This window comes from Microvirga sp. BSC39 (assembly GCF_000739015.1).
In the GTDB taxonomy this organism is placed as follows: Bacteria; Pseudomonadota; Alphaproteobacteria; order Rhizobiales; family Beijerinckiaceae; genus Microvirga.
Window position 1 is genome coordinate 340,404 of the sequence record NZ_JPUG01000078.1, and the last position, 54,924, is coordinate 395,327.

The 54,924-nt window shown below is 62.3% G+C and carries 60 protein-coding genes and 1 pseudogene (2 of these 61 running past the window's edge); 45 read left to right on the forward strand and 16 right to left on the reverse strand.

From position 1 onward, the window contains the following. The 9 genes from flgH to MA07_RS25680 all read left to right on the forward strand — a co-directional run. On the forward strand, positions 1 to 72 hold the 3' portion of the coding sequence (gene flgH / locus MA07_RS25640) for a flagellar basal body L-ring protein FlgH (RefSeq protein ID WP_036358823.1). 627 nt of this gene lie to the left of the window's left edge; the window shows 72 of its 699 coding nt (coding positions 628-699); its start codon lies off the left edge, out of view; the stop codon is at positions 70 to 72. A gap of 22 nt (positions 73 to 94) precedes the next feature. Next, on the forward strand, positions 95 to 604 hold the full coding sequence (locus tag MA07_RS25645) for a flagellar basal body-associated FliL family protein (protein ID WP_081929168.1): 510 nt from the start codon (positions 95 to 97) through the stop codon (positions 602 to 604). A 57-nt stretch (positions 605 to 661) separates the two neighbouring features. Beyond that, positions 662 to 1,399 (forward strand): flagellar type III secretion system pore protein FliP, encoded by a 738-nt coding sequence (gene fliP, locus MA07_RS25650; RefSeq protein ID WP_036358826.1) that lies wholly within the window; start codon positions 662 to 664, stop codon positions 1,397 to 1,399. Between the two features lie 113 nt (positions 1,400 to 1,512). Further along, the gene (gene fliF, locus MA07_RS25655; RefSeq protein ID WP_036358829.1) at positions 1,513 to 3,150 is read left to right on the forward strand and encodes a flagellar basal-body MS-ring/collar protein FliF; all 1,638 of its coding nucleotides are present in this window, start codon (positions 1,513 to 1,515) and stop codon (positions 3,148 to 3,150) included. Then, positions 3,150 to 3,800, forward strand: a complete 651-nt coding sequence (locus MA07_RS25660; protein ID WP_036358832.1) for a hypothetical protein — start codon at positions 3,150 to 3,152, stop codon at positions 3,798 to 3,800. The genes fliF and MA07_RS25660 overlap by 1 nt, the downstream gene beginning before the upstream one ends. Next, positions 3,797 to 5,035, forward strand: coding sequence for a MotB family protein (locus MA07_RS25665; protein WP_244445351.1), 1,239 nt, complete (start codon positions 3,797 to 3,799; stop codon positions 5,033 to 5,035). The genes MA07_RS25660 and MA07_RS25665 overlap by 4 nt, the downstream gene beginning before the upstream one ends. 5 nt (positions 5,036 to 5,040) lie before the next feature. Next, positions 5,041 to 6,327, forward strand: coding sequence for a chemotaxis protein MotC (locus MA07_RS25670; protein ID WP_152569023.1), 1,287 nt, complete (start codon positions 5,041 to 5,043; stop codon positions 6,325 to 6,327). 167 nt (positions 6,328 to 6,494) lie between these two features. Continuing rightward, entirely contained in the window at positions 6,495 to 7,697 is a 1,203-nt protein-coding gene (locus MA07_RS25675) for a flagellar hook-length control protein FliK (protein WP_160195498.1), read from the forward strand. Continuing rightward, on the forward strand, positions 7,639 to 8,265 hold the full coding sequence (locus MA07_RS25680; protein ID WP_052003532.1) for a transglycosylase SLT domain-containing protein: 627 nt from the start codon (positions 7,639 to 7,641) through the stop codon (positions 8,263 to 8,265). Before MA07_RS25675 ends, MA07_RS25680 begins: the two co-directional genes overlap by 59 nt. A gap of 45 nt (positions 8,266 to 8,310) precedes the next feature. Here MA07_RS25680 and MA07_RS31275 read toward each other — a convergent pair whose 3' ends face one another. The 8 genes from MA07_RS31275 to motA are packed head-to-tail and all read right to left on the reverse strand — an operon-like array spanning position 8,311 to position 14,138. After that, a complete protein-coding gene (locus tag MA07_RS31275) occupies positions 8,311 to 9,009 on the reverse strand; it encodes an AprI/Inh family metalloprotease inhibitor (RefSeq protein ID WP_081929169.1) in 699 nt (232 codons plus the stop codon). Between the two features lie 26 nt (positions 9,010 to 9,035). After that, positions 9,036 to 9,539: a hypothetical protein gene (locus MA07_RS25690; RefSeq protein WP_152569024.1), complete on the reverse strand. Its 504-nt coding sequence runs from the start codon at positions 9,537 to 9,539 to the stop codon at positions 9,036 to 9,038. Beyond that, positions 9,536 to 10,600 (reverse strand): flagellar biosynthesis protein FlhB, encoded by a 1,065-nt coding sequence (gene flhB / locus MA07_RS25695; RefSeq protein WP_036358839.1) that lies wholly within the window; start codon positions 10,598 to 10,600, stop codon positions 9,536 to 9,538. Before flhB ends, MA07_RS25690 begins: the two co-directional genes overlap by 4 nt. A 17-nt stretch (positions 10,601 to 10,617) precedes the next feature. Continuing rightward, the gene (locus tag MA07_RS25700) at positions 10,618 to 11,646 is read right to left on the reverse strand and encodes a flagellar motor switch protein FliG (RefSeq protein ID WP_036358842.1); all 1,029 of its coding nucleotides are present in this window, start codon (positions 11,644 to 11,646) and stop codon (positions 10,618 to 10,620) included. 14 nt (positions 11,647 to 11,660) lie between these two features. After that, positions 11,661 to 12,017, reverse strand: a complete 357-nt coding sequence (gene fliN, locus MA07_RS25705; RefSeq protein WP_052003534.1) for a flagellar motor switch protein FliN — start codon at positions 12,015 to 12,017, stop codon at positions 11,661 to 11,663. Between the two features lie 11 nt (positions 12,018 to 12,028). Next, a complete protein-coding gene (locus MA07_RS25710; RefSeq protein WP_052003535.1) occupies positions 12,029 to 12,340 on the reverse strand; it encodes a hypothetical protein in 312 nt (103 codons plus the stop codon). Next, positions 12,324 to 13,253, reverse strand: a complete 930-nt coding sequence (locus MA07_RS25715) for a FliM/FliN family flagellar motor switch protein (protein WP_036358845.1) — start codon at positions 13,251 to 13,253, stop codon at positions 12,324 to 12,326. The genes MA07_RS25710 and MA07_RS25715 overlap by 17 nt, the downstream gene beginning before the upstream one ends. A gap of 3 nt (positions 13,254 to 13,256) precedes the next feature. Continuing rightward, positions 13,257 to 14,138 carry a flagellar motor stator protein MotA gene (gene motA / locus MA07_RS25720; protein WP_036358848.1) on the reverse strand — a complete coding sequence of 294 codons (882 nt, stop codon included), beginning with the start codon at positions 14,136 to 14,138 and terminating at the stop codon, positions 13,257 to 13,259. 212 nt (positions 14,139 to 14,350) lie between these two features. Between motA and flgF the strand changes: the two genes are divergently transcribed. From flgF to MA07_RS25825, 21 genes are all read left to right on the forward strand, one after another. After that, positions 14,351 to 15,076, forward strand: coding sequence for a flagellar basal-body rod protein FlgF (gene flgF / locus MA07_RS25725; protein ID WP_036358852.1), 726 nt, complete (start codon positions 14,351 to 14,353; stop codon positions 15,074 to 15,076). 8 nt (positions 15,077 to 15,084) lie between these two features. Next, positions 15,085 to 16,407 (forward strand): flagellar protein export ATPase FliI, encoded by a 1,323-nt coding sequence (fliI, locus tag MA07_RS25730; RefSeq protein WP_036359258.1) that lies wholly within the window; start codon positions 15,085 to 15,087, stop codon positions 16,405 to 16,407. A 93-nt stretch (positions 16,408 to 16,500) separates the two neighbouring features. After that, the gene (locus MA07_RS29255; protein ID WP_036358855.1) at positions 16,501 to 17,991 is read left to right on the forward strand and encodes a flagellar hook protein FlgE; all 1,491 of its coding nucleotides are present in this window, start codon (positions 16,501 to 16,503) and stop codon (positions 17,989 to 17,991) included. 32 nt (positions 17,992 to 18,023) lie between these two features. Further along, complete coding sequence (flgK, locus tag MA07_RS25740; RefSeq protein WP_036358858.1) at positions 18,024 to 19,487, forward strand: flagellar hook-associated protein FlgK; 1,464 nt, start codon at positions 18,024 to 18,026, stop codon at positions 19,485 to 19,487. 2 nt (positions 19,488 to 19,489) lie between these two features. Beyond that, positions 19,490 to 20,839 carry a flagellar hook-associated family protein gene (locus MA07_RS28205; RefSeq protein ID WP_052003536.1) on the forward strand — a complete coding sequence of 450 codons (1,350 nt, stop codon included), beginning with the start codon at positions 19,490 to 19,492 and terminating at the stop codon, positions 20,837 to 20,839. Between the two features lie 15 nt (positions 20,840 to 20,854). Beyond that, entirely contained in the window at positions 20,855 to 21,202 is a 348-nt protein-coding gene (gene flaF, locus MA07_RS25750) for a flagellar biosynthesis regulator FlaF (protein WP_036358861.1), read from the forward strand. Continuing rightward, positions 21,199 to 21,615: a flagellar biosynthesis repressor FlbT gene (flbT, locus tag MA07_RS25755; protein WP_036358864.1), complete on the forward strand. Its 417-nt coding sequence runs from the start codon at positions 21,199 to 21,201 to the stop codon at positions 21,613 to 21,615. Before flaF ends, flbT begins: the two co-directional genes overlap by 4 nt. Positions 21,616 to 21,630: 15 nt before the next feature. Then, positions 21,631 to 22,026, forward strand: coding sequence for a flagellar hook assembly protein FlgD (gene flgD, locus MA07_RS25760; protein WP_036359264.1), 396 nt, complete (start codon positions 21,631 to 21,633; stop codon positions 22,024 to 22,026). A 1-nt stretch (position 22,027) separates the two neighbouring features. Continuing rightward, the gene (locus MA07_RS25765; protein ID WP_036358867.1) at positions 22,028 to 22,294 is read left to right on the forward strand and encodes a flagellar biosynthetic protein FliQ; all 267 of its coding nucleotides are present in this window, start codon (positions 22,028 to 22,030) and stop codon (positions 22,292 to 22,294) included. Positions 22,295 to 22,421: 127 nt separating this feature from the next. After that, positions 22,422 to 24,497, forward strand: a complete 2,076-nt coding sequence (gene flhA / locus MA07_RS25770; protein WP_036358870.1) for a flagellar biosynthesis protein FlhA — start codon at positions 22,422 to 22,424, stop codon at positions 24,495 to 24,497. Next, positions 24,494 to 25,249: a flagellar biosynthesis protein FliR gene (gene fliR / locus MA07_RS25775; protein WP_036358872.1), complete on the forward strand. Its 756-nt coding sequence runs from the start codon at positions 24,494 to 24,496 to the stop codon at positions 25,247 to 25,249. Before flhA ends, fliR begins: the two co-directional genes overlap by 4 nt. 4 nt (positions 25,250 to 25,253) lie before the next feature. Continuing rightward, complete coding sequence (locus MA07_RS25780) at positions 25,254 to 25,652, forward strand: hypothetical protein (protein WP_036358876.1); 399 nt, start codon at positions 25,254 to 25,256, stop codon at positions 25,650 to 25,652. A gap of 47 nt (positions 25,653 to 25,699) precedes the next feature. Further along, entirely contained in the window at positions 25,700 to 26,203 is a 504-nt protein-coding gene (locus tag MA07_RS25785; protein WP_052003537.1) for a rod-binding protein, read from the forward strand. 40 nt (positions 26,204 to 26,243) lie between these two features. Next, on the forward strand, positions 26,244 to 26,588 hold the full coding sequence (locus MA07_RS25790; protein WP_036358880.1) for a flagellar protein FlgN: 345 nt from the start codon (positions 26,244 to 26,246) through the stop codon (positions 26,586 to 26,588). Continuing rightward, the gene (locus MA07_RS25795; RefSeq protein ID WP_244445352.1) at positions 26,585 to 27,034 is read left to right on the forward strand and encodes a hypothetical protein; all 450 of its coding nucleotides are present in this window, start codon (positions 26,585 to 26,587) and stop codon (positions 27,032 to 27,034) included. Before MA07_RS25790 ends, MA07_RS25795 begins: the two co-directional genes overlap by 4 nt. A 50-nt stretch (positions 27,035 to 27,084) precedes the next feature. Then, the gene (locus tag MA07_RS25800) at positions 27,085 to 27,468 is read left to right on the forward strand and encodes a response regulator (RefSeq protein WP_036358883.1); all 384 of its coding nucleotides are present in this window, start codon (positions 27,085 to 27,087) and stop codon (positions 27,466 to 27,468) included. Between the two features lie 4 nt (positions 27,469 to 27,472). After that, positions 27,473 to 28,588, forward strand: coding sequence for a chemotaxis response regulator protein-glutamate methylesterase (locus tag MA07_RS25805; protein ID WP_036358885.1), 1,116 nt, complete (start codon positions 27,473 to 27,475; stop codon positions 28,586 to 28,588). After that, the gene (locus tag MA07_RS25810; protein ID WP_036358888.1) at positions 28,585 to 29,436 is read left to right on the forward strand and encodes a protein-glutamate O-methyltransferase CheR; all 852 of its coding nucleotides are present in this window, start codon (positions 28,585 to 28,587) and stop codon (positions 29,434 to 29,436) included. The genes MA07_RS25805 and MA07_RS25810 overlap by 4 nt, the downstream gene beginning before the upstream one ends. Positions 29,437 to 29,849: 413 nt before the next feature. Next, on the forward strand, positions 29,850 to 31,406 hold the full coding sequence (locus tag MA07_RS25815) for a flagellin (protein ID WP_036358891.1): 1,557 nt from the start codon (positions 29,850 to 29,852) through the stop codon (positions 31,404 to 31,406). A gap of 75 nt (positions 31,407 to 31,481) precedes the next feature. After that, positions 31,482 to 32,066 carry a hypothetical protein gene (locus MA07_RS25820; RefSeq protein WP_036358894.1) on the forward strand — a complete coding sequence of 195 codons (585 nt, stop codon included), beginning with the start codon at positions 31,482 to 31,484 and terminating at the stop codon, positions 32,064 to 32,066. 48 nt (positions 32,067 to 32,114) lie between these two features. Further along, positions 32,115 to 32,903: a DUF1217 domain-containing protein gene (locus MA07_RS25825; protein WP_036358897.1), complete on the forward strand. Its 789-nt coding sequence runs from the start codon at positions 32,115 to 32,117 to the stop codon at positions 32,901 to 32,903. A 33-nt stretch (positions 32,904 to 32,936) separates the two neighbouring features. Here the strand turns inward: MA07_RS25825 and MA07_RS25830 are convergent, their stop codons facing one another. Continuing rightward, positions 32,937 to 33,308 (reverse strand): hypothetical protein, encoded by a 372-nt coding sequence (locus MA07_RS25830; RefSeq protein WP_152569025.1) that lies wholly within the window; start codon positions 33,306 to 33,308, stop codon positions 32,937 to 32,939. A 214-nt stretch (positions 33,309 to 33,522) separates the two neighbouring features. Between MA07_RS25830 and MA07_RS25835 the strand changes: the two genes are divergently transcribed. Together MA07_RS25835 and MA07_RS25840 are read left to right on the forward strand one after the other, a co-directional pair. Next, entirely contained in the window at positions 33,523 to 33,705 is a 183-nt protein-coding gene (locus tag MA07_RS25835; protein WP_036358905.1) for a hypothetical protein, read from the forward strand. Positions 33,706 to 34,120: 415 nt separating this feature from the next. After that, positions 34,121 to 34,603: pseudogene (locus MA07_RS25840) on the forward strand (transglutaminase-like cysteine peptidase); the annotation flags it as partial. A gap of 58 nt (positions 34,604 to 34,661) precedes the next feature. On the opposite strand, the gene MA07_RS25845 reads toward MA07_RS25840, so the two are convergent. Further along, on the reverse strand, positions 34,662 to 35,264 hold the full coding sequence (locus MA07_RS25845) for a hypothetical protein (protein WP_152569026.1): 603 nt from the start codon (positions 35,262 to 35,264) through the stop codon (positions 34,662 to 34,664). A gap of 186 nt (positions 35,265 to 35,450) precedes the next feature. On the opposite strand from MA07_RS25845, the gene MA07_RS25850 reads away from it, so the two are divergent. After that, positions 35,451 to 37,121, forward strand: coding sequence for a methyl-accepting chemotaxis protein (locus MA07_RS25850; protein ID WP_036358913.1), 1,671 nt, complete (start codon positions 35,451 to 35,453; stop codon positions 37,119 to 37,121). A gap of 95 nt (positions 37,122 to 37,216) precedes the next feature. Here MA07_RS25850 and MA07_RS25855 read toward each other — a convergent pair whose 3' ends face one another. Further along, positions 37,217 to 37,711, reverse strand: a complete 495-nt coding sequence (locus MA07_RS25855; protein WP_244445353.1) for a response regulator — start codon at positions 37,709 to 37,711, stop codon at positions 37,217 to 37,219. 130 nt (positions 37,712 to 37,841) lie between these two features. Between MA07_RS25855 and MA07_RS25860 the strand changes: the two genes are divergently transcribed. From MA07_RS25860 to MA07_RS25875, 4 genes are all read left to right on the forward strand, one after another. Further along, on the forward strand, positions 37,842 to 38,240 hold the full coding sequence (locus tag MA07_RS25860) for a response regulator (protein WP_052003539.1): 399 nt from the start codon (positions 37,842 to 37,844) through the stop codon (positions 38,238 to 38,240). Positions 38,241 to 38,279: 39 nt separating this feature from the next. Then, entirely contained in the window at positions 38,280 to 38,702 is a 423-nt protein-coding gene (locus MA07_RS25865; protein ID WP_036358916.1) for a response regulator, read from the forward strand. Between the two features lie 87 nt (positions 38,703 to 38,789). After that, positions 38,790 to 39,197, forward strand: a complete 408-nt coding sequence (locus MA07_RS25870) for a response regulator (RefSeq protein WP_036358919.1) — start codon at positions 38,790 to 38,792, stop codon at positions 39,195 to 39,197. A gap of 173 nt (positions 39,198 to 39,370) precedes the next feature. Further along, the gene (locus MA07_RS25875; RefSeq protein ID WP_036358922.1) at positions 39,371 to 40,963 is read left to right on the forward strand and encodes an ABC-F family ATP-binding cassette domain-containing protein; all 1,593 of its coding nucleotides are present in this window, start codon (positions 39,371 to 39,373) and stop codon (positions 40,961 to 40,963) included. A 1-nt stretch (position 40,964) separates the two neighbouring features. Here the strand turns inward: MA07_RS25875 and MA07_RS25880 are convergent, their stop codons facing one another. Beyond that, positions 40,965 to 44,435, reverse strand: a complete 3,471-nt coding sequence (locus MA07_RS25880) for an indolepyruvate ferredoxin oxidoreductase family protein (RefSeq protein ID WP_036358925.1) — start codon at positions 44,433 to 44,435, stop codon at positions 40,965 to 40,967. 157 nt (positions 44,436 to 44,592) lie between these two features. On the opposite strand from MA07_RS25880, the gene MA07_RS25885 reads away from it, so the two are divergent. After that, entirely contained in the window at positions 44,593 to 45,048 is a 456-nt protein-coding gene (locus MA07_RS25885; protein ID WP_036358928.1) for an Lrp/AsnC family transcriptional regulator, read from the forward strand. Positions 45,049 to 45,062: 14 nt separating this feature from the next. Here the strand turns inward: MA07_RS25885 and MA07_RS25890 are convergent, their stop codons facing one another. Next, complete coding sequence (locus tag MA07_RS25890; protein WP_036358931.1) at positions 45,063 to 45,488, reverse strand: PaaI family thioesterase; 426 nt, start codon at positions 45,486 to 45,488, stop codon at positions 45,063 to 45,065. A gap of 107 nt (positions 45,489 to 45,595) precedes the next feature. Next, positions 45,596 to 47,623 (reverse strand): phenylacetic acid degradation bifunctional protein PaaZ, encoded by a 2,028-nt coding sequence (gene paaZ / locus MA07_RS25895; RefSeq protein WP_036358934.1) that lies wholly within the window; start codon positions 47,621 to 47,623, stop codon positions 45,596 to 45,598. A 218-nt stretch (positions 47,624 to 47,841) separates the two neighbouring features. Between paaZ and MA07_RS25900 the strand changes: the two genes are divergently transcribed. From MA07_RS25900 to MA07_RS25930, 7 genes are all read left to right on the forward strand, one after another. After that, positions 47,842 to 48,738, forward strand: coding sequence for a PaaX family transcriptional regulator C-terminal domain-containing protein (locus tag MA07_RS25900; RefSeq protein ID WP_036358938.1), 897 nt, complete (start codon positions 47,842 to 47,844; stop codon positions 48,736 to 48,738). 183 nt (positions 48,739 to 48,921) lie between these two features. Then, the gene (paaA, locus tag MA07_RS25905; protein WP_036358941.1) at positions 48,922 to 49,917 is read left to right on the forward strand and encodes a 1,2-phenylacetyl-CoA epoxidase subunit PaaA; all 996 of its coding nucleotides are present in this window, start codon (positions 48,922 to 48,924) and stop codon (positions 49,915 to 49,917) included. A 14-nt stretch (positions 49,918 to 49,931) separates the two neighbouring features. Beyond that, positions 49,932 to 50,222: a 1,2-phenylacetyl-CoA epoxidase subunit PaaB gene (paaB, locus tag MA07_RS25910; RefSeq protein WP_036358944.1), complete on the forward strand. Its 291-nt coding sequence runs from the start codon at positions 49,932 to 49,934 to the stop codon at positions 50,220 to 50,222. After that, positions 50,222 to 50,980 carry a 1,2-phenylacetyl-CoA epoxidase subunit PaaC gene (gene paaC, locus MA07_RS25915; RefSeq protein WP_036358948.1) on the forward strand — a complete coding sequence of 253 codons (759 nt, stop codon included), beginning with the start codon at positions 50,222 to 50,224 and terminating at the stop codon, positions 50,978 to 50,980. Before paaB ends, paaC begins: the two co-directional genes overlap by 1 nt. Before the next feature lie 7 nt (positions 50,981 to 50,987). Next, on the forward strand, positions 50,988 to 51,500 hold the full coding sequence (gene paaD / locus MA07_RS25920) for a 1,2-phenylacetyl-CoA epoxidase subunit PaaD (protein WP_036358950.1): 513 nt from the start codon (positions 50,988 to 50,990) through the stop codon (positions 51,498 to 51,500). Positions 51,501 to 51,516: 16 nt separating this feature from the next. Further along, the gene (gene paaE / locus MA07_RS25925) at positions 51,517 to 52,593 is read left to right on the forward strand and encodes a 1,2-phenylacetyl-CoA epoxidase subunit PaaE (RefSeq protein WP_036358953.1); all 1,077 of its coding nucleotides are present in this window, start codon (positions 51,517 to 51,519) and stop codon (positions 52,591 to 52,593) included. Between the two features lie 15 nt (positions 52,594 to 52,608). Continuing rightward, a complete protein-coding gene (locus MA07_RS25930; RefSeq protein ID WP_036358956.1) occupies positions 52,609 to 53,382 on the forward strand; it encodes a Phenylacetic acid catabolic protein in 774 nt (257 codons plus the stop codon). A gap of 8 nt (positions 53,383 to 53,390) precedes the next feature. Here the strand turns inward: MA07_RS25930 and MA07_RS25935 are convergent, their stop codons facing one another. Both MA07_RS25935 and paaK read right to left on the reverse strand, forming a co-directional pair. After that, complete coding sequence (locus MA07_RS25935; protein ID WP_036358959.1) at positions 53,391 to 54,026, reverse strand: TetR/AcrR family transcriptional regulator; 636 nt, start codon at positions 54,024 to 54,026, stop codon at positions 53,391 to 53,393. A gap of 8 nt (positions 54,027 to 54,034) precedes the next feature. Next, on the reverse strand, positions 54,035 to 54,924 hold the 3' portion of the coding sequence (paaK, locus tag MA07_RS25940) for a phenylacetate--CoA ligase PaaK (RefSeq protein ID WP_036358962.1). It continues 445 nt past the right edge of the window; only the last 890 of its 1,335 coding nucleotides appear in the window; the start codon falls outside the window, past its right edge; the stop codon is at positions 54,035 to 54,037.

Genomic DNA, 54,924 nt, shown 5'->3' on the forward strand with positions numbered 1-54,924 from the left:
CGCGGGCGCCTCATGGAAGTCCAGCAACCTGCCTATGGGCAGCAGCTGTTCGACGTTCTAACTCCCTTCTAGGCGGAATAAGAGGATCATTACGATGGCCAAGGCACTGGCTCTTCCGGCCCCAGCCGACAGCGCACCGGCCCGGGAGGGATCGTTGAGGTGGCTCCTGACGCTCGGCCTCCTGACCCTGCTCTCGGCGGCGATCGGAGGCGGATTCGGGCTCGTCATGGTCTCCGGCATCGAGAAGCGCGTCGAAGAGAAGTATAAGGCTCAGCCCGAGAAGACCGAGGTCGCAAGCCCCTATGCAGGCAGTATCGGGATCAAGAAGCTCGCTCCGGTCGTCACGAATCTTGCTGCCTCGACCGAGGATTGGGTGAGGGTGGAAGCTTCCATCGTCTACAAGATGAGCGAAGAGCAGAACCCCGACGTGATGGCCGGCGAGATCCGGCAGGACATCCTGGCCTATCTCCGCACCCTGTCGCTGGCGCAGATCCAGGGGCCGAGCGGGCTTCTGCACCTCAGGGAAGACCTGAACGAGCGCGTCAAATTGCGCTCGAAAGGTGTCGTCCAGGAGCTTGTTCTCGAAACCCTTATCGTTCAGTAGGTCGAACGCAGTCTGAGTTTTCAAGCCGTCTGTTCATTTCTCCGAAAGACCATTGCCATGCCTTTCCGTCTGATCCTTGCCGGCGCCTTCATCCTGCTGGCCTCCAGTGCCAATGCCCAGCTGGCGGATCTTCAGTCACTGCTCCCTTCAGGGGAGGGTGCGGTCAGCGGACGCATGATTCAGCTCGTCGTTCTCCTGACGGTGCTGTCCCTCGCGCCGGGGCTTCTGATCATGGTCACGAGCTTCACCCGGTTCGTGGTGGCCTTCTCGTTCCTGCGCTCAGGGCTTGGGCTCCAGAGCACCCCGGCGAATATCTTCCTGATCAGCCTTTCCTTGTTCATGACCTTCTTTGTCATGGGGCCAACGTTCGACAAGGCATGGAATGAAGGTGTTCGGCCGTTGACTGAGAATCGCATCTCGGAGACCGAGGCCTTCACCAAGACGACGGAGCCGTTCCGGGATTTCATGTTGACGCATGTGAGGCCGAAGGACCTTCAGATGTTCAGCGATCTGGCGGCGGTCAATTACCCGAAGCCCGAAGAGGGCGAGAAGATCGATCTGCGGATCCTGATTCCCGCCTTCATGATTTCCGAGCTGAGGCGCGGATTCGAAATCGGCTTCCTCATCGCGCTCCCTTTTCTCGTGATCGACATGATCGTCGCCACCCTGGTGATGTCCATGGGCATGATGATGATGCCGCCGACCGTCTTGGCACTGCCGTTCAAGATCCTCTTCTTTGTCCTGATCGACGGATGGAACATCCTCGTGAGCGGGCTGGTACGCTCCTACTTCTGACACTGGAGTCTCCTCGCCAACGATTTGAGCGAAATCTGAGAGGCAGCAACCTTCGCACAAGGTTGGCGACGCAAAAGTAGTCTCGATAACTTTTATCAGTACCGAGATTCTTCATGCCTGGTCGTCAACAAGCCGAAAGACTCTGGAGTAGTTTGCTGCTGCTGGGCCCGCGCCGTCTTGCAGCCTTGGCCGCCATCGGCCTCGCCGTCTTCCTGTCCGTCGGTATCGGAGCCTACTACCTCAGTCGTCCGGCCCAGGAGACCTTGTACACCGGCTTGGACCGCGAAGATGTCGGCCGGATGGGCGCCGTCCTCAAGGATGCCGGCATCCCGTTCGATGTGAGCGCCGACGGAACGGCTCTCCTGGTCAGCTATGGCAATACGGCCTCGGCCAGAATGCTCCTGGCCGAGAAGGGGCTCCCCCACAGCACCAAGTCCGGCTACGAACTCTTCAACGATCTCGGTTCGCTGGGCCTGACGTCTTTCATGCAGGAGGTCACGAAGGTTCGCGCTCTTGAGGGCGAGCTGGCGCGTACCATCCAGGGAATGAAGGGGATCAAGGCCGCCCGCGTCCACATCGTTCTTCCCGACCGCGGCTCCTTCCGTCGCGAGCAGCAGGCGCCCTCCGCCTCCGTGGTCATCCGAACCTCGCCGGCCGACGATGCATCATCGGCCCAGGCGATTCGGCACCTTGTGGCTGCTGCCATCCCGGGCATGGCGGTGGACAAGGTGACCGTCATGAATACCGACGGTACTCTCCTGATGTCCGGGGATGATGCCTCCAATGCATCGACGGGCAAGATGGCTCGTCTTGAGAAGACAGTGGGTCTGGAGATCCAGGACAACGTCCGCCGCACCCTGATGCCCTATCTCGGCACCGGCAATTTCGAGATCAGTGTGGCCGCCCGGCTGAGCACGGATAAGGTCAATACCAGCGAGACGATCTTCAACCCTGAATCGAAAGTCGAGCGCTCGGTCCGCACGGTCAAGGAGACGGAAGTCGCGCAGAACAGGAGCGGGCAGAAGCCGACCACCGTCCAGCAGAATCTGCCGGACGATAGCGTCCGCGCCGAATCGGGTGACAGCTCGAGCGAAGACAACCAGCGCCGCGAGGAGCTGACCAACTACGAAATCTCGTCGAAAACGATCCAGACCATCAGCGACGGCTACCAGATCAAGAATCTCTCGGTTGCCGTGCTGGTGAACAGGTCTCGCATCGCCTCCCTGCTGGGTGAGAATGCCACTCCTGCGGAGATGGACGCCAAGATCACGGAGATCGAGCAGCTGGTTTCATCGGCCACAGGCTTCAGCAAGACACGAGGCGACCAGATCAAGGTCGCGGCTGTGAGCTTCGTTGACGATGGCGGCATGCTGCAGCCGGTGCCGGGTCCGTCCCTGACCGAGATTCTCATGCGCCAGTTCGGCACGGTGGTGAATGCCCTCACCATTCTGGCTCTGTGCGCCATGATGATCTGGTTCGGACTGCGTCCTGCCGTGAGAATGCTGATGGCGCGCCATCAGGCCGAGCTCGAGCTTCAGCGTGAGCAGGCAGCTGCTCTGGCCGCGGCCGAGGCAGAGGAGGCCGAGAACGAGAATGGGCGGCAGGCGCTGCAGGCTGCTCTCGACCGGGAAGAACAGAACCTCATCGAGATGCCCCGCACGCCGCAGCGCAAGCTGGAGCAGATCATTGAGCTCAGCGAAGAGCATGCTGCTGCTGTCCTGAAGCAGTGGCTCGGGCGGGAGGCCGCGTGATGGCAGGAGCAATCGCCAACCTGCTGGAGGATTTCTCGCCCGCACCCCGGAGCGGGCCGCTGGGAGGCGGTATCCTCCGTGCGGTCAAGGCCAAAGCAGAGCCCGATCTCGCGCCGCCACCACCGGCAGTCGACCGGCAGGCTGAACTCCTCAAAGCTGTCGAAGCCAAGGTGAGAGCCGAAGAGAGGGATGCTGCTCGGCTTCAGCTTGAAGAGGCGGTTGCGGCTGAGAGGGTCCGCTACGAAGAGGAGCTGGCGTCACAGCGCGTGATCTGGGTAGAGCAGCAGGCAGATCAGCTCTCGACGCTCATCGTGGAGGGCGTCGGCCGGATTGAAGCCCTGCTCTCGGAGAGGGTTGCAAACATCCTGAAGCCCTTCGTTTCCGAGGCCTTCCGTCAGCAGAGCGTCATTGAATTCAAGGAGGTGCTTGCAACGCTTCTCCTCAGCGAAGAGACAGGACCGATGAAGATTGCGGGACCCGAGGATCTCCTGCTGGCGCTGAAAGAGAATCTTGGGGCCCATGGAAGCACGATAGAGTTCCTCCCTGGCGACCATGTCGAGGTGAGCGTCACCGCCCGCGATACCACCGTGCAGACACAGCTGCAGGCATGGGCGGATCGGCTTGGGCAGGTTTTGAAGGCTGAGTCATGATGTCGAAATCGGACAAGCACGAAATTGTCATCGTCAGAAGAGGCGGCGATGGTGAGGAGATGGTGAAGGGCGGAGCGTGGAAGATCGCTCACGCGGACTTCATGACCGCCATGATGGCCTTCTTTCTGGTTATGTGGCTCATCAGCCTGACGGATGAGGAGACGCGTAGCGGCGTGGCCAACTACTTCAACCCGGTGCAGCTTGCGGAGTCGACCCCGAACAAGAAGGGACTCGACGATCCGCAGAACGTTCCCCCGGACAACGAGACCGACAACACAAAGGACGGCAAGGAAAAGGGGAGCGGCGAGGGAACGGGCGGCAAGTCTCATCAGCTGCAGAAACCTCGCTTCAAGGAAGGGGCTCTGTTCCAGGACCCCTATGCCGTGCTCGCCCGGATCGCCGACGAGATCGAGGCAACGCCGCACGATACGCTTGGCGCCGACGTCACTCCCGGCGAAAGCGACGTGCCTGGCCTGAAGGCCGGCGAGGCTTTCCGCGATCCGTTCGATCCGCTCTATTGGCAGGTTGCGCCCGTCGAAGAAGTGAAGACGGACACGCCGCTGAAGCCGGGCACGGCGCCGTCTGCGCCGTCAAAGGCCGTCATTGATGCGATCGCGTCCTTGAGCGAGAAGCCGCAGGCCGGCCAAAAGGCGCAACAGCAGGCCCCTTCAGGCAGTGTGGCATCCCCGGACGGGCGATCTGCGCCGTTAGCAGGCGGCCAGGCCGTTGCTTCCGGATCCTCCGCAGAACAGAGTGCTGCAGAGGCAAGTGCCGCCGATCAGAAGGCGGCGGAGCTGAAGCGGGAAATCCTCAAAGCCGTTCAGCCAACCAGGGATGTCACGCCCCAGCCGCATATCGAGGTTCGCCGCACCGGTGCGGGAACCCTGATCAGCCTCACGGATGATTTCGACTTCACCATGTTCGCGGTCGGGTCTGCGGAGCCGCACGCCAAGGTCGTTCGCGCCATGGCCGAAATCGCCAAGATCCTGCAGGCGCGGCCGGGCAAGATCGTGATCCGTGGCCACACCGACGCCCGGCCCTTCAAGTCGGCCACTTACGACAACTGGCGCCTGTCCCATGCCAGAGCCCAGATGGCATTGTATATGCTGGTTCGGGGAGGCTTGGACGAAAAGAGGATCGTACGCGTCGAGGGGCATGCGGACCGGGAGCCGAAGATCCCGTCCAATCCTAATGCCGACCAGAACCGGCGAGTCGAGATTCTTCTGCAGGAGTAATGACGGTGAACGTGCGCCCGATCGCTGCTCTCGGAATGATTCTGCTGTTTGCGGCGGATAGCGCCGCGAATGAGAGCAGCCGCCCTGCCGATGCAGCGGCTGAACCTGCCGTCGAGCAGAAGGCTAAGCCATTAGCGACTCCCAGTCCTCTGCAGATGGTGCGCACGCTGCATCTCATGCAGGATCAGATCGCAACGGGTTCGACGGAGGCTCATCTCGGGCAGCGTGGCTTATTGGCTGTCCTGGACATGCGCTTCATGGAACTGGCACCCGAGGTCTGGCAAAGCGGCAAGAATGTTCATGCCGCCGTGTCCTTTGTTTTGAGCGGCGGAAATCCCAGCCTCCTTCGGAAGCTTTTGGAGCTTGGCTCCTCCGTTGTCACCGAGAATGACCGGCCTCTCGTCGAAGGCGCCCTTGCCTATGTGGAGGGGAGGGAGGAGACCGCCTACAACGCACTCGTGTCCCTGGACCCGCGCACCTTTCCACCCACCATGAGCGCGCAATTGGCACTGGTCCAGTCGGCACTGGTTGTCCGGAAGGATCCCGCGAAATCCGATGAGCTCCTCGACTTCGTGCGGCTCCAGGCTCCTGGCACGCTTTTCGAAGAGGCTGCGCTGCGTCGACAGGTGTTCGTCGCGAGCCAGACCGGGCATGTCGAGAAATTTCAATCTCTTGCAACGGATTATCTGAGACGCTTCCGGCATTCGATCTATGCCGGTAACTTCCGGCAGCGTCTTGCTTCGGCATCAACCCGCATCGACTTCGGTCAAGACAAGTCCCGCTTCGAAGGCTTTGTCACGATGATGCAGGAGCTGGAGCCGGAGGCAAGGCGGGACCTCTACCTTCTTGCCGCCCGCGCCTCCGTCGAACAAGGGTTCACGAAATCCGCCCGCCTGCTGTCGGAGGAAGCGCAGAAACTGGTGGAGGGCGATAAAGTGAGCGCCTCACGCGCGAAGCTCTATCGTGCGGCCTCCATGATTACGTCGCATGTGGACATCAAAGCCGCTGCCGAGGAACTCCGCCAGATCGACCGGTTGCTTCTCCCGGCCACTGATGTGAATCTGCTGGAGGCCGCTATTGCAATGGCAGGGCACATTCAGACGATGCCGGGCACGCCTGTCGCCCTGGCTGACAAGGCAAAGCCTTTGCTCACCAAGGCTGCCACCGAGAAGGCGGCGGGCGCAAGCACCCAAGCGCAAGGGCTGGAACAGCTTCAGGCCTTATCCAAGGCCCGTGACGCCCTGAGCCGCGTCGACAAGCTCATCAAGAATCAGGCGTCCGTAAGTCAATGAACCGTCTCGACATCATGCCTCAGACACCATCCCGCCTTGCGGATGCGACGCAGACATCGCGCAGTCCTTCCTCCGCGGCCGATGCTCAGCAGGGCGGCAAAGGCTCCGGAACGGCGGGGTTCGACACGCTGCTCGAAGGATTCTCGCGGGAGCAGGGCCGGGAAGGGGTGAGCCTCCTTCAGGATGACACTCCGTCGAGCCTGACCGAACAGGCCCCGGAGGCCCCTGCCATCGATACGACGGCGTTGCAGGCTCTGCTCTCGGCTACTGCGCCGGACGGATCCGCGGCGGGGCCGGTCGCTCCCCCGGTGGGAAGTCAGGCCTATTCCGTTCTTGAGACTCTTCTGCCCCGAATGCTGCCTCAGATGAGTCGAGGCGGCCAGTCCGATCCTGAAACACGTAACGGTGCTTCTTCGATGCTGCCGCTGCTGACCTCGGACGCGACGGCCGACAGCATCCTGAGCCCTGCCATCGGGCCGAAGCTATCCCTCTCCGTTCAGAACCAGGAAACCCATTTCCGGCCTGTCGTCGAGGGGTTCGAAACAGCGCTTCAAGAGACGTCGGCAGCTGAATCGACCGTCCTTTCGACCGAAGCTCTTCCCGACGATCTCGGTGTCAAAAAGAGCACTGAAGCCGCAGCGAAGCAGCCTCATTTTAATCTGCAGCAAAGATCGGGCGACGAGCGGGTCACTCCTGACGCCGAGACGACCAGTTTCCGTCAGCGGGATGAGGAGAAGAGCTTCGACAGGATTTCTCTTGGCCGCATGGCTGATCGCGCTGAGGTGCAGAAGCAAACTGCTCCGGGACTACAGAAAGCAGAGGGCGGTTCACTGCCGGCCGGAACGCTTCACCAGATGGCCAGAGCGATTCTGGATGATGTGTCGGAAGCCTCCGGCTCTCACCAGCCCGCTCTCCAGGGTGATGGCGTGCACCGTGTCGCCGTGGCCCGCGCCTCGGGGGGAGTTCTGAGGGTTCTCAGCCTGCAGCTCAATCCGGTGGAGCTGGGGCTTGTGACGATCAAGATGCGTCTCTCCGGCGATAGCCTGGAGATGGAGCTTCAAGTCGAGAAACAGGAAACGGCTGATCTCCTCAGAAACGATGCCGAGAAACTCTCCAGCCTGCTGAGAACCTCCGGGTACCGGCCCGACGTGATCAATATCCAGACTGCTGAGTCAGCCAGCCATGACCGAAATTCATTCCAGCGTCCGCAGTCGGGGATGCAAGACCAAAATTTTCAAGGCAATGCAGACAGCCAGAACCATTCTTCCAAACATCATGGCCAGTATGGACAGGACGAGGCTGAACTCCGCAATGAGCCCAAGCAGAATAGGATTGCTGACAGCAGCAGCTCTGGCGGGATCTACCTGTAGCGCCATTCACGTGACATCGGCCGTCGCCCAGGCTCCGTCTGGGTTGTGCGAGCGGGAGATGATGCGGGCCTCTGCCTTGTATGGCGTTCCCCTGGGAATGCTGTACTCCGTGGGTCTCACCGAGACCGGGAGGCGCGGAAGCCTGCAGCCCTACGCCATGAATGTCGAAGGCAAGGCGGTCTTCTCGAACAGCGCGGTCGAAGCGATGCAGAAGTTCGAGCAGGCGAGCCGATCCGGCGCAAGGCTGATCGACATGGGCTGCATGCAGATCAATCACCTGTACCATCGTGAAAAGTTCCCGACCCTGGAGAGCATGCTGAACCCGCGTATGAACGTGGAATACGCTGCACGCTTTCTCAAGGAGCTGAAGGCACGCCATGAAACGTGGACCATGGCGGTCGCGCGCTATCACGCCGGGCCCAACAACGATCCGGCGCAGAAGCGCTATGTCTGCCGCGTCATCGCCAACATGGTTGCAACCGATTTCGGCGCCTGGACCCCTGGCGCGCGCTCGTTCTGCGCAGATGCTCCTGGTCTCAAGGCAGGACAGACGGCTGCGGCAGACTAGAGAATTCCCACTAGATTATGGATCTCCCGACGATGACGCCCTGTCCTAGCGCGTCATTGTCAGTGCAGCCCCGGAGCCGTTCAGCGTACCCGAGAGAGCCGCTTCGGCGCCTGATAGGCGGGCGACGACCTGTCCGCGGGAGAACAGAATGACCTGATTGTCACGGATGCTCCATCCGTTGATGGTCTTCAGAGCATCGCTGGAGCAGCCTTGGGCAGTGGCTTTGTACAGATCGAGCGACGGAACGCTCGAGAGCTGAACGCGGCACGAGGCGGAGCCGACGCTGGCTTTCCACATCCCTGCAAAGGAAGACGGGCGCTGAGGTGGCGTGAAGACCCCAGGGGCGCTGGCTTGGACATCGGCGCTCGTCTCGCGTTGCGCAGAGGCGAGGCGTTGAGGAACAACCGCGGGCAGAGGCTCCGGGTCTGAGCCCGGATCAAGCGCTAACCGGTCCGGAAGAGGCCCAGGAGGCAGTTCCGGCTCCAGATGGATTTCATAGTGTTTTCGGACAGCGGGGAAAGGAGCTTCCTTGGCATGGATCTGGTCATGACGCGGCTGAACGGTCACCCCATATGCGGAGGCAACTGGCTGCCCACCCCAAGGAGCAGAATATGCAGGGTAGCTCCTCGGCGTGGAGGCGGGGCCCCACGGCCCCTGGCTGTACAGGCTTCCCGGCGAATTGCAGGCTGAGACCGTGCCTGCGGCCATGAGCATGGCAGCCTTGATAAGTGATTTACGATTCATGAAGGTAAGCCGCCAGCACTCAACCGTCAATGCCGGGCAGCTTCGGCGAGGCAATAGGGGGGCTGGAAACGGGGAGGAAGGGGCCTCAGGCGAGCGGAGGACACCATGCGCGCGAAAGAGGACAGGTTGAATTCGGACCGCTTGAACGCTGGGTCGAGCAGGACCCTGCTGATCTTCACTCCGATGTAATAGTCACCGAAGATGAGCTGGAAGAAAACGGTCACCGCGTCGTGCACGAATTCCATATCCAGGACGACACAGGAATGATCGTCCCGGCCCGTTCTGACATGAGCGACGTGGCCGTATGACAGCGTCTCGCCCTTAAAGAACAGCTCGGCGGATGAGGTCATCATCTCGTCCATGTTCCCGTGAAGCTGATTATCGGCATAGAACCTGATGATATCGGCATCGGCGAGACAGAAATCGGCGATAACATCCTTGATATTACAAGCGAGTACCTCTTCGAAAGCATGAATATCCAGATGCTCGCTTGAGGAAGCCACCATGCCTACGGTGCGAAGGCTTCTCATTTCGACCTCGTGAGAATGTAGAACAGGATCTGTGCGACAGCTTTGTAGAAGTCAGGCGGAATCATTCGATCCACTTCAACATGATTGTACATGGATCTTGCCAGAGGCTTGTCTTCGATAACGGGGACGCCGCTCTTCTCTGCGATCTCGCGGATCTTGAGCGCGATGAGGTCCTGGCCCTTGGCGACGACGATCGGTGCACTCGCCTCGCTGCGCTCGTAACGCAGGGCAATCGCGTAGTGGGTCGGATTCGCGATGACGAAAGTAGCCTTCGGCACGGCAGCCAGCATCCGCTTGCGGCTTCGATCCTGGGCCAGGGAGCGCATGCGCGCCTTGACCATGGGATCGCCTTCCATCTGCTTGTATTCCTCTTTCACTTCCTGCTTCGTCATCATCAGGTCGCTGCGCCACTTGAAGCGGGCCCAGAGCAGATCGGCGGCGACAAGAACGATTGTGGCGATCGCGATGGCGGAGACAAGGCGCATCGCCATGGTCAACATCAGCTCCGGAAGAAGGGACGGATCACTGAACATGGCATTCAAGACCTTATATTGCTCCGATCTCAGGAGCAGGATGCTGACCAGTGTCATCGTTCCGAACTTGAACAACGACTTCAAGAATTCCACCAAACCCTGCCGGCCGAAGATGCGCTTCCAGCCGCCCATGGGCGAGACCCTGTTCCATTGCGGCCTGATTCTTTCGGACACAACGGACGGAACGTTCTGAAGAATCGAAGCGGAGAGGCTGCATGCGGCCAGGATGACAATGACCGGAATCAGGCATTGTCCGACCTCGATGGCAACTGCCTGAACCAGGGACGCCGCGTCGGCACCCGTCTCGAGGCGGAAATCCTCCGGCCGGTTGATGAACAGCGACAACTTCTCCGTCAGCGTCCTGGTGTTGCTTCGTACCGCAAAGGCCAGGCCGATGAGGATGCCCACGATCGAGGCGAACAGAGGAGCTTCCTTGGAGAAGGGAATGTTCCCCTTCTCCACGGCGTCGCGAACCTTCTTTTCGGAAGGTGCTTCTGTCTTGCTGTCCTTGTCATCCGTATCAGACATGGGCTGAAGCCGATCGGTTAGAAGTAGGCTTCATCCTCGGTCTCTGAATTGATGACGATCTCTCCGCGACCGGCCATTTCGAGCGCGAGGTCCGTAATGGTCCGGCGGGCTTCCGCGATATCGCGATGCGACGAGGGTTCCTTGCTGTTCAGCTCGTGCTCGATCATGCGGCGGACGCGCGAGGAGAGAGCCGACAGAACAACCTTACGGAATTCGTCGTTCGTACCCTTGAGCGCGAGGACGACGCGATCCGGCGGCACCTGGTCGAACAGGGTTGTGCGATCCTTCGGCGTCAGCTTCACGATATCGTCGAAGGTGAAGAGTAGCCCTCTGAGGATCTCGGCCGACTTCGGGCGCACGGTTGAGAGATTGGTCAGGACGTCTTCCATGTGATCGCGTTCCATCTTGTTGATGATGTCGGCGATCTTGGCGTGGGTGTCCGCACCGGCGTTCTTCGAGAAGTTCGCCATGAAGTCCTCATGGAGCGTCTTCTCGATATTCTTCATGGTCTCGTCTACAATGGGCTTCATGCTGAGCATGCGACGCATGAGGTTGTTCCGAAGCGGCTGAGGAAGTTGGGTCATCACCTTTGCGGCGCAGGACGGCTTGACCTTGGAGAGGATCAGCGCCGCCGTCTGTGGGTGCTCCTTCATCAGGTAGGAAGCGATAGCGCTCTCGGACACCGTCGAGATCCGCTCCCAGATGCTCCTGTTGGCGTTCCCGACCACCTCGCTCATGATGCTGGCGATCTGCTCCGGGCTCAGGATGCCGGTCAGCAGCTGCTCGATGTGGGAGGCGCCTCCGATGAGGTCCGCTCCGTCCGTGAAGTTGGAGGCGAATTCCTCCACCAATTGCTCGATCTGCGTAGGCGAGACGGGACCCAGCTGAGCAGCCGACTTCGTGACGAGGCGGATCTCCTCCTCGCTGAAATGCTTGAGGACCCTACTGGCAGCAGGCTTCCCCATCGCAAAGAGCAGTGTTGCGACGCGCTCAGGTCCTTTGAGGACCTTGGAGCCATTCGCCTTCATGGGAACTGGTGCGACCATGCGGAAACGCCACTTCAGCCGTTAAGATCGTTGCTCGGAGGGCCGACGATCTCGGTGAGCGAGATCCCGAAGCGGGAATTGTCGTCTTCGACAACCACCACCTCGCCGCGGGCGATGATTCTGCCGTTGACGACGACGTCGACAGGTTCGCCTACGCGGTGATCGAGCGGAACGATGGCACCCCTGCCGAGCTTCATCAGGTTGGCGACAGGCATCGTCGCGGAGCCGAGAACCACCTGGATCGTAACCGGAATGCGCAGGATGGAATCCAGGTTTCTGCCGCCGCCGAGCTTGTCGTCCTGCGAGGAGATGGCGCTCTCCTGCTGCCAGACGGCTTTGTCTTGAGGCTTGCTATCGAAGGGATTTGTCATGGAATTCGACCTTACGAATTAAGAGAATTGGAACGCGGCTGGGTCTGCCGACCTGCCTCTCGGGTGAGGGTCTCCAGCTGCGCCGCGACCGCCTTGGCCTCCTCGATTCGCGCGCCGAGCATGGCGAGCGTCTCCTTGCCCTCGGCTCCGAAGCTCATGACGGCCGTCTGAGCGCCCTTGAGGGCTTCCCCTGTCCTGTCGAAGATCTGTTGATACTCGGCGTGATATCGGTCGAGTTTCCTGAGCTTCACGTACATGACAGCAACCATGATGCTGGTCGTCACGAGAGCCAAGAAGAGGATGATGTTAGCGAGGGAGGACATCGTCAAGGAATTCCTTTTCTTGGTCGATGTGTTCGTCGACCTTGAGGACGTAGGTGCCTTCGGACTGACCGATATTGCACCAGAACAGGCCTTGGTGGTTGCCTTCGAGCTTGACGCGGCTGCGCGGCGTCGCCTGCAACTCGATGACGTCGCCCACCTTCAGGTCTGCGATCTCGCCCAGGGAGAGGAAGCGCTCTTCGAGCACCGCTTTCAGCGTCACTTCCGTCTTCTTCACCTCGGTTGCGATCTGCTTCATCCAGCGCGGATCCCGGCCGGATGATTCGCTGGAGACCACGCGGGAGAGGACCTTGCGCATCGGGTTCAAGACCGATTGCGGAATGACCACGAACATCTCGCCGCCGCGGTTGAGCGCCTGCAGCAGGAACTTGGCAGCAACAGCCTGATTGTTCCGGCGCCCGATGACCGCGAAGTCCATGCGGGTTTCGATGCGCTCGAGCTTGAACTTGGTATCGGCCACCAGTGCAAACGAGGCCTGCAGCGCCTTGGCAACCTGCTCGAACAAGGTCTGGGCCATCCGCAGCTCGATGGTGGAGAAGCCGCGAGCCTCCTCGACGGGCGCCTCCGAACCGTCGGAGCCGAAGAGCACCTCCACCATCGTGTAGATGAAGTCGCGATCGAACCCGATCAGGATATGGCTGTCCCACTCGGGCGCGTGAAAGATGCCGGCGACCGCGTTGGCCTCGTACATCTCCAGGATTTCGCTGACTCGCCCGCTCTCGAGGCCGCTGAGCGAGTAGTACATGGGCGAGGCTGCCATGTGGCGCAGATGCTCGGCGCAACTCGTGGTCATGCGGTCGAAGATGACATGGAGCATCGGAAGGCGGTCGAGCGAGAGGCCCGCCGAATCCAGCAGCATATCGCGAATGTCGTTGGCGCTTTGTGTGCCGCTCATCGGTTAGGCCGCCTCTTTCAGCTCTTCGGAACGACCGCCGGTCGTGGTGGCGGCCTCGACCTCGTCGATGGTCGGGCGGTATTCCACCGAGATGCCCTTGCGGCCATGCTCGACGGCGATCTGCGGCAGAGCGCCGTTCATGTAGGCGATGAGCGCCTGCTTCACGATCACGTAGACGCGGGTCTGCTTCTCTCGCGTCGCCTTGACCTTGTTGGCGAGCGGCGACAGGAACGCATAGGAGATGAAGATGCCGACAAAGGTTCCCACGAGGGCCGAGGCGATCAGGCCCCCTAGGATCGCCGGGGACTGGTCGATGGCGCCCAGCGCCTTCACGATCCCGAGTACGGCAGCCACGATGCCGAGTGCCGGCAGGGCTTCCGAAACGGTGTTGAGAGAATAGTACGGCTTCGTGCGATCGCGCTTGAGGGTTGAGATCTCCTCCTCCATGAGCGCTTCGATTTCATGGGGGCGGGCATTGCCGATGATGATCAGGCGGGCATAGTCGCAGATGAAGAGTGTCAGGTCCTTGTCCTTCAGGACGCTCGGGAAGGACTTGAAGATCTCCGATTCCTCCGGCTGATCGATGTGCCCCTCGACCTCGTTGCGCGGCCTGTTCTTCAGCTCGCGCATCAGGGCGTAAAGGAGACCAAGGATCGAGAGGTAGTGTTCCCGCTTTGGGACAGCACCGGAGATCGCCTCACGGGCAGCGCGCCCGGTGTCCTTCACCAGGGACATGGGATTGGCGATGATGAAGGTGCCGATCGCGATGCCGCAGATGATCACATATTCCCAAGGCTGCCAGATAACAGCCAAATGCCCGCCCATGGCGACATAGCCGCTGACGAGCGAGCCGATGGCAACTGCCAGTCCGATCAAGACGCCCAATGCCTTAGTCCCCTATCGAAATTCAACCTGTTGACGATGTCCTAATCCCGGAGGCTTGCGCGAAGCTGGAAACGTGGGAGCAAGCTTCATGCAAGGCTGCTCGACTACGGATCCTGCATGGATCATCGGGCTTGCAGCTGCCGCCTCTGGAAGGCTGGCGCGCCACCCGGTGACACGGGTGTCCCATGGGGACACAGGCTGGAGGAGTTCAGATGCAATCTTCGCTCTATGTGTCGCTGTCCGCCCAAGTGGCGATGGAAAAGCGCCTCAGCACGATTGCGAACAATGTTGCCAATATCAACACGGGCGGCTTTCGCGCGGACGAGGTGAAGTTCGAGGAGATCCTGTCCCTGGCGGCGAAGGAGAACGTCTCATTTGCGTCGTCGGGTCAGAACTTTGTGTCACGGCGCACGGGCCCCATCATCAAGACGGAGAATCCGCTCGATGTGGCAATCCAGGGAGAGGGCTGGTTCGCTTTCAGCGGGCCCAACGGCCCTGTCTACACCCGGGACGGCCGCTTCAAGATGAACGAGAACGGCGATTTGCAGACGGTGGAGGGCTTTCAGGTTCTCGATGCGGGCGGGGCGCCCATTGCCCTCGACCCGATGGCGGGAACTCCTGTCATCAGCCGGGACGGCACGATCAGCCAGGGAACCAACCAGGTCGGAGCCATCGGCCTCTTCAACCTGAGCCCCGACGCCAGGCTCACCCGCTATGGAAACTCGGGAGTGATCTCGAACATTCCCGGCGCTGTCGTTCAGGACTTCAACTCGAACGGCATTCAGCAGGGCTACAGCGAGGGGTCTAACGTTAATCCGGTTCTGGAAATGACCAAGATGATTTCCGTTCAGAGAAGCTTCGAGAGCGCGGCGACGACAATCCAGGAGAGCGAATCGACGCTCATGGATGCGATCAAGACCCTGGGGCCTAGCACCTGATGGCTGCCATGAACGCCCTGCAGTCGCTCGAAGAGTTTGTTCTCACCGAAGGTGGGGCGCGACGGAAGATCAGGATCAGCGGCGTTATCAACGAGGTCACGCCAAGCTATTATCGAGTCTCCGGCTTGTCGCAGTTCGTGAAGCTCGGGGATCGGGTCGGGTTCTCGGCTCAGGGCAAGACCGAGATCGGCGAGATTGTCCGTATCGACAGTGGCGGCGTCACGGTCAAACCCTTCAACGGAAGAATCGAAGCCGGTCTCGGCATGCCGGCCTTCCTCGCAGGTGATGTGGGCTTAAGCCCCGATCACAGCTGGCGCGGGAGGGTGATCAACGCCCTCGGAGAGCCTCTGGATGGATTAGGTCCACTCATTCCGGGCGCAACAACGGTTCAGAACGATGCCGAGCCTCCATCGGCCATGCTGCGCTCCCGGGTCAAGGAGCCGCTTAGAACCGGCGTGAAGGCCATCGATCTGTTCACGCCGATCTGCAAGGGGCAGCGCATCGGCATCTTCGCCGGTTCGGGCGTCGGCAAGTCGACCCTCCTGACCATGCTGGCGAAATGCGACGGCTTCGATACGATTGTCGTCGCGTTGGTCGGAGAGCGCGGGCGCGAGGTCCGGGAGTTCCTGGAGGGGCCGATCCAGGCCAATCTCCACAAGTCGATCATGGTCGTCTCCACCGGCGACGAGAGCCCGATGATGCGCCGTCAGGCGCCGAGGACGGCCGTGTCCCTGGCGGAGTATTTCCGCGATTGCGGCGAATCGGTTCTGCTCATCGTCGATTCCGTGACCCGTTATGCCCATGCGGCCCGCGACGTGGCGCTCGCTGCGGGCGAGCCCGCCGTTGCGCGTGGGTATACACCCAGCGTGTTCAGCGACCTGCCGCGCCTTCTCGAACGCGCCGGGCCGGGAGAAGAGGGCAAGGGAGCGATCACGGGCATCTTCTCGGTGCTCATCGACGGCGACGATCACAATGACCCGGTGGCTGACAACATCCGTGGCACGCTCGACGGCCATATCGTTCTCGACCGTGCCATCGCCGATCAGGGGCGCTATCCGGCCATCAACGTTCTCGGCTCCATCTCGCGACTGGCCGATCATGTCTGGTCGACCGATCAGAAGGAACTCGTCCGTCGCCTGCGCAGTCTCATCGCCCGATTCGAGGATACGCGCGATCTCAGGCTCATGGGCGGATATCACCCCGGCAACGATCAGGAGCTCGATCAGGCCGTGGTGCTCGTCCCAAAAATCTACGAGGCTCTGCGGCAGGATCCCTCCATGCCGGCGAGCCGCGACGCCTTCATGGATCTCGCCCAGATCCTGAGACAATAGCATGTCCCTTCCAACCCAATCCAAAGCATCGACCAACACAGCCTCGCACAAGCGTCGTGGTGTTTAGTTCAGGCTTAAATCTAGGAGCTATCCATGAGTCTTTATGGCGTTCTTCGTAGCGGCGTCTCTGGCATGAACGCTCAGTCCAACAAGCTGGGGACTGTCGCTGAAAACATCCAGAACTCGAGCACGACCGGCTACAAGCGTGCCTCGACGGAGTTCTCGTCGCTCATCCTGCCCTCGAGCGAAGGCAACTATAACTCCGGCTCCGTTACGAGCCGCGTCCGCTACACCATCGCCGATCAAGGTCCCATCGCCTACACAACGTCCGGATCGGATCTGGCGATCTCGGGCAATGGCTTCTTCGTGGTAACCGATCCGAGCGGCTCTCCCTATCTCACCCGCGCCGGCAACTTCGTGAAGGACGGGCGAACCGGCAACCTGATCAACGCAGCCGGCTTCACCCTGATGGGCTACAAGCTCGGAGCCAACGCGGTCGATCCTTCCCTGAACAGCCTCGATGGCGTCGAGCCGGTCAACATGGCCTCATTCGGCATGCAGGCGACGGGGTCGACTGCGGGAACCTTCAAGGGCAATCTTCCTTTCGGTCAGTCCATCGCAGTCGCCACCGGCATACCAACACCTCCAACCGTTGCGCCGCCCGTGTCCGGCAGCACTCGGTTCGAGGCTCCCGCCGTGAGCCGCGGCGCGCAGATCGCATTCAGCGTCGGAGGCGGTGCCGATCAGTTCTTCCCCATTACGACGCAAAAGACGCCTGCCGAAGTCGCCACAGCCATCAATGCCGCTGTAACCGCCGGCACGCTCAGCGGAGTCAACGCCACGACGAATGCCGCCGGCGATCTGATCTTGACATCGAGCGTTTCACCCACCACGACGAGTGTGACGGGATCCTTCACCTCGGTGAGCAAGGCATCGTCGCTGCAGGTTTACGATAAGGTCGGCAATCCAATCAAAATCGATATTGCTCTTTCCAAGATCGATGCGGATACCTGGACCATCAGCGTCTTCAACGGCAGCGATCCTGCCTCGCCCCTGACGGGAACGACGGCGATGGAGCTGAACTTCGATGCTAACGGCAAGCTGATGGGATCGGGCGTGCTCGGCTTCAACATCCCTGGTGGTGAGGCGTTCAGCCTCGACATGGCGGGCATGACGCAGCTCGCCGGCGAATACAACGTCACTGGCAGCTCCAACGGCAATGCGCCCTCGGCCGTCAAGGACGTCGAGTTCGCCGCCGATGGTACGATCTACGCGGTCTATGAGGACGGCACCCGGGTCGGCGCCTATCGAATCCCCCTCGCGACGGTCCCGAGCCCCGACAATCTGAGCCCTCGAGCCGGCAACGTCTATGAGACGACGGCGGCCTCCGGCGGCTATCAGGTCGGATTCCCGGAAATGTCCGGCTTCGGCTCGATCGCTTCGGGAGCCCTGGAAGGGTCGAACGTCGATATCGGCACCGAGCTCACGGCGATGATTGAGGCCCAGACCAGCTACACGGCCAATTCGAAGGTTTTCCAGACCGGGTCGGAACTGCTCGACGTTCTGATGAATCTGAAGCGGTAATCTGCACTCTCTTGCCCTAGGGCTATTGATCCATGTCTTTGTCTGTTGCCTACAACACGGCACGTTCATCGCTCCAGGCGTCGCAGTCGCAGATGGCGGTTGTGTCGCGCAATACGGCTGGCGCTGCGGACCCAAGCTACTCCCGTAAGATCGGGGCGCTCACCACGACGGGCGGGTTCGCCCGCATCACGGTGCTCCGGGCGAGCGACAGCGCTCTGCTGTCGAAGATGCTGGAAACCACTTCCAGTGCCGCAACCCAGAAGGCGCTGCTTGAAGGGCTGCAGAAGCTGAGCGCGACCATTGGCGATACGGAGCTCGACCAATCGCCTGCGGCTCGTATGGGCGCCCTGAACAGTGCGCTTCAGCTCTATGCGAATGCGCCGGACAATCCCGACCTCGCTCAGGCCTTCGTTAAGGCTGCTACGGAGATGGCAACGAGCCTGAACGACGCGACGTCCACGGTCCAGGCCGTCCGTCTGGAGGCCGATGGCCAGATCGCGGACTCGGTTGCGCGCATCAACGACCTCCTTCTCAAATACGAGAAGGCGAACAACCAGGTAATGAGCGGCTCGGCTCTAGGGGCCGACGTGAGCGATGCGATGGATCAGCGCGACAGCCTGATCGCGCAGCTGTCCGAGGAGATCGGAATCACGATCGTTCCCCGCGCCGGCAACGATGTCGCGCTCTACACGGACAGCGGTGTTCCGCTCTTCGACCGCTCTCCGCGGACCGTGACCTTCTCACGGACGACGGTGTTCGGGCCTGCTGTGACGGGAGCGGATGTGCTGATCGACGGCATCCGCGTCACGGGACCGGGGGCGCCGATGCCGCTGAATTCCGGCAATATCGCGGGTCTCACCCAGCTGCGTGATGACGTCGCCGTGACGTACCAGGGGCAGCTCGACGAGATCGCCCGCACCCTCGTTGAGGCCTTCGCGGAGAAGGACCAGACGGTGCCGGCAAAGGCCGACAGGCCGGGCATCTTCACCTATCCGGGTGCGACAGGCGTGCCCGGAGCGCCGGCTCCCACGGGTCTCGCCGGGGTTCTTCGGGTGAATTCTGCGATCAACCCGTCTGAAGGCGGCAGGTTGGAGCTGATCCGCGATGGCGGCATCAACGGGGCGGATTACACCTATAACCGTGCTGCCGGCGCAAATGCCGCGTTCTCCGGCCGCCTCTCCGGCTTGGTGGATGCCATGTCGGTTCAGCGTCCGATCGACTCCGGTCTGGGATTCGGTCCTCAGGCGTCGCTTCTGAGCCTTGCCTCTTCCTCGGGCAGCTGGCTCGAGGCGACACGTCAGAGCGCGCATCAGCGGGTGGAATACCAGACGACCCTTCTCGGTCATGCATCCGAAGCGCTGTCCAATGCGACGGACGTGAACATGGATGACGAGACCGCGCTCATGCTGCAGCTGGAAAAGTCCTATTCCGCTTCGGCCAAGCTGCTCTCCGTCATCGACCAGATGCTCAAGACACTCCTCAGCGTGGTGGGCTAATCATGAGAACGACTTTTGTCTCGACGCTGGCGCTCTGGAATTCATCCAAGACATCGCTCGACAAGCTGCAGACAGGGCTCGTGAAGGCGAACAAGGAGCTTGTCACCGGGCGCGAGTCGGATGTGGGCCTGAAGCTCGGCTACAAGACCGGCCAGACCCTGTCCCTGCGCCAGGATCGCGCCGAGATCGACGCTCTCGTCGACAGCAATGCCTCGATCCTGCTCCGGATGAAGTCGAGCACGACGGCCCTCGATCAGGTCCGCTCGAATGGCGACAAGTTCATGGATGCGCTGATTGCGACGCCGCTGAGTTCATCCAGCATCCCGACGCTGATGTACCAGGCGAAAGCCAATCTCCAGAACCTGATCTCGTCGATGAACAGCACGGCGGGTGGCCAATACATCTTCGGGGGGATCAATTCGCAGGAGAAGCCGCTCAACGACTATGCGGGCGGAACACCTCCCCTGCGCCCGAACGTCAGCATTCCCGTATCAGGCTTGTCGAACGGCGATGTAATCAGGTTCAGTGTTGGCGGCACACCGGACCAGGTTTTCAATGTTACTACGGAGACCACGGTCGACGACCTCGTTACGTCGATCAATGCAGCGGTCGCGGCCAGCACCCTCAGCGGCGTCGAGGCTTCCCGGGATCCGGTCACCGGAACCCTCGTGCTGAAGTCGACCGATCCGACGGGCAAGACAGACGTGACCGGCTCGTTCACGGATATGGATGGCACCGCGGTTCCAGTCCTGGGATCCGTCACGCGAAGCCCTCAAGCGGCCGTTGCCTCGGCGTTCAGGTCGACCTTCGGCTTCGGAATCGATGATGCTGCCGTACCGACGATCACGCCGGATGATATGAAGACATTCCTGGATGGTCCTTTCACGGCCCTTTTCGAAGGAGCCAACTGGCAGGATTGGTCGAATGCATCGAGTCAGAACATCCAAAGCAAGATCTCTCTGAGAGAGAAGGTCGAGGCATCGGCCAATGCCAACGACCAGGGCATTCGGAAGATGACGATGGCCTACACGATGATGTTCGACCTCGGTCTCGATCGGCTTGGTGAGAAAACAAGGGAAGCTCTCGTCACCAAGGCAATCGCGACCTTCTCCGAGGCTACCACCGGCGTGACCACCATGCAGGCCAGGCTTGGGGCCGTTCAGGAGAAGGTCGAGGAGGCTGACGAGCGGATGAGCCTGCAGAAGGATATCCTCGACGAGAAGATCATCCATCTGGAGGCGGTCGATCCGGCCGAGGCGAAGATCAGGGTCGATCGTCTGATGACGCAGATCCAGACGTCCTACTCCCTGACCGCACAGCTCAAGACCATGAGCCTGATCAACTATTTGTAATGGGTGGAGTGAAGTATGTACCGTTTCTCCTACGCCGAAGTTATTGAGGACTCCTCCAGAGATTGCCGCGACCGCGAGTACCAGCTTTTCGACCAGGCCATCGCCAAGATGAAGGCGGTCAACGGCAAGCCGTCCCAATCCCTGGAGATGCTCGAGGCCATCGTGTTCGTTCAGCGGCTCTGGACCTTCCTGATCAAGGATATCGGTCATCCCGACAACGGTCTTCCGGACAAGCTGAAGGGCCAGCTCATCTCCATCGGCCTCTGGGTCATGCGTGAATCCGATCGCGTGGTCAGAGGCGAACACAACAATCTCGAAGCTCTGATTGATATCAATGCCATGATCCAGGAAGGCCTGAAATGAAAGCGAAGATGCGGTTTTCCCTCAAGGCGGGTGAGCGGATTTTCATCAACGGCGCGGTTCTCACGGTGAGCCAGAAGGTCACCTTGAGCCTCTTGAACGAGGCGCGCTTCCTCCTGGAGAGTCACGTGCTTCAGGTCACGGAGGCGACCACGCCGATGCGCCAGCTCTACTTCGTCGCGCAGTCCATCCTGATCAATCCTCAGGACGCCGAAAAGGTCATGGGCGCCTTCCGCAAGCTGTACGACTCGATCCTGCTGATCACGACGGACGAGCCCGCGCGGGAAGCGCTTCGCAGGGCCGGCGATCTGGTCGAAGCCGACCGGATCTTCGAGGCCCTCAAGGTCATCCGGACTCTGTTCGAGCCGGAGGAGCGCTCTGTCGCCCCAGTCGCTGCAGCGGTTCAGGCCGCTTAACCCGGGAGCCTTATGATGAACGTGACCTCCGTTGCGTCGCCGATCGCGAGTCGGCAGGCTGCGACCAGCCAATCGACCGCCACCGCGACCTACAACAACTTCCTAAAGCTCCTGATGGCCCAGATGAAAAATCAGGACCCGACGGAGCCCATGAAGTCCACCGAGTACATGGCACAGCTGGCTACCTTCTCCCAGGTGGAGCAGTCGGTTCAGAGCAACGCCAAGCTCGATGCGCTGCTGGCATCGTCGGCTCTGTCCCAGGCCGATGGCGTCATCGGCCGGACCGTGACGACGGCCGACGGCAAGATCTCCGGACAGGTGAACTCGGTGGTCATCACCAACGAGGGAGCGGTCGCCCGGCTGACAAGCGGCGACAACGTCTTGCTCGGCCCAGGCATCGTGGTGAGCTGACATGAATGAAGTCGACGCCCTGGAACTGGTCCGCGCAGCGATCTGGACCGTCATCATCGGAGCAGGACCGGCCGTGGCAGCCGCCATGGTCATCGGCATCGTCATCGCCCTGGTCCAGGCGCTGACCCAGATCCAGGAGGTCACCCTCACGTTCATTCCGAAGATCATTGCGATCCTCGTCGTCGCGCTTGTGACGGGCTCCTTCGTCGGCTCCCAGATCTTCGCGTTCACGGAACTCGTCTACGGCCGGATTGTAACAGGGTTCTAGCGGCGGCCTTGCCCTAGGCCGGTCAGAGGGAGCAGCAATCTCCTGCTGAATGAAAGCTTGCGACCTCCGCGCAAGCTTCGTGGTGCATCTGTCAGGTTCAACGTTCAATCGGTGAGCTGACAGGCACATGGAAGCAGTTCAAACTACAGCGCTCGGCCGCAGCAGGGATCTGGCTTTCGCCGGCGGCGTGGTGGCCATTCTCGCCATTCTGTTCCTGCCGATTCCTCCCCTGCTGATCGACATGGGTCTCGCCCTCTCGGTCGCCATGTCGGTCCTGATCCTGATGGTGGCTCTCTGGATTCAGAAGCCTCTCGAATTTTCGGCCTTCCCGACAGTCCTTCTCATTGCGACACTGTTGCGCCTTGCCTTGAGCATCGCATCGACCCGCCTGATCCTATCCGACGGTCACAAAGGCGTCGATGCAGCCGGGCACGTGATCAGCGGCTTCTCCCAATTCGTGATGAGCGGCGACTTCGTCATCGGTATCGTCGTCTTCATCATCCTCATTACCGTCAACTTCCTTGTCATCACCAAGGGCGCTACCCGTATCGCGGAGGTCGGCGCCCGCTTTACCCTCGATGCCATCCCCGGCAAGCAGATGGCGATCGACGCGGATCTGTCGGCGGGCCTGATCGACGAGAAGGAAGCCCAGAGGCGGCGGCGGGAACTCGAGGAGGAAAGCGCCTTCTTCGGCTCCATGGACGGTGCCTCCAAGTTCGTCCGGGGCGAGGCCATCGCAAGCCTGATCACGATTGCGGTCAACATCTTCGGTGGGATCATCATCGGGGTGACCCGGCATGGCATGCCGCTGTCCAAAGCGGCCGACGTGTTCACGCAGCTCTCCGTGGGCGATGGCCTCGTCAGCCAGATCCCGGCCCTGGTGGTTTCCCTCGCGGCTGGCCTTCTCGTCTCGAAGGGCGGCACGCGCGGTCAGGCGCAGCAGGCGGTTCTCGATCAGCTAGGAGCCTATCCGCGCGCGCTCATGGTGGCGTCCGCCCTGATGTTCGTCTTCGCCATCATGCCTGGGCTGCCCATGATTCCCTTCCTGCTGCTGGGCGGCTGCATGGCCTTCATCGCCTATGTGATCCCGAAGCAGCGGGCCGATCAGGAAGCAAAGGTCAAGGCCAAAGTCGCCGAGGAGGAGCAGAAGAACCTGTTGGAGTCCCGCGATTCGGTGAAGGAGTCCCTGAAGCTGGCCGAGATCGAGGTGTGCCTCGGCAAGCATCTCGCATCGTATCTGGCAAGCTCGCACGGGGATCTCGCGCATCGCGTCAGCAAGATGCGCAAGAAGTTCGCCCAGGATTATGGCTTCGTCCTTCCGGACGTGAAACTCTCCGACAGCCTGTTGATCCCGCCGAAGAGCTATCAGATCAAGATCCACGGCACCGTGGTGGCGACGCAGGAGATCCGGCCGGGCGATCTTCTCGTGGTGCTGGGCGACGGCCCGATGCCGGACGTGCCGGGCGACGAGGTGCGCGAGCCTGCCTTCGGCATGAAGTCCCTATGGATCTCCGACGTCTATGTGAACGAGATCAAGCGGCAGGGCTTCACGGCAGTTGACGGGGCTTCGGTCCTCCTCACCCACCTGAGCGAGGTGATCCGCAACAACCTTCCGCAGCTTCTCTCTTACAAGGACGTCCGCAATCTTCTGGACGGCCTGGACAGCGAGTACAAGCGGCTTCTCGACGACATCTGCCCCTCGCAGATCTCCTACTCGGGCCTCCAGGCCGTGCTGAAGCTCCTGTTGGCGGAGCGGGTTTCGATCCGCAACTTGAGCCTCATCCTCGAAGCGATTGCCGAGATCGCCCCGCATGCGCGGCGGGCCGAGCAGTTGGTGGAGCATGTGCGGGTGCGCATCGCCCAGCAGATCTGCGGTGATCTGGCAGAAGGGGGCGCCCTCAACGTGCTGCGTCTGGGCAACAAGTGGGACATCGCCTTCCACCAGAGCCTGAAGCGGGACGCAAAGGGCGACGTGGTCGAGTTCGATATCGATCCGCGTCTGGTCGAACAGTTCGGCACCGAGGCGTCCGAGGCGATCAAAGCCCGGATGGGGCAGGTTCAGACCTTCGCCATCGTGACCGCGCCGGACGCGCGTCCCTATGTGCGGATGATCATCGAGCGCATGTTCTCCTCACTGCCCGTGCTGTCCCACCTGGAAATCGCGCGCGGCGTGGAGGTCAATTCCCTCGGTACGGTTTCGTGACCCAGGCCTCCTCCGAGATCCTGCTCGGGATCTTCCTGATCTTCTGCCGGGTTGGCGGCTGCCTGCTCATCGCCCCCGGCTTCTCGAGCTTCCGGATCCCGCTTCAAGTCCGCCTGTTCATCGCCCTGACCACGAGCCTCGCCTTGGCCCCGGTCCTTCTGACGAAGCTGCGCGATGGGGTGACGGCGCTCGTGCCCGCCACGATGCTCGCCTCGATCGGGTCCGAATTGCTGACAGGCCTTCTGATCGGTCTGCTGGGGCGTGTCTACTTTCTGGCCCTGCAGACGATGCTGGGCGCCGTTGCCATGGCGCTGGGCCTCGGCGGCATGCCTGGCACGCCCATCGACGAATCCGAGCCCCTTCCGCCGATCAGCTCCTTCATCATGATGGCGGCAACCGCGATCCTGTTCTTCTCTGATCTGCACTGGGAGCTCTACCGCGGTCTGGTGGAATCCTATACGCGATTGCCGATAGGCGAAGGATTTGGGGCGCGCCTGTCCTTGACTCAGCTGGTGGACCAGATCGCCGCGGCCTTCGTTCTGGCCCTCAGGATCAGCAGCCCCTTCATTCTCTATTCGGTCATCGTCAACCTGGCGGTGGGGCTCACCAACAAACTGACGCCGCAGATCCCGGTCTACTTCCTGGCAACGCCCTTCATCATGCTCGGCGGCCTGTTCATCATGTACTTCGCCGCCCAGGATTACGTTCTCCTCTTCATGGATGCGTTTTCCACCTGGCTCCGAAACGGGTAACTACATGAAACAGCGCATTCGCAAGATCGACCGTATCCTGAAGGTCCAGGAGCGCCTCAAGCAGGAGGCGGAGCTGAAGGTCTCGCTTCTGGAAAGGGAAGCTGCAGAGCTGCGGACGGCGCAGGAGGCGATCATTCACTCGATGAACGATCACGACACGCTGCACGGATTGTTCGTGGATGTGGCCGCCAAGCGACTGCAGGCCCTGTCGACGCAGGAAGGGCACGTCGAGAAGGCGAAGGTTGCGCAGAAAGCGGTTGCTTTCGAGAAGGCCATGCAGGCGAAGCGGACGGAGAAGATGCTGACGAACATGAGGGATCAGAACCGGCGTGAAACGGAGAAGAAGGATCTGGCTTCGATCCTTGAGACCCTGGCGAAGGGCGGCAGCGCAAGCTTCCCGTAAGCTAGCCGATGTAGAAAAGGCCGAACGCAAGAACCGAGAGTGACGCGATGGCGATCAGCCCGCCCTCAGACATTATCAACGACGTTGCAAGAGCAGCCGACCCGACCCGCCTTCAGGCCGCCTCCCGCAAGCTCATGGAGGGCGCCTCGCCTGCGGAGGGAGCGAGCTTCGACGACGCCGTGAAGGAAGCCGCGGACAAGCCCCTTATGATGCCCGGCGCCGACATCTATTCCATCCGCAACTCGCTGCGCAACGATGCCGAGACCGTGAACGCCGGGAAGGTGCGCAAGGCGCATCAGGAATTCGAGGCCTATATCCTGCAGACCTTCGTCGAGTCGATGCTGCCCAAGGATGCCGAGAATACCTATGGCAAGGGCAATGCGGGCTCGATCTGGAAATCGATGCTGGCGGAACAGATCGGCGGGCAGCTGTCGAAGGCCGGCGGTATCGGAATTGCCGAGAGGCTTCTCGATGCGCGCAAGCAAGGCCCATCCGCAGTCGCACCGCAGATGCCAGTCCAGTCTATGAGCACCCTGCTCGGCAAGGTTTAGCGTCGGCCGCGAGAGATCATTCGAACAAAGGAACATGCCCATGCTGATGAAATCGCTGGATCGCCTTGAAGAGACGCTCGACATGGAAACATCGGCGCTCCTGGCGCGGGATCTCTCCAATCTGGATGAGTTCAACCGCCGCAAGAGCCAGTGCCTGCTCGAAATCAGCCGGATCGTCCGGACGGCCGAGATCAGTGCTCTGGATCCCGATGCGACCAGACGCCTGCAGAATTTGCAGGGGAAGATCGAGCAGAACCAGGATATCCTCCGGCGCCACATGCATGCCGTGCAGGAGGTCGCAAGCATCATCTCGACCGCAATCCAGAAGGCTGAGTCCGACAGCACCTATTCGGCTCATGTCGCAAAGGCAGGTTACGGCGCATGATCAAGAACGTCATGGCGGGCTTCTGGGTCTGTGCCGTCACGCTGGCCTCGTGCTATGCGGCGGTCACCTGGACTGTCGGAAAGGCGCCAGTCGAGCACAAGGGAAGTTATGAAGGCCTGCAGTACAAGAAGCTGCCGCCGATGAACATCCCGGTGATCGCCGAGGGAGCCGTCCAGGGATACGTGATCGCCAACTTGGTCTTCACGGCCGACGCCAAGACGCTGCGGGAGATCTCGATTCCACCGGAAGCCTTCATCCAGGACGAAGTCTTCCGATACGTCTATGCCGACGAGACCCTCGATTTCAGAAAACTGTCCCGGTACAACGTCAATGGGATGATCGGCAACGTTCGAGACAAGATCAACAAGCGCCTGGGTGCCGAGATCGTCAAGGAAATCCTGGTCGAAAATTTCAACTTCGTCGACAAGTCCGCCATTCGCTCCTAGCCGGCATGCGCTCCGCCAGGAGCCGGCCGCCAGGGACAGGAATTTTTTAAATGAGTTATTGCTTGATCATTGATGACTCCCGCGTCATCCGGAAAGTCTCCCGCGAGATCGCCGAAGGATTGTCCTTTCGGGTGGCGGAGGCGGAGAACGGCGAGGTAGGGCTCCAGGCGTGCCGGGCGGAAATGCCTGACGTGATCCTCCTCGACTGGAACATGCCCGTCATGGACGGGTACAGCTTCCTCAAGCACCTGCGTGCAACGCCCGAGGGACAGGTCCCGAAGGTCGTGTTCTGCACGACGGAGAACGATCTCGATCATATCACGCGAGCTCTGGATGCCGGAGCGAACGAGTACATCATGAAGCCGTTCGACCGGGATATCCTCGCAGCCAAGTTCCAGGAACTTGGCGTCCTCCCTGTCTCCCATTCAGCGTGACATCATGTCGATTGCTCCTGTCATTCAGCCCGTTCCCGCTCAGAGCAGGCCCACCCGCGTCATGATCGTCGACGACAGCGCCGTCATCCGTGGGATGATCGCGCGCTGGCTCACCGAGGCCGGCGGTTTCGAGATCGTCGCCACGGCATCCAACGGGCGCATGGCGGTGGATGCCGCCGAGCGTTCCAAGCCGGAGATCATCCTCCTCGATATCGAGATGCCGGAGGTCGACGGGCTCGCGGCCCTTCCCATGATCCTCAAGGTTCAGCCGACGAGCAAGGTCATCGTCATTTCGACGCTGACACTGAGGAATGCGGAAATCTCGCTGAAGTGTCTCTCCCTGGGGGCCGTCGATTACCTCGCAAAGCCGGAAAGCGCCCGCGCGGCAGGGGCGGCGGCCGATTTCCGGCGCGACCTGATCGAGAAGCTGCGTGCCCTGGGCGAGGCGAAGAGCCGCCAGGCGCGATCGCCGGTGCCGGTATTCCCCATCCTGCCGAGACCGGCCGCGGCGCCTGTTGTGAAGCCCGGCACGGTGAAGCCGCAATGCCTGCTGATCGGATCGTCCACCGGGGGGCCACGGGCCGTCGAACGGGTCCTGCTCGATCTCAAACCCGCCCTTTCGAGCATCCCGGTCTTGATCGTGCAGCACATGCCCGCGATGTTCACGGCCGTCTTCGCCGAGCACCTGCAGTCCTTCCTCTCCGTTCCGGCCCGTGAGGCCAAGGACGGTGACGTCGTCAGCCCCGGAACGATTCTCGTCGCTCCCGGAGGTCGGCACATGGGCGTGGTGTCTTCCGGCGGCAGGGCCGTCATTCGGCTGAACGACGGGCCGCCTGAGAATTTCTGCCGCCCCGCCGTTGACGTGCTCTTCCGGGAAGCTGCCGGCGTGTTCGGCGCCTCTGCCATTGCGGCGGTTCTCACGGGCATGGGATCGGACGGAACGCACGGGGCGCGCCACCTCACGAAGGCGGGCGCGACGATCATCGCACAGGACGAGGCCACGAGCATCGTCTGGGGAATGCCGGGAAGTATCGTGAAGGCCGGACTGGCACACGAGATCCTTCCCCTGGAATCCATCGGCCGCTCCTTGAAGGGCCACATCACCGGATCTTCGAAATGACCGAGGCCGAATTCGACGCCCTGCGCGTCTTTCTCAAAGCCCGCTCGGGCCTGGCGCTGTCCCCGGACAAGCGATATCTCGTGGAGAGCCGCCTCTCATCGGTCTGCACGCGATTCAAGATCGACAGCCTGTCGCATCTGGTCCGCGAGATCAGGGCAGGGCGGTCCATCGCCCTGGAGAAGGCCACCATCGAGGCGATGACCACGAACGAGACCTTCTTCTTCCGGGACAAGGCACCGTTCGACCTGTTTCAGGATGTGCTGCTGCCGAAATACCTGAAGGAGCGCGCCTCGACCCGCAGGCTTCGGATCTGGTGCGCGGCGGCCTCCACGGGCCAAGAGCCGTACTCGCTTGCCATGCTGCTCAAGGAGGCCGCTCCCCGCATGCCCGGCTGGCACATCGACATCGTGGCCTCGGACATCTCCACCGATGTTCTGGAGAAGGCGAAGGCCGGATTCTACAATCAGTTCGAAGTGCAGCGCGGGCTGCCGATCCGCCTGCTGGTCAAATACTTCACGCAAGTGGGCGACCAGTGGCAGATCGCGCCCGAGATCCGCGCCATGGTGGACTATCGCTACCTGAACCTGATCGAGGACTTCAATCGCCTGGGCCAGTTCGACATCGTCTACTGCCGCAACGTGCTGATCTACTTCGACGCCAACCTCAAGGCCGATGTGCTGCGCCGGATCGCCAACGTCATGGCGCCCGACGGCTCCCTGCTGCTCGGCGCGTCGGAGACGGTGCTCGGCGTGACCGACGCGCTGACGCTCGACCCCGCTCATCGCGGCCTGTATTCCAAGAACAGTTCGAGCACCTCGCCAAAGATGTTTGCCGTCGGAGGACGGTAAATCCGGGGGACGAAGGTGGAATTGTCTTAGTTATCGCTCTTGCGGAAGTGCCATTCTACGCATGGGCGGCGCCTCTTAACAGTAAGTCATCCAGCTCTTCATAGTTAACAAAAGATTAACAGAAAAAAAAATCTGCTCCAACGTCGATCTTAATGCTTGACGCTAGAGGAGGGGGTTGGTAGACAAGAGCTGCAAGCACCGCAGACGGGGAACGTAAGGTTCTCCAGGTGCCGAGAAAGCACTATGGTACGCCTTCTCTCGAAGGCCAGGCATGATGCCATCCCATTTTGCCGGTAAAGCCCGGATGTCATGTGAGCAGCGGATCGAGATTCTCTCGAGGCATGAAGCCACTCCGCTGGGTCGGTTAGATCCCGACATTCCCTGAACACTCACATCATTCAAGGAAGAAGCACATGTCTTCGATCAACACGAACCTCTCCGCCATCACGGCTCTGCAGGCTCTCAAGAGCACGCAGAACGCAATGAACAAGAACCAGAACCAGATCTCCACGGGTCTGCGTGTCGGCGAGGCTTCCCACAACGCCTCCTACTGGTCGATCTCGACCAAGATGAAGTCTGACAACGGCGCTCTCAGCGCTGTGAAGGACTCCATCAAGCAGTCCAAGGCCATGATCAACACCTACACCTCGGCCATGGACAAGACGCTGACCTACCTGAACGAGATGAAGAAGGGTCTCGTTTCGGCAAGCCAGCCGGGTGCGGATCTCGAGAAGATCCAGACCGAGTTCACTGCCAAGATCAGCGGTATGAAGAGCACCGCCGGATCCGCAGCGTTCAACGGTCAGAACTGGCTGGCCGGCGAGGGCGGACTTGCAAAGCTCGTCACATCCTATGACGGTGGCTCGCAGTCGGTCGGTACTCTTGCGATCGATACGTCCAAGACCACCCTGTTCAAGGATGCCGTCACCGGAACCGGTGGCATTCTCGGCGACGTCGCCAAGATCAACATCGACGGTCAAGCCGGCTATGTGGACATCACGTTCCCGGAAAAGACCGGCGCCTCCGCCGCTAACATGGGCGTCAGCCGTGGCGACCAGCTTTCCGTCAGCATCAACGGCGCCGCTGCCACAGTGCTGACGATCGACGACGCCAGCATCAACACCATGGATGAACTTGTCGACCGCATCAACGGTGACACCAAGTTCAATGGTGCAGTTGTGGCCTCGAAGACTGACGACGGTAAGCTGCGCCTCACCGCCAAGAATGCAACTGCCAACATCACTGCAACCTACACCGATAACACTGCTGCAAGCGCAACGTCTCGCGCCGAGAACATTCGCGCCGGAGCCATTGAAGCTGGCAACGGCACGACGCAGGGTGGAAAGGCAACAATCTCCGGCATCGTTGCTGGTGACTACACTGCAATCACGGATGACGAGCTCCGCTTCACCCTCACTGATGGCACCGAGCAGATCTTCTCTCTGGGAGGTTCCGGCGTCACAGACAATCTGAGCCTCGCTAAGGCCATCAACTCCAACAAGGAGCTGAGCGCCCAAGTGACGGCCAGTGTGGATGGGAACGGCGCTCTCGTTCTGCAGGCCAAGGATCCGTCGAAGAACATCGAAAGTGCTTCTTACCGGAACGTCACCACAGCTGAAGGCGCTGGCGGCACGCCGGTGACGGGAGCGGATGTCCCAACCAGCAAGGTCTATGACTCGACCGTCGCTTCCAAGCTCGCTGCCGCGCTGAAGGAAGTTGATGAGGCGATCAACAAGGTCACGGAAGGCTCCGCCATGCTCGGCGCCAACAAGGCCCTGCTTGAGACCCAGGAAGAGTTCATCGGTGTCCTGTCCGACTCGCTGACGGCTGGTGTGAGCGCCTTCATCGACGCCGACATGAACGAGGTGTCGACCCGCAACCAGGCTCTGCAGACTCAGCAGCAGCTCGGCGTGCAGGCTCTCTCGATGGCGAACCAGAACAGCCAGATGATCCTGAAGCTCTTCCAGTAAGAGTTCCGGTATCTGCCTGAAAAGGAGCCTCGCCTTGCAAAGGGCGAGGCTCTTTTCGTCTGAGAAGAGCGTGTGATGTCGATCAAGCAACCAACCGGCTATCGGTCTCGCCTGCGGGTGCTCGCCATGGGAGCAGCCGTCAGCGTTTCCGGCATGACGTTCTCCAGCGGGAGCTATGGACTTGCCACATGGTTCGGTGCCTGGGATTACGTCCTAAGGCATGACGACGAGGGGCAGCCCCAGGCGGCCTTCGCCCGGCTGCGCGGAGACAACGGATCCCTGCTCTGGCTGACGTGCCAGCGGCTCGCATCCGACTCCGATAAGCCCTTTGCTACCTTCACCACTGTGGCCGTCGCGCAGAAACAGTTTCTCGGCCGCAGCGATGTTCACGGGCGCAGCACCGTCTATTGGTTCGACGGCGGCAGCCCCGAGGTCGGCCACTGGGTCTACCGCGACCGGCACGGGCAAATTCCCGATCCGGGTCAGGTGCAAGCCTTTGTCGACAAGCTGGCCGGCGCGACAAGCCTGACCATCGAACTGTCGAATTTCCGCTACGAGACACAGCAGCATGAATTCCGCTTCGATCCGAAGGACGCAAAGACCATGGCGGACAGATTCAGAAAAGATTGCGGCGATATTCTTCGCAGCAGCGATTCTTAACTCGCCTGCCGTTTTCGCCCCACCGGTTTAGCGCTGGAGAAATCCGCCATGATCAGCACATCGACACGCTATCAACTCGTCACCAAGGATCTGGCGCGGACCAAGTCCCTGATCGAGAAGGATCCGGCGACAAAGCGCGAGATCGAATACTACAAGGCCAATATCAAGACCATCAAAACGATCGACGACTTCGTCAAGAATGATCGGATCTTCAAGTTCGCCGTGAAGGCCTATGGCCTTGAGGACATGGCTTACGCCAAAGGACTCTTCAAGAAGCTGCTCCAGGAAGGAGTGAGCAACCCTTTGAGCATGGCGAACAAGATGTCCAATCCGCTCTACAAGGAATTCGCCAAGGCTTTCGACTTCAAGACAAAGGGGGCAGAGGCAACTTCTGCCGCCAGCGCCTCGACCGAAGCCGTTTACAAATACGTTCAAATCACCCTTGAGAAGAAGGAGGGCGAGCAGAACCAGGGCGTCCAGCTCGCCATGTACTTCAAGCGCAAGGCCTCGTCGGTGACTACCACGATGGGACTGCTTGCAGACAAAGCGCTTCTCAAGTTCGTGCAGACCACCTTCAACATTCCGGCGAATGCTTCCAAGGCCGATCTCGACATCCAGGTGCGGAACCTGGAGAAGCACATCAACATCAAGGATCTGCAGGATCCCAAGAAGGTCGACAAGCTGATCCAGCGCTTCAACGCCATGTGGGACGTGACCAACCCAAGTGAGGCAACGACGTCGCCCGTGATGACCTTGTTCGACCAGTCATCGGTGCAGCAGGGCTTCAGCGTGGACCTGATGATGAGCATTGCCAAGCTCCGTCCGGGCGGGTTCTGATCTCCAGGCGGGGCATGGCGAGGCAGCTATCGTTCAGGGCAGAACTTCCACGATAACCCGCTCGGATAGAGGCAGAGCGTCCATAGGAGCATGGACCACGTATGTGCCTTGACACACCCGTGTGATCTTGCGGACCGGCGCGTGGTGCTTGTCCGCCCCCGTCAGGTAATTCACGGTGTAGAAAGGCTCGCCGCCCACATAGGCCGTGGTTTTGGTCTTGAAGACATACCCGACCTGACTTGGATTGATGCGGTACACGGATGTGGGAGGGCCGTAAGCTGCAATGCGCGACGAGACCGGCTTTCCGATATACTCCGAGCATGACATCTCGGCCGCCTCATAGGAGGCCGTTGTGCATCCGCCAACTCCGAAAGCAGTCGCAACCAAGGCGAGAATAGGTCTCAAGCAAGCCTCCTAGTGATCTGCAGAATGTATCACGGAATTGGCAGCACTCCGATCTGTTGGAATGAGCCTTCGTGCGGTTTGGTAAAAACGGCATGCGCTTCTTCCGGCGAAACTCTCGCGATCTGCATCAGTCTGCTCATGCCAGTTTCGCACAAGGCTGCCGACGCATGATGCTCCCGGAACGACAGTATCGTCTGAGTCTGGGGGAGAGCGAATGAGCATCATTCTGGTACCGGTCATTGCCGGGTCGTTGATCGGCCTTGTCGGCACGGCCCGCCATTCGCCTCATGGCATCGTCGAAAAGAGCCAGAACGTGGGCCAAGAGCCAGAGCGGGTTTCTGCGCCGCTACTGAGACAATTCAGGCGGAAGCTGCAAAAGAAGATGCAGCGGCGGTGAGTTGCTCGACGAGATCAGGGCGTTTCTGTCGGACCAAGACGTTTCAGCGAACGGCAGAGTCGATTTTCGCCGTCCTCTTCATTCGAAGAGTATCGGCCCGCGGCACATGATTCGTTCCTCGTTCTGTTGCTTGAAGTCAACACTGCGACATCGTTCTGACATCTTGCCCCGAATCGCGCTTGCGCAGATCTCGCGTGGCTGACAGCTTTGATGAAAAGAAGCGGATGGGTGCGGGGGCATGATCAGGACCGATTTCTTAAAACAGATTAGCAGACGGCTACTGACCGCAGCAGGCATCGGGGCAGCGACCCTGTCGGTTGTCGCTGCAACGAATACAGCGCACGCATTCCCGCAATTGAACTTGCCGGTGATGAGCGCTGCGATCCTGTCGTCCGGACAGGCGGGGCCGACCCCTGCCTGGATCGCGTTCTGTAAGCAGATTCCCGAAGAGTGCGCGTTCGATTCCTCCGAACCTGCCATCATCGCGCTGAATCAGGAGACGTGGAAGCTCATCGTCGACGTTAACGAACGTGTGAACGCCACCATCCTGCCGGTGACGGATCAGGACCATTGGGGCGTGGCGGATCGCTGGGACTACCCGGATGACGGGATCGGAGATTGCGAGGACATTCAGATCCTGAAGCGTCGCGTGCTGATCGAGGCGGGCCTGCCGCGGCGGGCCATGCGCATGACGGTCGTGATCGACGAGCTCGGCGCCGGGCACGCGGTGCTGATGGTGCGCACCAACCGGGGCGACTACATCCTGGACAACAAGCGCGCGGCCGTCCTGTCCTGGCAGGAGACCGGCTATCGCTATGTGAAACGGGAAGGGTCGGAAGGCACAGCCTGGGTGTGGCTCGGCAATCAGGCTGCACCAATCGTGACAGCCACCAAGTAAGCAGGATGGTCGAACGCCGCATGAGCGCGAGGCGCGCTCATGCGGGATGGAGAGCGTATCAGCTCGCGGCCTTCGCGGTCGGTCGCTGGCTGATCATGGTCTCGGATGTCAGGACAACCCAGCCGTTGTCGGAACGCTCGATGGAGATGATCTGGCCGATGCCAGGGAGCGTCATTCCCGGTGTGACCCACCAGACGCCTTCCGGGCCTTCGATCAGTGCGGACTCGCTCGTCGCCCTGTGGATCACGTAACGCTGGAACTGACTCTGACGATCGATGGCCAGGGTTGCCCTCTCGGTCTTGGCTTCCAGGACGGCTTCCGCATTCTTCTGCCTGTTCAGCGAGCCGGTCGTCGCTGGGCTGAGGTCGGTCGCACGCGCGTGCTTGGCGTCCGTACCCTTGCTCATCACCAGGCCGTTTCCTGCGCTCTGGAGATAGGCATAGCCATCGCTGAGATAGACCGCGTAAACCGGAAGGGCGACAGCTGAGAGGGTGAGCGCCAGGCCGAGGCACATGACGATGCGGTCGCCCACGACCTCGCGGGCCCGGATCAGGTCCTCCAGGCGCCGCACTTTCCGCTCCCGGGTTTCGATGGCGGCTCCGCGCCCGGGTTGTCCCGCCCTGGCCACCTGCTCCAATACTTTATCGAACCGTACGCCCATGGAAACCGCCGCTATGAGAATCGACTGCAATCATTCCTATGAGGTTATGCTTAACAATCCGTCACCTCCCGTAAAGAAAGCCTGTTGAAAAATGCGACAGGCTGGAGCAAGCCCCACACAAGCGTTCCGTGAATACTGCAGCCTGTATTCAAGCAATCTTGCTGATCAAGATTTTTTGGGGGATGTATGAAGATCAGAACGAAGATATTTGCGCTCGTCGGGGCCTTGAGCTTCGTTGCGGTGATCATCGCCGCCGTCAGCATCGGCACCCTGCAGACCTATAATCAGGCCGTCGACGATGTGCGGCTCGCAGCCACGCGCGCTCTGTATGGCGAGCGCCTGAACCGGCTTGTGACGCACGTGGTCATGGAAGCGCGGGGCATCTATGCATCCAAGGATACGAAGGATGCAGTCAAGTTCGGCGACGGACTGATCGCGAGCCTGAAGGAAATCGACACGCTCCTGAAGGAGTGGGCGCCGATCGTCCCGGATTCGCACAAGGCGCTGTTCGATGCGGTGGTCAAGGATGCCGCCGCATTCAAGACGTTCCGATCCGAGACCGTGCGCCTCGGTGCCGAGGTGTCGCCCGAGGCCGCCAATGCGCAGGGCAACACCGAAGCCAACCGCGCCAACCGAAAGGCTTTCCAGGCCAGCATCGATGCCTTGACGAAAAAGGGCAGCGAGGAGATCGCAGCGATCGACCGCTACTCCGCCGAACTCTACAGCGAGCGTCTCACCCTGCTCGTCTCCATCGCGCTCGCCGGCACGATGCTGGCTCTCCTGATCGGCTGGCTCGTGGGCCACAGGCAGATCGCCCGTCCGCTGAAGGTCGTCACCGAGGCGATCCAGAAGCTGGCTTCCGGCGACTACAACCTGCCGAAGGCGAAGGCGGGCAACGACGAGATCGGCGACATCTGGAAGGCCACGCAGGTTTTCGCCGGCACCATGCAGGAAGCCGATGGACTGCGGCGCCAGCAGGCGGAATCCGAAAAGCAGGCCGCCGAGCGCCGCAGGCTCGAGATGATGACCCTCGCCCAGAGCTTCGAGGGCAGCGTGGGCGGTCTCGTCCAGCATCTCTCCGTCGCCGCCCAGCAGATGGAGGCCTCGGCCCGCTCGATGGCCACCACGGCCGAGCAGACGAACCAGCAGTCGAACTCGGTGGCGGCTGCGGCCGAGCAGACCTCCAGCAACGTCCAGGCGGTCGCCGCCGCCACGGAGGAGCTCGCCTCATCGTCCAACGAGATCGGAACCCAGGTGTCGCAGACCTCGGCTGCCGCGGCCCGGGCCGTGCAGAATGCGCGAAAGACCAACGAGCTCGTGGAGACGCTCGCGGACGGCGCGCAGAAGATCGGCGAGGTCGTCGCCCTCATCAACAGCATCGCGAGCCAGACCAACCTGCTGGCGCTCAACGCCACCATCGAGGCGGCGAGGGCAGGGGAGGCCGGAAAGGGCTTCGCCGTCGTGGCCGCCGAGGTGAAGGAACTGGCGAACCAGACCTCGCGGGCGACCGAGGACATCACCTCGCACATCAACCAGATCCAGCAATCGACCAAGGGCGCAGTCGATGCCATCCGCGAGATCGGCCTCACCATCGAAGAGGTGCACCAGATCGCCACCAACGTGGCCGCTGCCGTCGAGGAGCAGCAGGCGGCCACGCAGGAGATCGCCCGCAACGTGAGCGAGGCTGCCCGCGGCACCCAGGAGGTGACCCAGAGCATCGTCCAGGTCCAGGGAGCGGCAACCCATGCCGGGGCGGCGGCCTCCCAGGTGCTGGCGGCAGCCGGCGAGCTGGCGACCAACTCGTCGTCCCTGAGCCGGGAGGTCGAAGGCTTCCTGCAGGGTGTCCGGGCGGCGTGACGCTGCCGGTTGAAGCGGCATCGACCTCGCGAAACAAAATCAAAAGGCGCAGCTTCAGGCTGCGCCTTTCCTGTGTTGGCAATCCTAGAGACGCCTCAGGCTGTCTTGGAGATGTTCCCGCTGGGGTCGCTCTCGCCTGCGGCACCGGCCTCGGGGTTGAGGAGGCGACGCGCCTCCTGCGCCCTCCTTGCCGCTTCCTGCACAAGCGCCACCAGCGTGGCATTCAGGTAGGGCTTTGCCAGAAAGATCGCCCCCGGCGGCAGATCGTCCTCTTTGGGCCATTCGCGGCCTGAGGAGACGATGATCGCCACCCCTGGCCAGTCCCGGTGGACGTGGCCCACCAGCTCGTAGCCGTTCATGCCCGGCGGCATCTCCACGTCCGAGAGAAGCACGTCGACGGCAACCTCGGCTTTCAGAACGCGCAGGGCCTCCTCGGCATCGCCGGCCTCGATCACCCGGAAATTCGCCTCCAGCAGGATGTCGGCCGTGACGAGCCGCACCAGCGGTTCGTCTTCGACCAGGAGAACGACGCCTATGGGTTGCTGGTGGGACACGGGACCGAGGGGACAGGAGGACAGGGCAGATGGCAAACGTGGCCATTCATAGACGGTTCCGCCTGATGGAGCCAGCCCTTCCCGCGTGGTGACTTGGCGCACAGAGCAAAGAGAACCCGGAGGGCCTGATCACGTTGTTCGCCTGTTGTATGCGTCTGGGGCAAGAATGAGTGCTGCATCCGTAACGGTTCTTCCACGCCGGACCCCGCCGACGATTCTTGTTGTCGAAGGGGATGTTCGGATCCGGTATCGTGTCAGCGACGAGCTGCGGGCTTGGGGATTCAAGGTGCTGGAGGCCGGCTCCGCCCCGGAGGCGCTGACCGTGCTCGATGCCGTTCAGGTGGATCTTCTGGTCCTGGCCCTCGACTTGCCGGTGGCCGGGAGCGGCTGGGACGTGGTTCGTCATATTCGCGAGAGGCCAGTCCCGACGAAGATGATCGTCACGTCCGAGGACACGGATCCGCCGGACAGTCCCGGCCCCTTTGTCCGCAAGCCCTACCGGGCTGCCGAGGTCGCCAGGCTCGCCGCGCACAGCCTGAACTGGCCGTCACCCACGCAAGCTTGACCGCAGGAACAAAGGCAAAAGCTCGGCGGTTAGCTTTGCGTGAGCACGTCATCAACCAACCTCTCGGCCAAGGCCGACACCCCCCTCCAGACCATCCTCGTGGTTGAGGACGAGGTGCTGATCCGCCTCGTGGTCGCCGAATACCTGCGCGAATGCGGCTATCGGGTCCATGAGGCCGTGAGCGCCGAGGAGGCGATCCTCATCCTCGAAGCCCCCGAGGTTTCGGTCGACATCGTGTTCAGCGATGTCGAGATGCCGGGGAGCATGGACGGCTTCGGGCTGGCCCGCTGGGTCCGGTCCAACAGGCCCGAGACCCAGGTCATCCTCACCTCCGGGGCGGAGCGGTCGGCCGACATCGCCGGAACCCTCTGCGAAGCCGGTCCCCTGATGAAAAAGCCGTATCACACGCAGGAAGTGGTGGACCGGATCAAGCAGCTCAAGGCTACGGCAAAGCGCTTCTGATCCTGCTTCGGCCCTTCGGCCGCGGCACTCTCATCACGGCTTCTCGACAGGAGGGAACTGGACAGAGCCGTCGCCGTTTCATGCTGGATGAAACCGCATCGCCGCATCGTGAAGCACCCTGTCGTCCTGCTGGTGGAAGACGAGCCGCTCGTTCGCCTCACTCAGGTCGACATCCTCAAGGAATCCGAGTTCTGGGTCGTCGAGGCCCAGGACGCCGACGAGGCGTTCGAGCTCCTGAAATCGCGGCCCGAGATCGACGCCATCCTGACCGATGTGGACATGCCCGGCTCCATGGACGGCTTCGAGTTCGCCCGCCTGGTGCGGCAGGGCTGGCCCGAGGTGGCCGTGCTGGTGATTTCCGGCAAGACCGGCCCCGGCCCGGGCGACCTGCCGCCCAATGCCCGCTTCCTGCACAAGCCGATCATGCCGGACGACCTGATCGCGGCCCTGAACGACGTGATGGCTAGGCGGCCGCAGAACAGCGGCGTTTCATAAGCCACTCGATCGATCCGTCCCCGCTCCAGCCGGTCTTGCGGCCTGGCCGGGCCCTGCCGTATAACCAGCGTCCGACGCCCCGGCAGGCGTCTCATCGATAAGGATGCGCGCCAACATGGATCTCCACCCGACAGCAACGCCGCTTCGCTTTGCCACCGGGACCATCCATCGCCATGCCTGCTTCGATTACCCTTTCTCGCCTCTCCTGGGCCACGCCTGACGGCCGCGTCCTCCTTTCCGATCTCGACCTGAGCTTTGGCCCCGAACGGGCGGGCCTGGTCGGCCGCAACGGCGTCGGCAAGACCACGCTCCTCCGGCTGATCGCCGGCGAGGTGCGTCCAAGCTCCGGCAGCCTCACCGTCAACGGCAGTCTCGGGGGCCTGCGCCAGTCGGTTCAGACCGGCCCGGCCGAGATCGTCGCCGGCCTGTTCGGCGCCACAGAGGCGCTCGCGCTCCTGCGCCGCGCCGAAAGCGGCAACGCCACGGCCGAGGAGCTTGCGGATGCGGACTGGACCCTGGAGGCGCGCATGATATCCGCTCTCGCTCAGGTGGGGCTGGATGCGCGGCCGGACACGTCTCTCGCAACCTTGTCGGGTGGTCAGGCCACCCGGGCCGGCCTCGCCGCGCTCGTCTTCGCCGAGCCCGACTTCCTGCTTCTGGACGAACCCACCAACAATCTCGACCGGGACGGGCGCGCGGCGGTGATCGATCTTCTCGGCCGATGGCGTGGCGGTGCCATCGTGGTCAGCCATGACCGCGAGCTGCTCGACACCATGGACTCAATCGTGGAACTGACCTCGTTCGGCGCCACGCGCTATGGCGGCAACTGGAGCCGGTATCGCGAGCGCAAGACGCTGGAGCTCGCGGCGCCCCGGCACGATCTCGCCGATGCGGAGAAGCGCGTCGCCGAGATCGACCGGAAAACGCAAGCCATCGCCGAGCGAAAGGCCCGCAAGGACGGAGCCGGCCACAGAAAGCGCGCCAAGGGTGACATGCCGCGCATCCTCATGAATGCGATGAAGGATCGGAGCGAGGACACAGGCGGCGAGAACGCGCGCCTGGCCGAGCGGCGGCGCTCACAGGCACTCGATGCTGCGGCCTCGGCGCGCGAGCGAATCGAGATCCTGCAGCCGTTCTCCGTGGTTCTGCCGCCGACGCACCTGCCGGCCGGGAAGACGGTTCTCACGGTCGACACTGCCAGCGCCGGCTACGCGCCGGAGCGGCCAATCCTGCGCGATCTCTCCTTCTCCATCGTGGGGCCGGAGCGCGTCGCCGTCGTCGGGCCGAACGGCTCAGGGAAAACGACGCTGCTCGCGCTCGTCACCGGGGGATTGCAGCCCTCGAGCGGGAGCGTGCGGGTCTTCACCCAATTCGCGCTATTCGATCAGCGGGTGAGCCTGCTCGACCCCAAAACGTCGATCCGTGACAATTTCCGGCGCATCAATCCGACGGCGGACGAGAATGCCTGCCGGGCGGCGCTCGCCCGCTTCATGTTCCGGGCCGACGCCGCCTTGCAGCTCGTCTCCACCTTGAGCGGCGGACAAGTGCTGCGGGCGGGGCTCGCCTGCGTGTTGGGTGGATTGCAGCCGCCTGCGCTCCTGATCCTGGACGAGCCGACGAACCATCTCGACATCGATTCCATCGAGGCCGTGGAGGCGGGCTTGCGGGCCTATGACGGCGCGCTGCTCATCGTCAGCCACGACGAGGCCTTCCTGGAAGCCATCGGCATCACGCGCCGGCTCGATCTCGCAAGCCTGCAGGCGTGACTCACGCGTGAGCGGCTTCGCGCTTGCGCGTGTCGATCACCTCCGGCTGCTCCGCCACATGCGACCACAGGCGCTCCACCTCGGCCTGCACATTGTGGAGGGCCGCCTCCTTCACGGGGCCGTAGCCGCGGATGTCCATCGGAGCCTTCGCGATGGCCAGGAGGTCGGCGAAACGCTGCCCGTCGAGGCTTTGGAGGATGCGTTCGACTTGGGCCTCGTACCAGCCGATCAGGGCCCGTTCCGTGCGCCGCTCGGCCGTGTAGCCGAAGATGTCGAAGGGCGTGCCGCGAACCATCTTCATCCTGGCCAGCACGCGCATGGGCGTCTGGATCCATTGGCCGAAGGCGCGCTTCTTCGGGCGGCCCCGCGCATCGCGCTTTGAGGACAGAAGCGGCGGCGCCATGTGGTACTTCACCGTGAAGTCGCCGTCGAATTCCTGCTGCAGCTTGTCGAGGAAGCCGGTCTCCATGTGAAGGCGCGCGACCTCGTATTCGTCCTTGTAGGCCATGAGCTTGAACAGCGAACGCGCCACCGCATCGGTGAGCGCCTCGGAGCCGAGCGCGGCTTCGGCCTTGCGGACCCGCGACACCATCATCTCGTAGCGGGCGGCGTAGAGCGCGTCCTGATAGGCGGTGAGGAACGCGACCCGCCGGGCGATCACCTGATCGAGAGTCTCGGGCTCTTCCGGCTTGTCGTTCGCGATCTCATGCACCACGGCAGGATCGGCGCTGAGCAGACGGCCCCAGGCAAAGGCCTGCCGGTTGCGCTCGACCGCCACGCCGTTGAGCTCGATGGCACGGGAGAGCGCGTCGAACGAGACCGGCACGAGCCCCTGCTGCCAGGCAAAGCCCAGCATCATCACGTTGGCGAAAACCGTGTCGCCGAGCAGCGTCTCGGCGAGCGCATTGGCGTTCACCGTCGCCATGTTGCCCGCGCCGATGACGCGCTCGATGGCGCGAAGGCGCGTGCGGCTGGCCAGATCCGCATCGCGGAAGCGCACCACGTCGCCGGTGGGCATCTCGGCCGTGTTCATCACGGCGCGCGTGCCGTGCCGGTAGGTGCCGGAGGCCTTGGGCGAGGAGCTGACCACGAGATCGCAGCCGATCAGCGCATCCGCCGCGCCCTGGTCGATGCGCACCTGGTTCAGCGCGCCGGGGTTGTTAGCGATGCGCAGATAACTCAGCACCGGGCCGAACTTCTGCGCGAAGCCCGTGAAGTCCAGCACCGAGACGCCGCGGCCTTCGAGATGCGCCGCCATGCTGATGAGCGCGCCAATCGTGACGACGCCCGTGCCGCCGACGCCGGTGACGAGCAGGTCGAACGGCTTGTCGAGCGCGGGAAGAGCCGGTGAGGGCAGGGACGCGGCCCGTGCCGCCGCATCGAATCCCGACGTGGTCTTCGCCTTGCGCGTGGCGCCTTCCACCGTGACGAAGCTCGGGCAGAAGCCGTCGAGGCACGAGAAGTCCTTGTTGCAGGTGGACAGGTTGATCTTGCGCTTGCGCCCGAACGGCGTTTCCTTCGGCTCCACGCTGAGGCAGTTGGATGCCACCGAGCAGTCGCCGCAGCCTTCGCAGACGAGGTCGTTGATGTAGGCGAAGCGCTTCGGGTCCTCCATCTGGCCGCGCTTGCGGCGGCGGCGCTTTTCCGTCGCGCAGGTCTGCTCGTAGATCAGCACCGTCACGCCGGAAATGTCGCGCAGCTCCTTCTGGACTCCGTCGAGATCGTCACGGTGATGGATCGTCACGCCTTTCGGCAGATCGGCGGGAATGAATTTGTCCGGATCGTCCGACACGAGCGCGATCCGCTGCACGCCTTCGGCGCGGACGCTGTGCGCAATGGCATAGACGCTCACCGGGCCGTCCACCGGCTGTCCGCCGGTCATGGCAACCGCATCGTTGAACAGGATCTTGTAGGTGATGTTGGCGCCCGCCGCCATGGCCTGCCGGATCGCCATGGATCCCGAATGGTAATAGGTGCCTTCGCCCAGATTCTGGAAGATGTGGCCCTGGCCGGTGAACTTGGACGAGGCCGCCCAGTTCACGCCTTCGCCGCCCATCTGGATGAGGGACGACGTTTCGCGATCCATCCAGCTCGCCATGAAGTGGCAGCCGATTCCGGCGAGCGCCTTCGAGCCTTCCGGCACCTTGGTCGAGGTGTTGTGCGGGCAGCCGGAGCAGAAGTAGGGCGTGCGCGTCGCGCCCGGCACCGCGATCACGCGCTCCGCGTCCGGCGTGAGGGATTCCACGCGCTGGGCGAGGTCGAGATCGGGGAAGATCGGATCGAGGCGCCTGGCCAGAACGCCGGCAAGGAAGCGCGGCGTGAGCTCTCCCGTCCAGGGGATGAGGCGCTGGCCCAGTTCGTCGTGCTTGCCGACCATGCGCTCGGGCTTCGAGCCCGGATAGTCGTAAAAGTATTCCTTGAACTGGCTTTCGATGATGCCGCGCTTTTCCTCGGCCACGAGGATCTCGCGCTTGCCCTTCACGAACTCCATGGCGTCGTGCAACGGCAGCGGCCACACCATGCCGACCTTGTAGATGTCGATGCCATGCTGGCGGCAAGCGGCCTCGTCGAGGCCGATGAGGCGCAGGGCCTCCATCAGGTCGAGATGGGCCTTGCCGGTGGTGACGATGCCGTAGGATGCATCACGAATGTCGTAGATGCGCCGGTCGATGGGATTGGCCTTGGCGAAGGCATAGACCGCGTGCTTCTTCGCCTCCATGCGCTCCTCGATCTGCGGCCCCGGCAGATCCGGCCAGCGGTAGTGCAGGCCTCCCGGAGGTGGCGTGAAATCGGGCTCGTTGAACCGTCTTGGCGCGCGCAGTTCGACGGAGGTGCCGGATTCCACGATCTCGGACACGGCCTTGAAGCCGACCCACATGCCGGAGAAGCGGCTCAGCGCATAGCCGTACTCGCCGAATTCGAGATACTCCGCAACGCTCGCGGGATGGAGCGTCGGCATAAACCAGCTCATGAACGCCACATCGGACTGGTGCGGCATCGACGAGGACACGCATCCATGGTCGTCGCCCGCCACCACCAGCACGCCGCCATGGGGCGAGGAGCCATAGGCGTTGCCGTGCTTCAAAGCATCGCCCGAGCGGTCGACGCCGGGTCCCTTGCCGTACCACAGCCCGAACACGCCCTCCACCTGCCGGTTCGGGTCGGTCTCCACCTGCTGCGAGCCCAGCACCGCCGTGGCCGCCAGGTCCTCGTTGACGGCGGGCAGGAACTCGATCCGGTGCTCCTTCAGCTGCTCCTTGATGCGCCAGAACTCGAGATCGACGCCGCCGAGCGGCGAGCCGCGATAGCCTGAGACGAAACCCGCCGTGTTGAGGCCGGCGAGCCGGTCGCGTTTGGCCTGGTCGAGCACGATCCGGATGATGGCCTGCGTGCCAGTCAGGAACACCCGGCCGGTTTCGCGGGTGTAGCGGTCGGAGAGCCGGTAATCGTCGAGGGACGGAACGCTTGTCATCAGCCTGATCCCGCATGAGGAGCCATGTCGTGGCTAAGTATGGTACTTCCGAACGGCTGGTAGGTGCTTCCTATTCTTTCCCCGCTAGAGCTTCTTTGTGGTAGATGTCGCGCGATATGGCGCTATATCTGGTAAAAATCACCAATGGGAGGGCGTCATGCTGGAGAGGCAGGACGAGCACATTCTGATCCAGCTGCAGAAGGAGGGGCGCACCACCAACCAGCAGCTGGCCGAGGATGTGGGCATGTCCACCTCCGCCTGCTGGCGGCGGGTTCGGGCTCTGGAAGAAACCGGGGTGATCACCGGCTATTCGGCCCTGGTGGATCGGGAGAAGGCCGGCTTCACCACCTCGGCGATCCTGCACGTGTCGCTGGAGCGGCACGACGCGACATTCGTCGACGAGTTCGTCTCCAGGGTGACGGAGCGGGCCGAGGTGCTGGAATGCTTCGCCACCACGGGCGATGCCGACTACCACCTGCGGGTCGTGGTGCGCGACATGAAGGCCTACAACGCTTTTCTGGACGAGTTCATGTTCCGCCTGCCCGGCATCCGCTACGTGCGCACCAACGTGATCCTGAAGGAGATCAAGACCAGCGTTGCGCTGCCGTTCTGAACGATGGGCTTGGGTTACTTGCTCTCGGGCAGGAGGGCATAGGCGAGCTGCGCGATGGCGACGGGACGGCTGTCGCCGGCCGTGGTGAGCGTCACGCTGCCGAAAGCCATGGTCCGTCCCAAGCGCACGACCTTCGCGTCCGCCAGCACATCCGCCTTCGCCGCCGGGCGAAGAAAGTGCATGGTCTGGTCCACCGTGGTCATCGGGCGGTACGCACCCCCGGCGGAGGAGACGGCAAACACCATGGCGGTGTCGGCCAGGCTCATGAGCGCCTGCCCGCAGATCACGCCGTTGTCGCGGCACAGCCTCTCCGAGAACGGCATCCGCAGAACCGCGCCCTCAGGATGCAGGCTCCCGACGGAGAGTTCGAGCGCCTGGATCCAGGGCGCGAAGACATCGGTGAGCATCCGCTCGGCGGCGGCTTGGTCGAATGTGGACATTGGTTCCCCCAGTCATTCTTCTTCTGATATCCGCTGCCAGCCATGGCGAAGCGGCGGATACCAGTCTTATATCAGGGCAACCGGCATGCGCTGCCAATAGTCTTCCATCACGGCCGCACCGCATTCATGGTGAGGAGGTCGTAGGTCGCGACCGTCTCGTCCTTGTCCGTGGTGATCTCCACATCCCAGCGCACCTCGCCGTACTGCTCGTTGCGCGGCGACTTGGACTTCGCCGTCAGCCGAACCTTGATGGTCTCGCCGGGCTGCACCGGCTTGATAAAGCGTAGGGAATCGAGCCCGTAATTGGCCAGAACCGGCCCGAGATCCGGGTCGACGAACAGGCCGGCCGCGAAGGACAGCAGCAGGTAGCCGTGGGCAACCCGGCCGGGGAAGAACGGATGGTCCTTCGTGGCCTCCTCGCTCATATGGGCATAGAAGGTGTCGCCGGTGAACTCGGCAAAATGCTCGATGTCCTCCAGAGTGATCGTGCGTTCCTTGGAGATGAAGGTCTGCCCGATGGCGAGGTCCTCGAAGTGGTAGCGGAAGGGATGGCGCCCCTCCTGGACCGTCGGGGCGCCCTTGATCCAGCTCTGCGTGACGCGCGACAGCATGGCGGGCGAGCCCTGGAGAGCCGTGCGCAGCATGTAGTGGTGGACGCCGCGCATGCCGCCGAGCTCCTCGCCGCCTCCGGCGCGTCCCGGTCCGCCATGCACCATGTGCGGCATGGGCGAGCCGTGGCCTGTCTGCTCCTTGGCGCAGTCGCGATCAATCAGCACGAGGCGGCCATGGAAGGCGCCGACGCCGAAGACGAGATCGGATGCCACTGCGGGATCATAGGTATAGACGGAAGCGACGAGGCTGCCGTCGCCGCGGTTCGCGAGAGCGATGCCCTGATCGAGTCCGTCATAGCCCATCACCGTGCAGACAGGGCCGAAAGCCTCGACGCTGTGTACGTTGGTGGCGCGGATGGGATCGGGGCAATGCAGCAGGAGAGGGGGGATGAACGCGCCGCGCTCGCGGTCCGCGCCCTCGACCGGGAAGTCGTCCGGATTGCCGACGACGATATCCGCCTCCGACCGCAGCTTCGCCACCTGGGCCAGTACATCGCGGCGCTGCCCGAGGCCGACAACGGGCCCCATGCGGACGTTATCCAGCTCCGGGTTGCCCACCGTGATCCTCGAGAGCCGCTCGCGCAGAGCATCGATAACGGCAGGCACATGGGCGTTCGGTGCGATGGCGCGGCGAATGGCGGTGCATTTCTGCCCGGCCTTGACCGTCATCTCTTTCGCAACTTCCTTGATGAAGAGGTCGAACTCCGGTGTGCCCGGTCCGGCATCGGGAGCAAGGATCGCGGCGTTCAAGGAGTCCCGTTCGGCAATGAAGCGAACGGACTCGCGGGCAATCACCGGGTGCCGCTGCAGCTTCTGGGCCGTGTCCGCCGAGCCGGTGAACGAAACTACATCCTGACATGTCAGGTGATCGAAAAGATCGCCTGTCGAGCCGATGATGCACTGGAGAGCGCCCTCGGGAAGAATGCGGGATTCCGCGATCATGCGCACCAGAGCGTGCGCCACGTAGGACGTGATCGTTGCCGGCTTCGTGACGACGGGCACGCCGGCCAGGATGGCTGGCGCGAGCTTCTCGAGCATGCCCCAGCAGGGGAAGTTGAAGGCGTTGATGTGGACGGCGACACCGGCCAAGGGCGCCATCACGTGCTGGCCGACGAAGCTGCCTCCCTTGGAGAGCGGTTCGACGGCTCCATCGATGAGGAAGGTGGTGTTGGGCAGCTCGCGGCGGCCCTTGGACGAATAGACGAAGAGGGTGCCGATACCGCCGTCCACGTCGATGAAGTTGTCGGAGCGCGTGGTGCCGGTCTGGTATGAGAGCTTGTAGAGTTGCTCCTTGCGCTCTGACAGATAGATGGCAAGAGCTTTCAGAAGCTCTGCGCGCTGATGGAAGGTCAGCCGCCGCAGATTGGGCCCACCCACCCGCCGGGCATAGGCCAGCACCTCGCCCATGTCGAGACCGCCGCTGGCGACCTCAGCGACCACGTCACTGGTGACCGCGCTGCGAACCTCCGCCAGTTCCTGACCCGGTGACATCCAAGTTCCGCGAACGAAGCTCTCAAGTCTCATCTGGACACCTTAAGAAATGGAGTGACAGGCCGGCTCGAGGGGAGCTGCAGCTTCTGTGCGCATTATTGACCGACCGGTCGGTTAGTCAAGAAATTTTGGGAAGCCTGCCTCCTACGGCTCTGGAGTCGACAGAGACAAAGGAAGCATGAATAGGTTAGGGCACAATGGAGCATAGAGGCGATGATCGCCGCGATCCTGAAGGAACGGAGTTGGCGTGAATGGCCGCGTTTGTCGAAGCCCTGCTGGACCGGTTTCATGAGCGGACCCCGATCCGGGCGGGTTCGCTGATCGTGACGGTCTTCGGGGACGCGGTCGTGCCGCGGGGCGGAGTTCTGTCCCTGTCCTCACTCCACGAGATCATGCGGGCCTTCCGCATCAGCGATACCCTGGTCAGGACGGCCCTGTCCCGTCTGGTGTCGGAGGGCTGGTTCGAGCGCTGGAAGGTGGGGCGCAACAGCTATTACCGGCTCACGGCGCAGGGGCAGGAGGCCTTCGCCCAGGCAACCCGGCGGATCTATGCCGAGCCGTCGCAGACCTGGCACGGCTCCTTCGATCTGCTTCTCCTCGACAACGGACAGGACCGAAGCGCGCTCCGCACCGAATTGACCGAGATCGGCTATGGAGCCCTCGGGCCTGACCTGCTCATTGCCGCTGCGACATCCTCCGCCGGCAAGGATAGGGTCCTCCGCCTCTCGGCTGCCCCGGCGGACCTAGCGACGGCACGGCGGCTGGCGGAGCGGGCCTGGCCGCTGGAGAGCATCGAGGGCCGCTACCGGCGCTTCATCGATACCTATGCGGGAACCCTCGCGGCGATCGAGGGGGGCGCCGGGTTCGGCAGCCTGGATGCCCTGCTGGTGCGCATTCTCCTCATCCACGACTACCGCCGGGCCGTTCTGAAGGATCCCCTGCTGCCCCAGCAGCTTCTCCCGACCCCTTGGGCCGGAGCGGCGGCCCGAGAGCTCTGCGGCACGATCTACAAGACGCTGCTCCCCGCCGCCGAACAGTGGATCGACAGCCACGGGCAGAACGATCAAGGCCCGCTCCCGCCGGTGGATCAAAGCTTTCGGCAGCGGTTTGCGGCAGTCCAGCCGATCAAGGAACAGAAGGCCGGCTAGGCAATCCGTTACGAAAAACTCTTGAATAACCCAATTTATGTGACATATTAGGGATGCGGCTGCCTATCCTCGGAGCATGCTGCCTGACGCCCGGCCTCTGGCGCATGGAAAATTGCGGCCTTGCAGGCGTTGACCGACAGCAGCGAGGATAGACGACACACCGAAGGCTCAAGGAGAAGCGCCGTGTATGCACAGATGGTGAAAACGGGCGTCGATCACATCCAGTCCAAGGAGGAGATGTCCCCCGAGGAGCGGGCCTTCCAGGATCGTGTCGACCAGGACATCAAGATCGAGCCCAAGGAGTGGATGCCGGAGGCCTACCGCAAGACGCTGATCCGGCAGATCTCCCAGCACGCCCATTCCGAGATCATCGGCATGCAGCCGGAGGGCAACTGGATCACCCGCGCGCCGACCCTTGAACGCAAGGCCATCCTGCTCGCCAAGGTGCAGGACGAGGCCGGCCACGGCCTTTATCTCTACTGCGCCGCCGAGACCCTGGGCGTCAGCCGCGATGAGCTCATGGAGCAGCTCAACAGCGGCAAGGCCAAGTATTCGAGCATCTTCAATTATCCGACGCTGACCTGGGCCGATATCGGCGCCATCGGCTGGCTCGTGGACGGCGCCGCCATCATGAACCAGGTGCCGCTGCAGCGTTGCTCCTACGGTCCTTACTCCCGCGCCATGATCCGCATCTGCAAGGAGGAGAGCTTCCACCAGCGCCAGGGCTATGACGCCATGACGAAGCTTGCCCGCGGCACGCCCGAGCAGAAGCAGATGGCGCAGGATGCGCTGAACCGCTGGTGGTGGCCGTCGCTGATGATGTTCGGCCCGTCCGATGCGGAGTCGGTTCACAGCGCCCAGTCCATGCGCTGGAAGATCAAGATCAATTCCAACGACGAGCTGCGCCAGAAATTCGTCGACCAGACGGTGCCGCAGGCGGAGTATCTCGGCCTCACGGTGCCCGATCCCGATCTCAAATGGAACGCCGAACGCGGGCATTACGATTTCGGCGAGGTCAACTGGGACGAGTTCTATCAGGTGATCGCCGGCAACGGCCCCTGCAACCGCGACCGGCTGCGCACGCGGGTGAAGGCATACGAAGAAGGGCGCTGGGTGCGCGACGCCGCCGATGCCTATGCGGCCAAGAAAGCAGGGCGCGCCAAAGCCAAAGCTGCGTGAGCGGGAGAGCGACGATGACCGACAAGAAGGAATGGCCTCTCTGGGAGGTGTTCATCCGCAGCCAGCACGGACTTGCCCACCGGCACGTGGGCAGCCTGCATGCGCCGGATGCCGAGATGGCGATCATGAATGCGCGCGATGTCTACACACGCCGCAACGAGGGCGTGAGCATTTGGGTCGTGCGCGCCTCCGACATTGCGGCGAGCTCTCCGAGCGAGAAGGGGCCGCTCTTCGATCCGGCCAACAGCAAGGTCTACCGGCACCCGACCTTCTACGAAATCCCTGAAGAGCTGGGGCACATGTGATGAGCGGGCAGGAGGCTCTCTTCGAGTATCTGCTGCGGCTTGGCGACAACGCCCTGATCCTCGGTCATCGCCTGTCGGAATGGTGCGGGCATTCGCCCGCGCTGGAAGAAGATCTGGCGCTGTCCAACGTCGCCCTCGATCTCATCGGTCAGACGCAGCTCTGGCTGAACCTCGCAGGAGAGGTCGAAGGCAAGGGGCGCGATGCCGACAAGCTCGCCTATCTGCGCGACGCCCGCGACTTCCGCAATCTCCTGCTCGTGGAGCAGCCGAACGGCGACTTCGCCGCCACCATGGCGCGCCAATTCTACTTCGATGCCTGGCACTACCTGCTGCTGCGTGATCTCACGGGTTCGAAGAATGCCCGCATCGCCGAGATTGCCGCAAAGGGCCTCAAGGAGGTCACCTATCATCTGGAGCGCAGCCAGGAGTGGGTTCTGCGTCTCGGCGACGGAACGGAAGAGAGCCATCGCCGCATGCAGACGGCGGTCGACGATCTCTGGATGTATACCGGCGAGATGTTCGAATCCGACGAGGTGGACCAGGCCATGGTGCGCGAAGGCATCGGTCCCGATCTCTCGTCGCTCCACGAGCCCTGGCTCGGCCTGATGCGGTCAACAACTGATGAAGCCACACTGACCCTGCCGCAGCCCGGATGGGCGCAGCGGGGCGGCAAGCGGGGCATTCACTCGGAGCATCTCGGCTACATCCTGGCGGATCTCCAGTTCCTGCAACGGGCTTATCCCAACGCAACCTGGTGAGGCGCCGATGACGAGCAGCCTGACACGGCCGGACGTGGAGCAGGTCAGAACCTGGCTGGAGGATGTTCCCGACCCGGAGGTTCCGGCTGTTTCCGTCATGGACCTCGGCATCGTGCGCGATGTGCAATGGTCCGGTGACGAGCTTGTCGTGGCGATCACGCCCACCTATTCGGGCTGCCCTGCCACGAGCGTCATTGCGTTCGACATCGAAGCAGCGCTGCGGGCGAGGGGGCTGGATCGCCTGCGCGTCGAGCGCCGGCTCTCGCCGCCTTGGACGACGGACTGGATCAGCCAAGAAGGACGCCGCAAGCTCGAAGCCTACGGCATCGCCCCGCCGGCCGAGAATGCGGGCGGCCCCTCGGTCTTCGACCGCCTGCTGCGCAAGCCGCTGGTGATCGCCTGCCCCCGCTGCAAATCCGAGAACACGGCCCGCATCAGCGAGTTCGGCTCGACGCCGTGCAAGGCGCAGTACCGGTGCGACGACTGCCTCGAGCCCTTCGACTACTTCAAGTGCATCTGAAACGAGCGGACGCTCCATGACAAAGTTCTATCCCGTCACCGTGGCCGACGTCAGGCGCGAGACCCGCGATGCCATCATCCTCACCCTCGACGTGCCGGATGAGCACAAGGATGCATTCAGCTTCTCGCCGGGACAATACCTGACCCTGCGCACCACCATCGAGGGCGACGAGGTCCGCCGATCCTACTCCATCTGCGCGGCACCCATGGAGGGCAGGCTGCGAGTCGGCATCAAGAAGATCGCGGGCGGCGTGTTCTCGAATTGGGTGAGCGAGCAGCTCGCGCCTGGGCATGTGATCGAGGCCATGCCGCCGATGGGCAACTTCTTCGTGCCCCTCGATCACACGCAGAAAAGGCACTTCGTGGGCTTTGCGGCGGGCAGCGGAATCACGCCGCTGCTGAGCATCGTGAAGACGACCCTTCTGGCGGAGCCGCAATCGTCGTTCACCCTCTTCTACGGGAACCGCGCATCGAGCTCGATCATGTTCCGGGAGGAGCTGGAGGATCTCAAGAACGAGCATCTCGACCGCTTCAGCCTCATCCATATCCTCAGCCGCGAGCAGCAGGATATCGATCTCTTCAACGGTCGCTTGACCAAGGAGAAGTGCGATCAGCTTCTCGAACACTGGATCGACGCCTCCTCCATCGACACGGCATTTATCTGCGGGCCGCAGGACATGATGCTGGGTGTGGCGAAAAGCCTTGAGGAGCACGGCCTCGACAAGCGCAAGATCAAGTTCGAGCTGTTTGCCACCTCAACCCCGAGCCGACGCCAGCGCACGCCCGAGCAGGCCAAGGCGGAGGAGGCCAAGAACCTCTGCGAGGCCACCATCGTCATCGACGGACGCGCCCGCACCCTGTCCTTCGAGAAGGGCAGCGCGTCGGTGCTCGATGCCGCCACCCAGGAAGGGCTCGAGTTGCCTTACGCCTGCAAGGGCGGCGTCTGCTCCACCTGCCGGGCGATGCTGGTGGAAGGCGAGGTCGACATGGATGCAAACTTCGCCCTGGAGGATTACGAGATCGCCCGGGGCTACATCCTGACCTGCCAGAGCTATCCGGTGACCGACAAGATCCTGGTCGATTTCGACAAATAACCGAGAGGTGGCGCCATGGTCGATGAAGAAAGCCTCGTGGGCTTCGTGGCCGGAGGCGGGCGCCTGAGCGCGCCCGACAACGTGACGCCCCGCTATCGCGGCGAGCTCATGCGCCTCATGGCAATCTTCGTCGATTCCGAGATGGCGGGCGCCTCGGGCTTTGCTGACTGCATCAATCTGGCGCCGGGGCTGAAGGAGCGGATCACGGCCACGCGCATCGTCCTCGAGAAGTTCGACCACGCGCGGCAGGTGCTGGAGCTGATGGAGCAGTTCGGCGCCAACACAGGCCAGTATGTGGGCGCGCATCCCTGGTCGTCCCGCCTCGACCGCAGCGTCAATCTTGGGCCGCGCCGCACGGACGGCGACATGCGCCTCAATGTCTTCCATTACCCGATCAACGGCTGGGTCGATGCGGTGGTGATGAACTGCCTCATGGGGCAGGCAACGGTCGTGCAGCTCGACGAGCTGACCCGCGGCTCTTACCAGCCCTTGGCCGACACCCTCTCCGGCATCCTGCCCGTTGAGAGACGCCATGCGGAGCTTGGTGAGCAAGGACTGCGGGTGGCGCTCGACAGGGGACACGACAGGACCGATGCCCAGGCCTCCGTGAACTACTGGTATCCGCGCGTGGCCGACACCTTCGGAAGCAGCGCCTCGGATCACTTCGACCAGCATCGGAAGTATGGGCTGCGCCAGAAGGGCCGGGAGGAGCTTCTGGCCCGCTGGCAAAGCGTCGTTCACCCGATGATCGAGGGATTCGGTCTCAACGTGCCGACCAGAGTTCGTTAGAGAGCCGGCTACTCCGCCGCGCTGGCGCGCCGTGGCAGGCCGATCTGATCTGCGTGAAGATTGCGCGTTCCGTCCACGATCAGCTGCGCGACAAGCTCGGCGTAGTCGGCGCGGGTCACGTCGCCGGTGTTCTTGAACCAGAGATAATGCCAGTTGATCATGCCGAAGAGCGACATGGTCACGGGTTTGAGCAGCTTGGTGCCCTTCAGCTGCGGCGCGACGCCCGCCACCGCATCGGAGAAGATTTTCACCAGCTCGCGCTCCATCGCCTTGAGCTCGGTCTGTCGGTCCGAAGGCAGCAGGCGCAGGCCGTTGATCTGCACATTGTGCTGGGCATCGGCATCGCGATAGGCCTCGAGCAGGGCCGCGACCAGTTCCTTGAGGCGAGGCCCGGCGGCAAGATCCGGCCGGTCGGCGGCTTCCACCACTTCGAGCAGTTCTTCCAGGTGGAAGCGGATCACGTCGAAGAGCAGCTCCTCCTTGTCCCGGTAGTAATGGTACAGGTTGGCCTTCGAGACCCCGCAGGCCTCGGCGATCTTGCTCATGGAGGCGCGATCATAGCCATGCTCGGCAAAGAGTTCGGCCGAGCGATCGAGGATCGCCCGGCGCTTGTCGTCGTAGTCTGTGGCGCGGGTGCGGGCCATGGGCTTGTCTATTCTTTCGGTCTGCGGTCGATCACGCGTCTCGCCTTGCCGAGCGAGCGCTCGATCCCTTCAGGGTCGAGGACGTTTACCTTAGCCGTGATGCCAATGGTATCCTTGATCGCCTGGCTCAGGCGGTCGGCTGCGGCCCTGCGGGTTTCCGGATAATCGGATTCAGGCCTGATCTCGGCCCGGATCTCCACCTGGTCCATGCGGCCCTCGCGGGTCAGCACGATCTGGTAATGGCCCGACAGGGTCGGGATCTGCAGGAGCTTTTCCTCGATCTGCGTGGGGAAGACGTTCACGCCCCGGATGATCATCATGTCGTCGGTGCGGCCCGTGACCTTTTCCATGCGCCGCAGGGTGCGCGCGGTGCCGGGCATGAGCCGGGTGAGGTCTCGGGTGCGGTAGCGGATGACCGGCATGGCCTCCTTGGTGAGCGACGTGAAGACGAGCTCGCCCTCCTCGCCGTCCGGCAGCACCTCGCCCGTCACCGGATGGATCACCTCGGGGTAGAAGTGATCCTCCCAGATGTGCAGGCCGTCCTTGGTCTCGATGCACTCGCAGGCGACGCCCGGCCCCATGACCTCGGAGAGGCCGTAGATGTCGACTGCGTGGATGTCGAAGGCCTCCTCGATCTCCGCCCGCATGGCGTTGGTCCAGGGCTCCGCGCCGAAGATGCCCACTTTAAGCGAGGATTGGCGCGGGTCGAGGCCCTGCTTGCGGAACTCGTCGAGGATCGCCAGCATGTAGGAGGGCGTGACCATGATCACGTCGGGCTGGAAATCCTGAATGAGCTGAACCTGGCGCTCGGTCATGCCGCCCGACATGGGGATCACCATGCAGCCGAGGCGCTCGGCGCCGTAATGCGCGCCCAATCCGCCCGTGAAGAGGCCGTAGC

What these genes read in the sequence shown, in the direction of transcription:
- MA07_RS25645 (WP_081929168.1), top strand. Translation starts at nt 95, where the DNA reads ATGGCCAAGGCACTGGCTCTTCCGGCCCCAGCCGACAGCGCACCGGCC.
- fliP (WP_036358826.1), top strand. Translation starts at nt 662, where the DNA reads ATGCCTTTCCGTCTGATCCTTGCCGGCGCCTTCATCCTGCTGGCCTCC.
- fliF (WP_036358829.1), top strand. Translation starts at nt 1,513, where the DNA reads ATGCCTGGTCGTCAACAAGCCGAAAGACTCTGGAGTAGTTTGCTGCTG.
- MA07_RS25660 (WP_036358832.1), top strand. Translation starts at nt 3,150, where the DNA reads ATGGCAGGAGCAATCGCCAACCTGCTGGAGGATTTCTCGCCCGCACCC.
- MA07_RS25665 (WP_244445351.1), top strand. Translation starts at nt 3,797, where the DNA reads ATGATGTCGAAATCGGACAAGCACGAAATTGTCATCGTCAGAAGAGGC.
- MA07_RS25680 (WP_052003532.1), top strand. Translation starts at nt 7,639, where the DNA reads ATGAGCCCAAGCAGAATAGGATTGCTGACAGCAGCAGCTCTGGCGGGA.
- MA07_RS31275 (WP_081929169.1), bottom strand. Translation starts at nt 9,009, where the DNA reads ATGAATCGTAAATCACTTATCAAGGCTGCCATGCTCATGGCCGCAGGC.
- MA07_RS25690 (WP_152569024.1), bottom strand. Translation starts at nt 9,539, where the DNA reads ATGAGAAGCCTTCGCACCGTAGGCATGGTGGCTTCCTCAAGCGAGCAT.
- flhB (WP_036358839.1), bottom strand. Translation starts at nt 10,600, where the DNA reads ATGTCTGATACGGATGACAAGGACAGCAAGACAGAAGCACCTTCCGAA.
- MA07_RS25700 (WP_036358842.1), bottom strand. Translation starts at nt 11,646, where the DNA reads ATGGTCGCACCAGTTCCCATGAAGGCGAATGGCTCCAAGGTCCTCAAA.
- fliN (WP_052003534.1), bottom strand. Translation starts at nt 12,017, where the DNA reads ATGACAAATCCCTTCGATAGCAAGCCTCAAGACAAAGCCGTCTGGCAG.
- MA07_RS25710 (WP_052003535.1), bottom strand. Translation starts at nt 12,340, where the DNA reads ATGTCCTCCCTCGCTAACATCATCCTCTTCTTGGCTCTCGTGACGACC.
- MA07_RS25715 (WP_036358845.1), bottom strand. Translation starts at nt 13,253, where the DNA reads ATGAGCGGCACACAAAGCGCCAACGACATTCGCGATATGCTGCTGGAT.
- flgF (WP_036358852.1), top strand. Translation starts at nt 14,351, where the DNA reads ATGCAATCTTCGCTCTATGTGTCGCTGTCCGCCCAAGTGGCGATGGAA.
- fliI (WP_036359258.1), top strand. Translation starts at nt 15,085, where the DNA reads ATGAACGCCCTGCAGTCGCTCGAAGAGTTTGTTCTCACCGAAGGTGGG.
- MA07_RS29255 (WP_036358855.1), top strand. Translation starts at nt 16,501, where the DNA reads ATGAGTCTTTATGGCGTTCTTCGTAGCGGCGTCTCTGGCATGAACGCT.
- flgK (WP_036358858.1), top strand. Translation starts at nt 18,024, where the DNA reads ATGTCTTTGTCTGTTGCCTACAACACGGCACGTTCATCGCTCCAGGCG.
- MA07_RS28205 (WP_052003536.1), top strand. Translation starts at nt 19,490, where the DNA reads ATGAGAACGACTTTTGTCTCGACGCTGGCGCTCTGGAATTCATCCAAG.
- flaF (WP_036358861.1), top strand. Translation starts at nt 20,855, where the DNA reads ATGTACCGTTTCTCCTACGCCGAAGTTATTGAGGACTCCTCCAGAGAT.
- flbT (WP_036358864.1), top strand. Translation starts at nt 21,199, where the DNA reads ATGAAAGCGAAGATGCGGTTTTCCCTCAAGGCGGGTGAGCGGATTTTC.
- flgD (WP_036359264.1), top strand. Translation starts at nt 21,631, where the DNA reads ATGAACGTGACCTCCGTTGCGTCGCCGATCGCGAGTCGGCAGGCTGCG.
- MA07_RS25765 (WP_036358867.1), top strand. Translation starts at nt 22,028, where the DNA reads ATGAATGAAGTCGACGCCCTGGAACTGGTCCGCGCAGCGATCTGGACC.
- flhA (WP_036358870.1), top strand. Translation starts at nt 22,422, where the DNA reads ATGGAAGCAGTTCAAACTACAGCGCTCGGCCGCAGCAGGGATCTGGCT.
- MA07_RS25780 (WP_036358876.1), top strand. Translation starts at nt 25,254, where the DNA reads ATGAAACAGCGCATTCGCAAGATCGACCGTATCCTGAAGGTCCAGGAG.
- MA07_RS25785 (WP_052003537.1), top strand. Translation starts at nt 25,700, where the DNA reads ATGGCGATCAGCCCGCCCTCAGACATTATCAACGACGTTGCAAGAGCA.
- MA07_RS25790 (WP_036358880.1), top strand. Translation starts at nt 26,244, where the DNA reads ATGCTGATGAAATCGCTGGATCGCCTTGAAGAGACGCTCGACATGGAA.
- MA07_RS25795 (WP_244445352.1), top strand. Translation starts at nt 26,585, where the DNA reads ATGATCAAGAACGTCATGGCGGGCTTCTGGGTCTGTGCCGTCACGCTG.
- MA07_RS25800 (WP_036358883.1), top strand. Translation starts at nt 27,085, where the DNA reads ATGAGTTATTGCTTGATCATTGATGACTCCCGCGTCATCCGGAAAGTC.
- MA07_RS25805 (WP_036358885.1), top strand. Translation starts at nt 27,473, where the DNA reads ATGTCGATTGCTCCTGTCATTCAGCCCGTTCCCGCTCAGAGCAGGCCC.
- MA07_RS25810 (WP_036358888.1), top strand. Translation starts at nt 28,585, where the DNA reads ATGACCGAGGCCGAATTCGACGCCCTGCGCGTCTTTCTCAAAGCCCGC.
- MA07_RS25815 (WP_036358891.1), top strand. Translation starts at nt 29,850, where the DNA reads ATGTCTTCGATCAACACGAACCTCTCCGCCATCACGGCTCTGCAGGCT.
- MA07_RS25820 (WP_036358894.1), top strand. Translation starts at nt 31,482, where the DNA reads ATGTCGATCAAGCAACCAACCGGCTATCGGTCTCGCCTGCGGGTGCTC.
- MA07_RS25825 (WP_036358897.1), top strand. Translation starts at nt 32,115, where the DNA reads ATGATCAGCACATCGACACGCTATCAACTCGTCACCAAGGATCTGGCG.
- MA07_RS25835 (WP_036358905.1), top strand. Translation starts at nt 33,523, where the DNA reads ATGAGCATCATTCTGGTACCGGTCATTGCCGGGTCGTTGATCGGCCTT.
- MA07_RS25845 (WP_152569026.1), bottom strand. Translation starts at nt 35,264, where the DNA reads ATGGGCGTACGGTTCGATAAAGTATTGGAGCAGGTGGCCAGGGCGGGA.
- MA07_RS25850 (WP_036358913.1), top strand. Translation starts at nt 35,451, where the DNA reads ATGAAGATCAGAACGAAGATATTTGCGCTCGTCGGGGCCTTGAGCTTC.
- MA07_RS25860 (WP_052003539.1), top strand. Translation starts at nt 37,842, where the DNA reads ATGAGTGCTGCATCCGTAACGGTTCTTCCACGCCGGACCCCGCCGACG.
- MA07_RS25870 (WP_036358919.1), top strand. Translation starts at nt 38,790, where the DNA reads ATGAAACCGCATCGCCGCATCGTGAAGCACCCTGTCGTCCTGCTGGTG.
- MA07_RS25875 (WP_036358922.1), top strand. Translation starts at nt 39,371, where the DNA reads ATGCCTGCTTCGATTACCCTTTCTCGCCTCTCCTGGGCCACGCCTGAC.
- MA07_RS25880 (WP_036358925.1), bottom strand. Translation starts at nt 44,435, where the DNA reads ATGACAAGCGTTCCGTCCCTCGACGATTACCGGCTCTCCGACCGCTAC.
- MA07_RS25885 (WP_036358928.1), top strand. Translation starts at nt 44,593, where the DNA reads ATGCTGGAGAGGCAGGACGAGCACATTCTGATCCAGCTGCAGAAGGAG.
- MA07_RS25890 (WP_036358931.1), bottom strand. Translation starts at nt 45,488, where the DNA reads ATGTCCACATTCGACCAAGCCGCCGCCGAGCGGATGCTCACCGATGTC.
- paaZ (WP_036358934.1), bottom strand. Translation starts at nt 47,623, where the DNA reads ATGAGACTTGAGAGCTTCGTTCGCGGAACTTGGATGTCACCGGGTCAG.
- MA07_RS25900 (WP_036358938.1), top strand. Translation starts at nt 47,842, where the DNA reads ATGGCCGCGTTTGTCGAAGCCCTGCTGGACCGGTTTCATGAGCGGACC.
- paaB (WP_036358944.1), top strand. Translation starts at nt 49,932, where the DNA reads ATGACCGACAAGAAGGAATGGCCTCTCTGGGAGGTGTTCATCCGCAGC.
- paaC (WP_036358948.1), top strand. Translation starts at nt 50,222, where the DNA reads ATGAGCGGGCAGGAGGCTCTCTTCGAGTATCTGCTGCGGCTTGGCGAC.
- paaD (WP_036358950.1), top strand. Translation starts at nt 50,988, where the DNA reads ATGACGAGCAGCCTGACACGGCCGGACGTGGAGCAGGTCAGAACCTGG.
- paaE (WP_036358953.1), top strand. Translation starts at nt 51,517, where the DNA reads ATGACAAAGTTCTATCCCGTCACCGTGGCCGACGTCAGGCGCGAGACC.
- MA07_RS25930 (WP_036358956.1), top strand. Translation starts at nt 52,609, where the DNA reads ATGGTCGATGAAGAAAGCCTCGTGGGCTTCGTGGCCGGAGGCGGGCGC.
- MA07_RS25935 (WP_036358959.1), bottom strand. Translation starts at nt 54,026, where the DNA reads ATGGCCCGCACCCGCGCCACAGACTACGACGACAAGCGCCGGGCGATC.